General features: G+C 56.3%; 42 protein-coding genes. 33 read left to right on the forward strand and 9 right to left on the reverse strand.

The features are described from left to right. From Q0K43_RS02070 to Q0K43_RS02085, 4 genes are all read right to left on the reverse strand, one after another. Positions 1–704 (reverse strand): sodium/proton-translocating pyrophosphatase (locus Q0K43_RS02070; protein ID WP_297288910.1); only part of this gene is annotated, 704 nt, incomplete at its 3' end. Between the two features lie 163 nt (positions 705–867). Next, positions 868–2304, reverse strand: coding sequence for a TrkH family potassium uptake protein (locus tag Q0K43_RS02075; protein ID WP_297288911.1), 1437 nt, complete (start codon positions 2302–2304; stop codon positions 868–870). Beyond that, positions 2301–3692 (reverse strand): Trk system potassium transporter TrkA, encoded by a 1392-nt coding sequence (gene trkA, locus Q0K43_RS02080; RefSeq protein ID WP_297288912.1) that lies wholly within the window; start codon positions 3690–3692, stop codon positions 2301–2303. The genes Q0K43_RS02075 and trkA overlap by 4 nt, the downstream gene beginning before the upstream one ends. 226 nt (positions 3693–3918) lie before the next feature. Further along, the gene (locus Q0K43_RS02085) at positions 3919–4614 is read right to left on the reverse strand and encodes a hypothetical protein (RefSeq protein WP_297288913.1); all 696 of its coding nucleotides are present in this window, start codon (positions 4612–4614) and stop codon (positions 3919–3921) included. Between the two features lie 253 nt (positions 4615–4867). Here Q0K43_RS02085 and udp point away from each other — a divergent pair, with 253 nt between their 5' ends. The 4 genes from udp (at position 4868) to Q0K43_RS02105 (ending at position 9948) form a co-directional block, all read left to right on the forward strand. Then, positions 4868–5638, forward strand: coding sequence for a uridine phosphorylase (gene udp / locus Q0K43_RS02090; RefSeq protein ID WP_297288914.1), 771 nt, complete (start codon positions 4868–4870; stop codon positions 5636–5638). 190 nt (positions 5639–5828) lie between these two features. Further along, the gene (locus tag Q0K43_RS02095; protein WP_297288915.1) at positions 5829–6263 is read left to right on the forward strand and encodes a MarR family winged helix-turn-helix transcriptional regulator; all 435 of its coding nucleotides are present in this window, start codon (positions 5829–5831) and stop codon (positions 6261–6263) included. A gap of 78 nt (positions 6264–6341) precedes the next feature. Further along, positions 6342–8081, forward strand: a complete 1740-nt coding sequence (locus tag Q0K43_RS02100; protein WP_297288916.1) for an ABC transporter ATP-binding protein — start codon at positions 6342–6344, stop codon at positions 8079–8081. Then, complete coding sequence (locus Q0K43_RS02105) at positions 8074–9948, forward strand: ABC transporter ATP-binding protein (protein WP_297288917.1); 1875 nt, start codon at positions 8074–8076, stop codon at positions 9946–9948. Before Q0K43_RS02100 ends, Q0K43_RS02105 begins: the two co-directional genes overlap by 8 nt. A gap of 64 nt (positions 9949–10012) precedes the next feature. Here Q0K43_RS02105 and Q0K43_RS02110 read toward each other — a convergent pair whose 3' ends face one another. Beyond that, positions 10013–10957 carry an alpha/beta hydrolase gene (locus Q0K43_RS02110; protein WP_297288918.1) on the reverse strand — a complete coding sequence of 315 codons (945 nt, stop codon included), beginning with the start codon at positions 10955–10957 and terminating at the stop codon, positions 10013–10015. A gap of 144 nt (positions 10958–11101) precedes the next feature. Here Q0K43_RS02110 and Q0K43_RS02115 point away from each other — a divergent pair, with 144 nt between their 5' ends. From Q0K43_RS02115 to Q0K43_RS02190, 16 genes are all read left to right on the forward strand, one after another. Further along, positions 11102–12406 (forward strand): hypothetical protein, encoded by a 1305-nt coding sequence (locus tag Q0K43_RS02115; protein WP_297288919.1) that lies wholly within the window; start codon positions 11102–11104, stop codon positions 12404–12406. 12 nt (positions 12407–12418) lie between these two features. Next, positions 12419–13123, forward strand: coding sequence for a DUF6320 domain-containing protein (locus Q0K43_RS02120; protein ID WP_297288920.1), 705 nt, complete (start codon positions 12419–12421; stop codon positions 13121–13123). Positions 13124–13213: 90 nt separating this feature from the next. Next, on the forward strand, positions 13214–13753 hold the full coding sequence (locus tag Q0K43_RS02125) for a hypothetical protein (protein WP_297288921.1): 540 nt from the start codon (positions 13214–13216) through the stop codon (positions 13751–13753). 61 nt (positions 13754–13814) lie between these two features. Next, positions 13815–14228, forward strand: coding sequence for a Mini-ribonuclease 3 (locus Q0K43_RS02130; RefSeq protein WP_297288922.1), 414 nt, complete (start codon positions 13815–13817; stop codon positions 14226–14228). Then, entirely contained in the window at positions 14219–15943 is a 1725-nt protein-coding gene (locus Q0K43_RS02135) for an Rqc2 family fibronectin-binding protein (RefSeq protein WP_297288923.1), read from the forward strand. The genes Q0K43_RS02130 and Q0K43_RS02135 overlap by 10 nt, the downstream gene beginning before the upstream one ends. Before the next feature lie 22 nt (positions 15944–15965). After that, positions 15966–16652 carry a response regulator transcription factor gene (locus tag Q0K43_RS02140; RefSeq protein ID WP_297288924.1) on the forward strand — a complete coding sequence of 229 codons (687 nt, stop codon included), beginning with the start codon at positions 15966–15968 and terminating at the stop codon, positions 16650–16652. Positions 16653–16743: 91 nt separating this feature from the next. Then, positions 16744–17664 (forward strand): ABC transporter ATP-binding protein, encoded by a 921-nt coding sequence (locus Q0K43_RS02145; RefSeq protein ID WP_297288925.1) that lies wholly within the window; start codon positions 16744–16746, stop codon positions 17662–17664. Continuing rightward, positions 17657–18412, forward strand: a complete 756-nt coding sequence (locus Q0K43_RS02150; RefSeq protein WP_297288926.1) for an ABC transporter permease — start codon at positions 17657–17659, stop codon at positions 18410–18412. The genes Q0K43_RS02145 and Q0K43_RS02150 overlap by 8 nt, the downstream gene beginning before the upstream one ends. Positions 18413–18436: 24 nt before the next feature. Further along, the gene (locus Q0K43_RS02155) at positions 18437–19183 is read left to right on the forward strand and encodes a hypothetical protein (protein ID WP_297288927.1); all 747 of its coding nucleotides are present in this window, start codon (positions 18437–18439) and stop codon (positions 19181–19183) included. A 58-nt stretch (positions 19184–19241) separates the two neighbouring features. Next, entirely contained in the window at positions 19242–20141 is a 900-nt protein-coding gene (locus Q0K43_RS02160; protein WP_297288928.1) for a sensor histidine kinase, read from the forward strand. A gap of 207 nt (positions 20142–20348) precedes the next feature. Continuing rightward, a complete protein-coding gene (locus Q0K43_RS02165; protein ID WP_297288929.1) occupies positions 20349–21206 on the forward strand; it encodes a sulfide/dihydroorotate dehydrogenase-like FAD/NAD-binding protein in 858 nt (285 codons plus the stop codon). A 15-nt stretch (positions 21207–21221) separates the two neighbouring features. Continuing rightward, positions 21222–22619, forward strand: a complete 1398-nt coding sequence (gene gltA / locus Q0K43_RS02170; RefSeq protein ID WP_297288930.1) for an NADPH-dependent glutamate synthase — start codon at positions 21222–21224, stop codon at positions 22617–22619. 151 nt (positions 22620–22770) lie between these two features. Next, complete coding sequence (locus Q0K43_RS02175; RefSeq protein ID WP_297288931.1) at positions 22771–24108, forward strand: MATE family efflux transporter; 1338 nt, start codon at positions 22771–22773, stop codon at positions 24106–24108. Positions 24109–24237: 129 nt separating this feature from the next. After that, positions 24238–25083, forward strand: coding sequence for a transketolase (locus tag Q0K43_RS02180; protein ID WP_297288932.1), 846 nt, complete (start codon positions 24238–24240; stop codon positions 25081–25083). Positions 25084–25086: 3 nt separating this feature from the next. Continuing rightward, the gene (locus Q0K43_RS02185; RefSeq protein WP_297288933.1) at positions 25087–26034 is read left to right on the forward strand and encodes a transketolase family protein; all 948 of its coding nucleotides are present in this window, start codon (positions 25087–25089) and stop codon (positions 26032–26034) included. A 2-nt stretch (positions 26035–26036) separates the two neighbouring features. Next, positions 26037–26864 (forward strand): Cof-type HAD-IIB family hydrolase, encoded by an 828-nt coding sequence (locus Q0K43_RS02190; protein ID WP_297288934.1) that lies wholly within the window; start codon positions 26037–26039, stop codon positions 26862–26864. A 50-nt stretch (positions 26865–26914) separates the two neighbouring features. On the opposite strand, the gene Q0K43_RS02195 is transcribed toward Q0K43_RS02190, so the two are convergent. After that, on the reverse strand, positions 26915–28261 hold the full coding sequence (locus tag Q0K43_RS02195; protein WP_297288935.1) for an MATE family efflux transporter: 1347 nt from the start codon (positions 28259–28261) through the stop codon (positions 26915–26917). Positions 28262–28336: 75 nt separating this feature from the next. On the opposite strand from Q0K43_RS02195, the gene Q0K43_RS02200 reads away from it, so the two are divergent. The 11 genes from Q0K43_RS02200 to sigK all read left to right on the forward strand — a co-directional run bounded on the left by Q0K43_RS02200 (position 28337) and on the right by sigK (position 42929). After that, the gene (locus Q0K43_RS02200; RefSeq protein ID WP_297288936.1) at positions 28337–29140 is read left to right on the forward strand and encodes a MerR family transcriptional regulator; all 804 of its coding nucleotides are present in this window, start codon (positions 28337–28339) and stop codon (positions 29138–29140) included. Positions 29141–29322: 182 nt separating this feature from the next. Continuing rightward, on the forward strand, positions 29323–30606 hold the full coding sequence (locus Q0K43_RS02205; RefSeq protein ID WP_297288937.1) for a response regulator transcription factor: 1284 nt from the start codon (positions 29323–29325) through the stop codon (positions 30604–30606). A gap of 8 nt (positions 30607–30614) precedes the next feature. Further along, positions 30615–32321, forward strand: a complete 1707-nt coding sequence (locus Q0K43_RS02210; protein ID WP_297288938.1) for a cache domain-containing sensor histidine kinase — start codon at positions 30615–30617, stop codon at positions 32319–32321. Next, entirely contained in the window at positions 32308–33288 is a 981-nt protein-coding gene (locus Q0K43_RS02215) for a substrate-binding domain-containing protein (RefSeq protein WP_297288939.1), read from the forward strand. Before Q0K43_RS02210 ends, Q0K43_RS02215 begins: the two co-directional genes overlap by 14 nt. A 183-nt stretch (positions 33289–33471) precedes the next feature. Beyond that, a complete protein-coding gene (locus tag Q0K43_RS02220) occupies positions 33472–34773 on the forward strand; it encodes a substrate-binding domain-containing protein (protein WP_297288940.1) in 1302 nt (433 codons plus the stop codon). 200 nt (positions 34774–34973) lie between these two features. Beyond that, a complete protein-coding gene (locus Q0K43_RS02225) occupies positions 34974–36482 on the forward strand; it encodes a sugar ABC transporter ATP-binding protein (protein WP_297288941.1) in 1509 nt (502 codons plus the stop codon). Positions 36483–36497: 15 nt separating this feature from the next. Then, positions 36498–38159: an ABC transporter permease subunit gene (locus tag Q0K43_RS02230; RefSeq protein WP_297288942.1), complete on the forward strand. Its 1662-nt coding sequence runs from the start codon at positions 36498–36500 to the stop codon at positions 38157–38159. Positions 38160–38315: 156 nt separating this feature from the next. After that, positions 38316–39602 (forward strand): galactokinase, encoded by a 1287-nt coding sequence (locus tag Q0K43_RS02235; RefSeq protein WP_297288943.1) that lies wholly within the window; start codon positions 38316–38318, stop codon positions 39600–39602. Between the two features lie 42 nt (positions 39603–39644). Continuing rightward, the gene (gene galE, locus Q0K43_RS02240; RefSeq protein ID WP_297288944.1) at positions 39645–40637 is read left to right on the forward strand and encodes a UDP-glucose 4-epimerase GalE; all 993 of its coding nucleotides are present in this window, start codon (positions 39645–39647) and stop codon (positions 40635–40637) included. 2 nt (positions 40638–40639) lie between these two features. Beyond that, positions 40640–42133, forward strand: coding sequence for a UDP-glucose--hexose-1-phosphate uridylyltransferase (gene galT, locus Q0K43_RS02245; RefSeq protein ID WP_297288945.1), 1494 nt, complete (start codon positions 40640–40642; stop codon positions 42131–42133). Positions 42134–42278: 145 nt separating this feature from the next. Beyond that, positions 42279–42929 (forward strand): RNA polymerase sporulation sigma factor SigK, encoded by a 651-nt coding sequence (gene sigK, locus Q0K43_RS02250; RefSeq protein ID WP_297288946.1) that lies wholly within the window; start codon positions 42279–42281, stop codon positions 42927–42929. A gap of 132 nt (positions 42930–43061) precedes the next feature. Here the strand turns inward: sigK and Q0K43_RS02255 are convergent, their stop codons facing one another. The 3 genes from Q0K43_RS02255 to Q0K43_RS02265 form a co-directional block, all read right to left on the reverse strand. Beyond that, the gene (locus Q0K43_RS02255) at positions 43062–44669 is read right to left on the reverse strand and encodes an ORC-CDC6 family AAA ATPase (protein WP_297288947.1); all 1608 of its coding nucleotides are present in this window, start codon (positions 44667–44669) and stop codon (positions 43062–43064) included. A gap of 5 nt (positions 44670–44674) precedes the next feature. Next, positions 44675–45391, reverse strand: coding sequence for a hypothetical protein (locus tag Q0K43_RS02260; RefSeq protein WP_297288948.1), 717 nt, complete (start codon positions 45389–45391; stop codon positions 44675–44677). A 270-nt stretch (positions 45392–45661) separates the two neighbouring features. After that, a complete protein-coding gene (locus Q0K43_RS02265) occupies positions 45662–45910 on the reverse strand; it encodes a hypothetical protein (RefSeq protein WP_366086122.1) in 249 nt (82 codons plus the stop codon). A gap of 283 nt (positions 45911–46193) precedes the next feature. Here Q0K43_RS02265 and Q0K43_RS02270 point away from each other — a divergent pair, with 283 nt between their 5' ends. Next, positions 46194–46493, forward strand: a complete 300-nt coding sequence (locus Q0K43_RS02270; protein ID WP_297288950.1) for a helix-turn-helix domain-containing protein — start codon at positions 46194–46196, stop codon at positions 46491–46493. 2 nt (positions 46494–46495) lie between these two features. Then, a partial coding sequence (locus Q0K43_RS02275) for an AAA family ATPase (RefSeq protein WP_297288951.1) occupies positions 46496–46716 on the forward strand: 221 nt, incomplete at its 3' end.

The raw sequence follows: 46716 nt of genomic DNA on the forward strand, positions 1-46716 counted from the left end.
GCGCCCATGCCGGCCACGTCGCCCACGTTGTCGCCCACGTTGTCGGCGATGGTGGCGGGGTTGCGGGGGTCATCCTCAGGGATTCCGGCTTCTACTTTGCCCACCAGGTCGGCGCCCACGTCGGCGGCCTTGGTGAAGATACCGCCGCCCACACGGCCGAACAGAGCCATGAAGGAGGCGCCCATGCCGAACATAACCATGGTCTGGGCAATCTTGGCGGCCTCAAAGTGGGCAATGTACTTCAGGATGTGGAACCAGATGGATACATCCAGCAGGCCCAGGCCAACTACGGTAAAGCCCATAACGGCGCCGGAGGAGAAGGCCACGTTCAGACCGCGATTCAGGCTCTCGTGGGCGGCGTTGGCGGTACGGGCGTTGGCGGAGGTGGCGATCTTCATACCTACAAAACCAGCCAGACCGGAGTAGATACCACCGGTGAGGAAGGCAAAGGGGATAAACCAGTTATCCAGCATGCCAACGCCAGCCAAAATGAGCAGGATCACGAAGACCACAATAAAGATCTTGGCGACGGTGGTATACTGGCGCTTAAGATAAGCGTTAGCGCCTTTACGAATGGAGGCGGCGAGTTTTTGCATTAATTCTGTGCCTTCAGAAAACTTTAGCACCTTTCTTGCTTGGGCTACGGCGAAGATTAAGGCGATCAACGCGCCCACTAGACCGAGCCAAAAGAGGTTTTCGATCATCTTACCCAACTCCTTTGTTTTGGGAAGCCCTTGTAGCGCAAGGCTTCCCGGTTTTACAGACAACAATATAATACCTCAAAACACATCTGTTTGGCAAGAGTATTCAAAAAAGAAAGCGTCAAATCCGAGGATTTGACGCTTTGGACAAAAACGAATGGTTAGTTTAAGAACGTTTCCATGCATTTCCGCTAAAGAGAACCAAAATTGGTAAAACCTCCAGGCGGCCAATGATCATACACAGGGACAGCACCAGTTTGGAGAAGCCGGAGAAGAAGGCGTAATTGCCCATGGGACCTACCAGTTCCAGCCCGGGGCCGATGTTGCCGATGCAGGAAACTACAGCGGTAAATGTGGTGCCGAAGGAATTGTTGTCCACAGATACAAGCAAGGTGGCGCCCAGGGTAATGAAGATGTAAGCCGCGAAGAAAATTTGTACAGAGCGCAGGGCGGTTTCGTCCACGATCCTGCCGTCCAGTTTGACCACGTTTACCGCCCGCGGATGGATGACCTGTCGGATCTCGCGTTTGATGCACCGGCCCAGCAACAGAGCGCGGGAACATTTGATTGCGCCGCCGGTGGAGCCGGCGCAGGCGCCGATAAACATGAGCAGTACCAGCAAGACCCTGGAGAACTCCGGCCATAGGTTGAAATCCGTGCTGGCGAAGCCGGTGGTGGAGATGATGGAACCCACCTGGAATGCGGCGTGGCGGATGGATTCTCCGCCGGTGGGGTAAAGATCCCAGATATTAATGGAGATCAGCGTGATGCTGGCAAAGACCACAATCAGAAAGAACCGCAGCTCATCGCTTTTGAATACCTGCCTCACCTTGCCGCACAGCAGCAGGAAGTACAGGGAGAAGTTCACCGAGAACAGCAGCATAAAGATGGTGACAATGATCTCAATGGCAGGACTGTTGTAGGCGGCGATGGAGAGGTTCTTCATGGAGAAGCCGCCGGTGCCGGCGGTGCCGAAGGAGTGGACGATGGAGTCGAACAGGGGCATGCCGGCGATGCGCAGGGCCACGATCTCGACGAGGGTGAGAGCACAGTAGATGGCGTAGAGGATCTTGGAGGACTGGCTGCTCTTGGGCACCAGCTTGCTGACCACAGGACCGGGGCTCTCCGCCTTCATAAGGTGGAGCGTACGGGACCCCAGGCTGGGCAGCAGTGCAATGGTGAGGATCAGAACTCCCATACCACCCAGCCAGTGGATGAAGGAACGCCAGAACAAAATGCCCTTGGGCAGGGGCTCCACCGCGGTCAGTATGGAAGCGCCGGTGGTGGTAAAGCCGGAGACAGCCTCAAAAAAGCAGTCGATGTAGGAAGAGAAGTAGCCGCAGAAATAAAAGGGCAGCGCGCCGACGGCCCCCATCAGCAGCCAGATCAGCGCCACGGTAAAAAAGCCTTCCCGGGGGAAGAAATGGTCGTCGCTTTTTAACAGCGACAGGAGGAAACCAACGATCATGACCAGAGGGATGGTCAGAAGGAAAGGAGAGGGATCTTCCTGATAGATCAGGCACACCAGCAGCGGGAGCAGCATGGTGATGGCCTCCACCATCAGGCATTTGCCCGTTACCTTGAATACCAGTCTGAAATTCATTGCGCAGCCCCCAGATCCAGCAGAGAATCCTCATAGATGTCATTGAGGTCCAGAATGCCGTGGTTGCGTGAGATCAGGATGACGGTGTCACCGGCGGAGATGGAGGCGGAGCCGTCAGGGATGATGATTTTGCCCTGATGGACCAGTACGGCGATCAGGATACCCTTTTTCAGCCGCAGGTCCTTCAGCGGTACGCCCTGATTATGGGTCGTCTCATTGGCAATAAACTCCAGCGCCTCGGCATGGCCGTCGCAAATCTTGTACAGGGCGTTCATCACGCTGCCCTTTGAATTCTGCATGCCGCGGACCACTTGGAGGATCTGGCTGGCCGTAATCAACTTGGGGGAGATCACGCTGTCCAGCCCGGCGGCATGGGCAATGCCGGCATAATTCTGTCGGTTGGATTTGGCGATTACCTTCTTCACGCCCTGCTGCATGGCGTAGAGGGAAATGATGATATTGTCCTCGTCCCGGTCGGTAAGGGCGATAAAGGCATCGGAGGCGCTGGCATTCTCCTCCTCCAGAAGCTCCTGGTCGGTACCGTCGCCCTGAATAATCAGAGCCTGCGGGAGTACGTCGCTGAGGTGGCGGCACCGATCCTCGCTGCGCTCCACGATCTTAACCCGCATACCCAGTTTCAGCAAGATGGCAGTAAGGTAGTGAGCGATCCGGCCGCCGCCGATGATGAAGGCTGAGTGCAGCTTTGGTGTATGCCGCCCCAGCAGACGGAAAAAGGCGTTGAGACCGGCAGGCTGTCCTACCAGGTAGAGACGATCGCCTGCACGGGGAACAAAAGTGCCGTCGGGTATAATAACTTCGCCATCCTCCCGCTCCGCAGCGCACAGAAGCATGGGCAGTTCGCGGATTTTGCTGGTCTGTGCGGACAAGGGCTGGTCTGCCAGAAAATCACCCTCCCGTACCCGGAAACCGATCAGCTCCACCCGGCCCCGGCAGAACGTTTCAATGTTGGCGGCGCTGGGAAAGCGGAGCAGCCGGGAGATCTCTACAGCAGTAGCATTCTCCGGATTGATGACCAGATCAATGCCCAGTTCCTGCTTCAGGTGGGACAGTTCCATGGCATACTCCACGTTGCGTACCCGGGCAATGGTGAATTTGGCGCCCAGCCGTTTGGCGGTCAGACAGCACACCATGTTGACCTCATCCATGCTGGTAGCGGCAATCAGAAGGTCAGCTGATTCCACACCCGATTCCCTCAGCGCGGAGATGGAGGCGCCGTTGCCCTTAATACACATGACATCCAATGATTCCGAAGCCCGGCGCAGCGCATCGTCATTGGTGTCGATTACGGTGACGTTGTGTTCCTCCTGGGACAGGTGTTCCGCCAGGGTAAACCCCACTTTACCGTCTCCCACGATGATGATCTTCAAACAATATCCACCCTTTCCGAATACCGTGGTATCCGCAAACGCTCACATGAGATAATCACTGCTATGATATATGAACGCTAGTACAGCCCATCTTAACGCAAAGTGTCTGTAGATGCAAGCGTTCTTTCAAAATTCTGCGCAATCTGGCGAATTTGTGGGGATACGGGCATATAGAAAAGAAAACTGCCGGCAAAATGCCGGCAGAAATGGAAAGAAACTGAAACAGTCAGATGGTCCACTCGCTGTGGATCATACCCACCAGATACCAGTCGTTGTTCCATACTTCAAAGACCAGTTTCAGAGAACACCAGTCAAACCCCTCCAATGCAGGATCAATGCCTGGGAAATAATACTCTACAAACCGGGCGTCCGCATAGGCTTCCACCACATTTTCCAGCGCGTTCCCGCTGGCCAGGATGGTATCGACGCCCACCTTGGGCGCTTCCGTATAGTCGGTGTTGAAGACATAACGCTCGAAATATTGGGCGGGTGTGCAGGAAATGGGATTGCCGGAACCATCGGCAAGGCCCCAGGTATAATACTGCTCGTCCCCGGCCAGTTGGGACACCTGCGCACGGGAAAGTACGTTGTCCCGGATCGGGTCCACGGTGGAATAGGGAGTCAGCATAACGCCTTTCTCAGGATGGATCAGCAGGGAAAGGGCGGCGTAGTCCTTTGCTTTCAGGGCTTCCAACACTTGGCCGCCTCGGTCCAGCAGGATGGTATTGTCGTTGGGGTCCAGCGGTTGTTCCTGCGGCGTGGCGGTGGAATGGTAACGGCTGAGGTTGTTTGAAACGCCCGGTGCAATGGCCGCGGCGCTGCCTGAAGCGTGGACGGAAGGAGGCAAAGCACTGCCGATGATGGTGCCCAGAAGCAGACCGCAGAAAAGCGCCAGGGATGACATCATAAGCGCCCGTTTCATGCTCGTTGCCTCCATTCTCCCAAGTACCGGTTTCAGATATGCGAAAACCCACATTTTCTGCCGGCGGTCCTATTGTAAAACAGCAGGACAAAAAATACAACAACAAATCGTTACAAATAAGAGTGGTATTTGTGCATCTTGCAATGAGGCTATGGAACTGGTATAATACATCCCACCGGTCATGTATGATTTGACCGATTGGGCTGAGATCCGGCGCGTTATCCATATCAGTAACCGAGGAGGTATTTCAGGTATGCACGAACATGAACTGCAGTTCCATATAAAGTGTAAGCAAGGCGATGTAGGACGCTACTGTTTTCTGCCGGGAGATCCCGGGCGTTGCGAAAAGATCGCCGCCTATTTTGATGACCCCGTAAAGATTGGAAGCAATCGGGAATACACCATTTATACAGGAACCCTGCTGGGAGAGAAGGTAAGCGTATGCTCCACCGGCATCGGCGGTCCGTCAGCAGTGATTGCAATGGAGGAACTCCACAACATTGGGGCGGATACCTTTATCCGGGTGGGGACCTGCGGGGGCATTGCGCTTCCGGTCAAGAGCGACGACGTGGTGATCGCCACCGGTGCGGTGCGGCATGAGGGTGCCAGCCGGGAATATGCACCTATTGAGTTCCCGGCAGTATCCGATTATGAAGTACAGACTGCTCTGGTCCAGGCCGCTAAAAATCTGGGCAAGCCCTGGCATGCCGGCGTGGTTCAGTGTAAGGACTCCTTCTATGGTCAGCACAGCCCCGCCCGAATGCCGGTGGCCCAGGAACTGCTCTATAAATGGGAGGCATGGAAGCGCCTTGGGGTTCTGGCTTCCGAGATGGAATCGGCAGCCCTTTTCTGCTGCGCTGCCGCCCTGGGCGTACGCTGCGGTTCCTGCTTCCATGTGATCTGGAATCAGGAGCGGGAAGCCGCCGGCCTGGATCAGGAGGAGAGCCACGATCTTTCCGCCGCTCTGGAAGTTGGTATAGAAGCAGTCAAGCTGCTCATTGCCGCAGACCGGGAGAAAGCCTGAATACATATTTTTTAAAACCCCGCCGCAATAAGCGGCGGGGTTTCTCGTGCCCAAATGCAAGTATGCGTATGCGAATAAAGCATAACAGAAATTTGCGCCCAGTTGCAAACGGGGTTTGTGAATGTTGTGCATTGACAACTGTTAGCAAACAAACTAAACTAAACATAGTATGTAAAAAGGAGATGACGAAATGCGTCAGGAGCGCCATATTGGCTATGAGGTCAAAGCTCTGTCCAATCTGCTGAGGCGCAAAGTGCTGGAAATGACCGGTTCCACAGACGGGGACGACTTTACCGAGATGCAAGTGAAGATCCTGGGATTTTTGTGCCACAACCAGGACCAGGAAGTGTGTCAGAAAGATATTGAGGAGGCATTTTATATCCGGCGGTCCACGGCTTCCAGGCTGCTCAAACGCTTGGAAGCTGAGGGTTATATTGTCCGTCAGTCGGTGGAGCGGGATGCCAGACTCAAGCGGGTGACCACGACGCCAAAGGCGGATGCGCTGCATCAACAGATTATGGATCGGATCAGCAGCGTGGAAAGTCTGCTCACCCGCGGCGTAAGCCGGGAGGAGCTGGATCAATTTCTCAGCACAGTGGAAAAACTGAAGCAAAATTTGATGTAAGTTGTCCTGATAGGCCTTACAAAACGTCATCGCAATGCGCGCGGGCCATGGCCCGTTGATCCTTAAGGAGGGAACCCTATGAAGAAGAAGCGCGGCTTGATCAGCTGCATCGGGGAGTTCAAGCTGGATGCCATACTTACGCCTATCTTTGTAATCGGCGAGGTGGCATTTGACGTACTGATCCCCATGATGACAGGCAAGCTGCTGGACGAAGGTGTGAAGGCGGGCAGCATGGCCCACATTCTTCAGTATGGTATTCTGGTGGTTGCAATGGCGCTGATGGCGCTGTTGCTGGGCGCGCTGTCCGGCCGCTTTGCCGCCAAGGCATCCACCGGCTTCTCACGCAACTTGCGCCGTGAGATGTATCAGAACGTCCAGAAGTTCTCCTTTTCCAACATTGACAAATTCTCCACCGGCGGCATTATTACCAGGCTAACTACCGATGTAACCAACGTACAGATGGCCTTTATGATGATCATTCGGATCGCGGTACGCTGCCCCATCATGTTGATCTGTGCCTGGGTGCTGACCTTTACCATCAATCCCCAGCTGGCGCTGATTTTCCTGATTGTCATTCCTGTGTTGGCGATCGGCATTTTGGCAATCATGAGATCTGCTCACCCGGTCTTTGAGCGAGTATTCAAGAAATATGACTGGCTGAACAACGTGGTGGAAGAAAACCTGCTGGGTATTCGCGTGGTCAAATCCTTTGTACGGGAGGATCATGAGAAGAAAAAGTTCGGCAAGGTATCCAACGAGATCTATATGGACTTCTCCAAAGCGGAGAAGATCGTGGCCTTCAACATGCCGTTGATGCAGATCTGCGTCTATGCCTGCATGCTCACGGTATCTTGGATTGGCGCCAATCTGGTGGTGGGCGGCGAGCTTACCACCGGTCAGCTGACCAGTATGTTCAGCTATATCATGATGATCCTCATGAGCCTGATGATGCTGTCCATGGTGCTGATGATGATCATTCTGGCCCGGGCTTCCGCCGAGCGGATCGTGGAACTGCTCAACGAGGAGAGCGACCTGAAAAACGGCCCCGATCCCATCTATGAGGTGAAGGACGGCTCCGTGGTCTTTGAAAACGTCAGCTTTAGCTATGCCAAGGACCCCACCAAGGAGTGTCTGAAGGACGTGAATCTCACCATCAAGTCCGGCGAGACCGTGGGTATCCTGGGCGGCACCGGCACCTCCAAAACTACCTTGGTCCAGCTGATCCCCCGCCTGTACGACGCCACTGAGGGCCGGGTACTGGTAGGCGGCGTGGATGTGCGGGACTACGATATGGAGGCCCTGCGGGAGCAGGTGGCCATGGTACTCCAGAAGAACGTGCTTTTCTCCGGTACCATCAAAGAGAATCTGCGCTGGGGCAACAAGGAGGCCACCGATGAGGAGATGGTCCGGGTGTGTAAGCTGGCCCAGGCTGATCCCTTTATCCAGGAGTTCCCCGACAAGTATGATACTCACATCGAGCAGGGTGGTTCCAACGTCTCCGGCGGCCAGAAGCAGCGGTTGTGTATTGCCCGGGCCTTGCTGAAAAAGCCCAAGATCCTCATTCTGGACGACTCCACCTCCGCCGTGGATACCAAGACCGACGCCCTCATCCGCAAGGCCTTCCGGGAGGAGATCCCTGAGACCACCAAGTTCATCATCGCCCAGCGTATCTCCTCCATCGAGGACGCCGACAAGATCCTGGTGATGGACGGCGGCAAGATCGCCGCTATGGGCACCCATGAAGAATTGCTGAAAAACTGCGGTATTTATCGTGAAATTTATGAGTCCCAGACGAAGGGAGGGAGCGAGGATGAATAAAACGCCTGTGAAAAGATCCCATACCGTGCGCCGACTGATGCGCTATGTAGGTCGGGGCTACGGCCTCCGCTTTGTCCTGGTTCTTTTGTGTATCATGGTCAGCGCCATTGCCTCTGTATCCGGTTCGCTGTTCCTGGGCTCCCTCATCGATGACTATATCACCCCTCTGCTGGCTATGGACAATCCCGTGTTTGACGGCCTGCTTCGGGCTTTGATCATGATGGGGTGCCTGTACCTCACCGGCGCGCTGTGTGCCCTTGCCTACAACCGGTTGATGGTCACCATCTCCCAGGGCGTGCAGAAGAAGATCCGTGACGATCTGTTCGGACATATGCAATCCCTGCCCATCAAGTATTTTGATACCCATGCCCACGGCGATGTGATGAGCGTATACACCAACGACGTGGATACGTTGCGTCAGATGTTTTCTCAGAGCATCCCCCAGGTCATCAATTCCCTGATGATGATCATAGTCGCTTTTATCGGAATGCTCACCACCAACCTGATGCTGACCGGCGTTGTCGTCCTTTGTATCGTTGTGATGCTGCTGGTGACCCGCTTCCTGGCAGGGCGCAGCGGACGGTACTTTATCCGGCAGCAGATCAAGATCGGCGATCTGAACGGCTATATTGAGGAGATGATCAACGGCCAGAAGGTGGTCAAGGTCTTTTGCCATGAGGAGGAGGCCCAGGAGGGCTTTGACAAGGTAAACGACGCCTTGTGCGAAAGCGCCTATAAGGCCAATAAATATGCCAACATCCTTATGCCCATCCTGATTAACATCGGCAACATTCAATATGTCATCATTGCCATGGCCGGCGGCGCGCTGGCCCTCAGCGGTGTGGGGGGCGCCATCACGCTGGGCGTCATCGCCACGTTCCTCCAGCTGTCCAAGAGCCTGTCCAACCCCATCAGCCAGATCTCCCAGCAGCTCAACTCGGTGGTCATGGCCCTGGCCGGCGCCCAGCGGATCTTCGATCTGATGGATGAGCCTCCTGAGGAGGATCACGGTACCGTCACCCTGGTCAACGTGGCCTTCGATCAGGACGGCACCCTCCACGAGACCGGCGAGCATACCAACCTGTGGGCCTGGAAGGTTCCTCAGGAAGACGGGTCCTTTGCCTACACCAGACTGGCGGGCGACGTGCGCTTCGACCATGTGGACTTTGCCTACGAGGAGGGCAAGACCATCCTCCATGACATCACGCTCTTTGCCAAGCCAGGTCAAAAGCTGGCCTTCGTGGGCGCCACCGGCGCGGGCAAGACCACCATTACCAACCTGATCAACCGCTTCTACGACATTGCCGACGGCAAGATTCACTACGACGGCATCTCCATCAACGATATTAAGAAGCCGGATCTGCGGCGCTCTCTGGGCATCGTACTTCAGGACACCAACTTGTTTACCGGTACCGTCCGGGAGAACATCCGTTACGGCAACCTGAGCGCCACCGATGAGGAGGTAGAGGCCGCCGCCGTGCTGGCCAATGCCGATGACTTTATCCGCCGGCTGCCCCAGGGATATGATACTATGCTCACCGGCAACGGCGCCAACCTGTCTCAGGGCCAGCGGCAGCTCATTGCCATTGCACGGGCCGCGGTTGCCGACCCGCCGGTGATGATCCTGGATGAGGCCACCTCTTCCATCGATACCCGTACGGAGGCCATTGTTCAACAGGGAATGGATTCTTTGATGTGTGGACGCACGGTGTTTGTCATTGCACACCGGCTCTCCACCGTCCGAAACTCCGATGCTATCATGGTGCTGGATCATGGCCGCATTGTGGAACGGGGCGACCATGAGGATCTGATTAACCAACACGGCCTCTACTATCAACTTTATACCGGCGCTTTTGAGCTGGAATAAGAAACGAAAAAGACACGCCGCTGCATTGCAGCGGCGTGTCTTAGTTTGGGCAAAGAGAGAAGCCTTACAGCATATCCATCAAAAACCGGGCGGCGTGTTCCATGGCCTCATTGGCTTTTCTCATAGGGAAGGTCTGAAAGACGTGCCACATCTTGTCCCACACCTCCAGCCGGCAGGGGACGGAGGCCTTGAGCATACGGTTGCGCAGGCGTACCGCGTCGGAGAGCAGCAGCTCGTTGGTGCCGGCCTGGATCAGGGTAGGAGGAAAGCCGGTCAGATCGGCGAACAGGGGGGACAGGCAAGGATCGGTGAAGTCCTCTCCCCGGGCATAGGCGTCCCGGGTGGCGTGGATATAATTTAAGGTAAGGACCGGGTCAATGTCCGCCCGTTCCTGATAGGAGTTCCCGCTGGCCGTCATATCGGTCCAGGGCGAGAACAGAAGCAGGGCCCGGGGCAGCCGCCGTCCTGCCTGCTTGAGCTTATGGGTGAGAACCAATGCCAGATTGCCTCCTGCCGAGTCGCCTGCCACCACCACGTCCCGGGCTCCGTATCCCAGGTACATCAGATGGTCCCAGGCCTGGAGAGCGTCCTCCACGGCGGCGGGGTAGGGATGCTCGGGCGCCAGGCGGTATTCAAAACTCATGACCTGCATTCCGGTGACCAGAGACAATTTGGAGCCCAAAATGCGGGAGTAGCCCAGCGTGCCGCTGGTATAGCCGCCGCCGTGACAATAGAGGATAACTTTCCGGTGGTCATAGCTTCGATGGGGCCTGATCCAGGCGCAGTTCATTTCACCCAGCAGGAAGGTCTCCCAGCTCATGCCTCCCATTGGAGCCACCAGACGGCCCAGCAATTCCTGATTTTTTCGCTGCTTAGTCAGATCTTCCACGTTCATGACCTCGGGCGTAGCGGCGCTGTGGATGGCCTTCAAAGCCCGCATAAAGGGCGCCAGACGCTGCTTTTCCGCCCGCTGGCCGGCAAGTTCTTCCCGTTTCGTGTGGTGTTTCATGTGGGGATTCCTCCTCAGGAGTCAGGCGAAGGGCCGCCTTGTAAACAGCATTATAGCATAGGCTGATTATAAAAGAAAGTGCGCTTTCCCTTGTGAGCGACAGTGGAATGTGTTATTCTTTTACAGAAGAAGGGGGTGGAGTATATGGCCGGGAAACAGCCGGAGGAGAAGGAAAAACGGCAGAAAGAGTGGTATCGTCTGGACAATGCGGCGGTGGTGTACTCCGCCATCCAGAAGGAGCGGTATTCGGCGGTCTATCGGTTTTCCGCCGTCATGGATCAGCCGGTGGACCCCGCAGCCCTTCAGCGGGCGGTGGATAAGACCATGCCCCGCTTTCCCGGATTCCGGGTGCGCATCAAACAGGGCGTTTTCTGGTACTATTCCGAGTTCAATGATGCGCCGGGGCCTTTTGTGCAGAAGGATATCTCCAACTGCTGTCAGCCGGTGCGCTTTGACCAGGACGACGGCTGGCTGGTACGCTTCTTTTATTATGAGCGGCGCATTTCCCTGGAAGTATTCCACGCCATCAGCGACGGCGCGGGGGCTATGACCCTGCTGCGCACCTTGCTGGCGGTCTACCTGCGGGAACTGGGGTACCAGATCCCCAATACCTGCGGTGTGCTGGACGTGGACAAGCCGCCACGACCGGAAGAGCTGGAGGACGCCTACGCTCGCTATGCCACTGTAAAAGCAAGACGCTTTACAACCCTGAAGAAGGCGTATCCCAACGCCGGTACGGCGGAACCGTTCTATACATTGAATGTGACGATGGGATTCTGCTCCGTGCGGCAGTTGAAGGAAAAGGCCAGGGAACACGGCGCGTCCATCACAGAGTATCTGACGGCGGTGCTGCTGAAGGTTTTGGTGGATCAGCAGCGCAGGGAACGGCCCAAAAAGGAACTGCCGGTGGCGCTGGCCATCCCCATCAATTTACGGCCCTGGTTTCCCACCGAGAGCCTGCGCAATTTTATTCTGACAGTCCGGCCCTGTATTGATCCCGGCCTGGGGGAGTATACCTTTGAGGAGATCGTCAGTCAGGTACATCACTACCTGCGCCTGAACATCAACCGCCAGCAGATGCAGGCGGAGCTTGCGGGCAACGTGAAGTTTGCCAGGAACAAACTGGTGCAGATCACACCGGTGGTCCTTAAAAATCCCGGTGTCGCCTTTGGGTACTGGATGGCGGGCGTACGGCCCTTCTCCGGTACTTATACCAATCCGGGTCCCTTTGAGGTGCCGGAAGAGATGCGGCCCCACATCCGGCGGATGGAGGTTATCCTGGGCCAGGCCACCATGCCGAGAGTCCACTGCGCCTCCATCAGCTATGGTGATGTGATGGAGATCACCTTTGCCGGTACCCAGAAGGAGTCGGATACCGAGCGGGACTTTTTCCGCTTTTTGGTGCGGGACGGCATCCATGTGAAGGTGGAGAGCAACCGTACCCAGTAAGGAGGAGACGTCATGCCCTATTGTGTTCATTGTGGGGTGGAGCTTGATGGGACGGCCACATTTTGCCCACTGTGCCGGACAGAAGTGATAGACCCCGGCCGCCCGCCGGATACCCAGTCGCCCAAACCCTTTCCTGACGAGCGGGGAGAGGTGCCCCCCATCCCCAAGGGAGCGGTGGCGGCGGTCATTACCGCCATGCTGGCCTGCGTGGCGGTGGGCTGCGGTCTGCTGAACCTGTTTTTAAAGCCTGGTCGCACCTGGTCTCTCTATGTGATTGGGGCCACTATTATGCTCTGGCTGTGGATTGTGCTGCCCATTCTCTTCAAGCGGATCCCCCTTCTGGTACGCAGCCTTATCAACGTGGCAGCGGTGGCACTGTATGTCTATCTGATGTCGGTGGAGCTGAACGGAAGGGCGTGGTATCTGGGGCTGGCGGTACCCATCATTCTGTGGGGCGGGGCGGTATGGCTGCTGCTGTCGCTCATGCTGCGGGTTTATCACCGCTCTGTGATCAGCAGCGCCGCGATTTTGATCGGCAGCCTGGGCGTCTTTTTGCTGGGGGTGGAGTTTTTTATCGACCGCTGGCTGACAGGCGGATGGGACCCCTCCTGGTCTCTGGTGGTACTTACCATCTGCGTGTGTACCGTGATTCCATTGGTCATCATCCGGCGCATTCCCGCGTTTCGGGAAGAGGTGCGTCGTCGTTTCCATACCTGAACAAGCACCGGGGCGGCGCAATCTTGCGCCGCCCTTTTCGTCTGTCCCGCCGGCGGGGCGCATAGAATAGCAGAAAGGGGGGGGCGCGGCATGGAGGGGCGGTTTGTGCTGGCGGAGGGCCGTGGCTGGCTCACCGTTCGGGAGCAGCAGGGCCGGGCGGTGTGCTGCGCTCAGATCCCAGACGACCAACGGGGCCTGTATAAATGCTGGCTGGTAGGCCCCACGGGAAAGGCGCTGCTGGGCACCTTTGTGCCGCAGGAAGGCGCCCTGCGGCTGGAACGTACCCTGTCGGTGAGCGAACTGAAGCGTCAGGGCGCCTGGCCGCCGGAGGGGGGCGAGGCGGCGCTGGCCTTCACCTTTGGCGGGAAGGAGGGGCCGCCTCAGGGCTGGAGCAGAGTGGACGCTCCCGGACAGCTGCTGGGCGAGCCCCTGCTCTCGGCGGCTGCCCGGGGCCCGGCGCTGATGCGCCGGGAGGAGAACGGCTTTTTGCTGGCCTACCGGTATGAACCAGACAGCCCCTTTCCTTTAACGCCGCTGTTTTGCTTTGCCCGGCTGATGCAGCTGAATGGACGGGATTATCTCTGCTTTCCCTTTCGGCCCGGAGGATGTCCCAGACTGGAAGAGTTGTAATTTTACCACGTTTGCGTTATACTGGCACAATGAGATTCCATATTACAAATGAGGAATGACTATGACGGATTATTTTCATCTCAGCGTTCAGCCTGACGATATCCGGGCCATCAGCAGCCTGGGCCTGGCCCATTTGGGAGACGGCGTTTTTGAACTGATGGTGCGCTCCTGGCTGTGCCTCCACGGAAAAGCCACATCCAAGGGCCTCCATCGGGCTGCCGTACATTATGTGGCGGCTCCTGCCCAGGCACGGGCGGTGGAGAAGATCCTGCCCATTCTGGAGGAAGCGGAGCAGGACGTATTCCGCCGGGGCCGGAATACCAGCCCCCACAGCGTACCCCAGAACGCCAGCCGGGCGGACTACCAGGCCGCCACCGGACTGGAGGCCCTGTTTGGCTGGCTGTGGCTCCAGGGCCGCACCCAGCGGCTCAATCAACTCTTTGCCGTGATGATGGAGGAAGAGGAATGCCGCTAGACGCACTGTGCCTGACCGCCGTGGCGGAGGAACTCCGCCGGGCCGTGGTCGGGGGGAAGATCGACAAGATCTATCAGCCCACCCGGGATGAGATCGTGCTGTTCCTCCGGGGACAAGGGGAGAATTTGAAGCTGCTGCTCTCCGCCAATCCCGGCCATCCCAGGGCCCATCTCACCACCCTGAACCGGGAAAACCCGGACAAGCCCCCCATGTTCTGTATGCTGCTGCGCAAGCACCTGCTGGGCGGGCGCATTCTGGAACTGAACCAGCCGCCCCTGGAGCGCATCCTGGACTTCAGACTGGAGACCATCGACGAGCTGGGGGACCGGGTGGAACGCCGCCTGGTGCTGGAGGTCATGGGACGTAACGCCAACCTCATTCTATTGGATGGCGATGGCCGCATCATTGACTGCATCCGCCGTGTTGAGGGCGATCTATCCAAGGGACAGCGGCAGGTTCTGCCTGGCTTGTTCTATCATCCTCCTGCTATGCCTGAAAAGCAAAATCCCTTTACCCTCAGTGAGGACGAACTGAGGACGGCACTGGACAATCCTATGGGAAAAGAGCCGGAGAAGTTGCTGATGGATACTTTTATCGGACTTTCTCCCCTGATTGCCAGGGAAATTGTCTTTCGGGCCGGCGGCGAGGAGGGGCTGGTTTCTGAACTTCTGAAGCTGCGAAAAGTTGTACAGGAAAATAGCTTTACAGCTTATCTGCTGGTACGGGACGGCAAGCCGGTGGACTTTTCCTTCCTGCCCATCCTCCAATACGGGCCTGAGACTGAAAGCATCCGCCAGGACAGCTTTTCCGTCCTGCTGGACGGATTCTATGAGCGCCGGGAGGCGGCGGAACGGGTCAAACAGCGGGGCCAGGATCTGGTCAAAGCGGTGACCAGCGCCCGGGACCGGACCGCCCGCAAGCTGGCAAACCAGGAGAAGGAACTGGCCGCCACCTTTGACCGGGAACGCCTGCGGGAGCAGGGGGACATCATCACCTCCAACCTCCATCGGATGGAGAAGGGGATGGCGGTACTGCGGGCCCAGAATTTCTATGACCCGGACTATGGTGAGATTGAGATCAAGTTGGACCCCCTGCTCACGCCCCAGCAGAACGCCGCCAAATATTATAAGGACTACAACAAGGCCAAGACAGCCGAGCAGATGCTCACCATCCAGATCGAGAAGGGCGAGAAGGAACTGGAGTACCTGAACAGCGTGCTGGAGAACCTGAAGCTGGCGGAAGGGGAGCGGGATCTGGGCGAGATCCGGCAGGAGCTGATGGACACCGGCTATCTCCGCCGGCCCAAGACCGCCGCCAAGCGGGACAAGCGGGTGGCGGGCAAGCCGATGGAATTTCGTTCCTCCACCGGACTGCGAATCACCGTGGGCAAGAACAACAGCCAAAACGACGAGCTGACCACGAAAATGGCGTTTAAGAGCGATATCTGGCTCCATACACAGAAGATCCACGGCTCCCATGTGATTCTGTGGCTGGAGGGAGGGGAGGCCGACGCCCGGAGCCTCACCGAGGCGGCCATTTTGGCGGCTACCTTTTCCCAGGCGGGAGACAGTACCCGGGTGCCGGTGGACTATACGCCGGTGAAGTATGTGAAAAAGCCCGCCGGTGCCCGGCCGGGCATGGTGGTGTATACCACTTATCAGACCGCTGTGGTGGACCCGGACCACGAGCTGGCCAAACGCCTGCGGGTGAAATAACCGGGGACCAGGAGGAGATCATATGGAGACCTGCCACATCCTGGTGGTGGAAGACGACCAGGACATCAACAACCTGCTGTGCAAGATTCTAACCGGGGCGGGCTACGACTGTCGGCCCGCTTACTCCGGCAGCGAGGCCGCCCTGTGGGCCCAGCAGTATGATTATGACCTGGTGCTGCTGGATCTGATGCTCCCTGGGCTCACCGGGGAGGAGTTCATTGCCCAGCTGCGCCGCCGCAAGACCATGCCCATCATCGTCCTTTCCGCCAAAGCGGGGCTGGAGGATCGGGTGAATGTACTCAAACTGGGGGCGGACGACTTCATCCCCAAGCCCTTCGACAACGCCGAGGTGCTGGCCCGGGTGGAGGCCCAGCTGCGCCGGTACAAGCAGTTCGACCGGGGAAGTGGCAGCTCGGTGCTGACGCACGGGGATCTGGTACTGGACAAGGAGGGGGTCACCGTCACTGCCGGCGGCAAGCCGGTGACCATCACCGCCCGTGAGTTTCGCATTCTGGCTCTGCTGATGGAACACCCCAGAAAAGTGTTTACCAGGGAGGAACTGTATCAGCAGGTGTGGGGTGGGGAGTATATGGGAGACGACAATACGGTGAACGTCCATATCTCCAATCTGCGTTCCAAGCTGGCCAAGGCCAGCCCCACAGAGTACATCAAAACGGTGTGGGGCATCGGCTTTAAGCTGAACGACTGATGGTTTTATACTTTCTTCACCTTTGCTTAAAGCTCCGTTATGGCCTTGCCTGTATACTGGCATCACAAACCAAGAGAAAGGCTGATGCCCTATGACAGAAACCGTATTACACACAAAGGGCCTGACCAAACGGTACGGTTCCCACACTGCGGTGGACCGGGCGGAACTGACGGTGGAGAAAGGCCAGATCTACGGCCTGGTGGGCCGCAACGGAGCGGGGAAGACCACCATCATCCGTATGGTGACCGGACAGACCATTCCTACGGCGGGAGAGATCTCCCTCTTTGGCGCTGCAGGTAAGGAGCTGATGAAGGTACGAGCCCGTACCGGGGTCATGGTGGAGACGCCCAGTTTCTACCCCTATCTCACTGCCCGGCAGAATTTGGAGTACTACCGCATTCAGCGGGGAATCCCCGGGAAGGGGACGGTGGATCAGGCCCTGGAAGAGGTGGACCTGGCGGATACCGGAAAGAAGACCTTCAAAAACTTCTCTCTGGGCATGAAGCAGCGGCTGGGCCTGGCTCTGGCGCTGATGAACCGGCCCGACTTCCTGCTGCTGGACGAGCCCATCAACGGCCTGGACCCGGAGGGCATTGTGGAGTTCCGCAACCTGCTGCTCAAGCTCAACCGGGAGCGGCAGACCACCATCCTCATCTCCAGCCACATCCTGCCGGAGCTTGCCAACCTGGCCACCTGCTACGGCTTCATCGACAACGGAGTCATGCTGGAGCAGATCACCGCCCGGGCTCTGGAGGAAAAATGCCGGGCCTGTATTGAGATCCAGGTGGAGGACCCCTCCGCCGCCGCCCTGATACTGGAGCGGCAGCTGAGTACACGGGATTACGAGGTGCTGCCCGGCGGCGTGCTGCGGCTGTACAGCTTTCTGGACCAGCCCCAGACGGTGGCCCGGACGTTGGTGGAGGGGGGCGCGTCCCTGCGCTCCATTGAGAGCCGGGGGGCCAATCTGGAGGACTACTTCCTGTCCATGATCGGAGGTGTCCGCCATGCGTAACTATCTGGCTGCGGAATGTTATAAGGTAGTTCGGAGAAAGTATCTGTATATTGCTCTGTTTGTGGTTCTGGCCCTGGAAGGGCTGATGGTGTGGGGCTGTTGGTTTACCAGTTCCAACGGGAACCCTAACATGGATTTCTATGCTGCCGTTACCACAATACCTCTGATGCTGAGCGTGGGACTGTACGCCACCATTCTGACCGGCGATCTGGCATTCTCCGAGCAGTACAAGCATAATACGCTGAAAAACGAGGTGGCCTACGGTCTGCCAAGGGCGCGCATCTACCTGGGCAAGCTGTTGGTGGCCACTCTGGTAGCCCTGCTGGCTGCTGTGATCATGGTGGGAGTATATATTGCCGGCTGCTGGATTCTGCTTCCCCATACCGGAATGGAACAGGCCGGCCTGGATCTGGTGTGGTTTGCCCTTGCGGGCGCCTTCCCGCTGTGGCTGGGCGGCCAGGCGGTAGCGATGGCCAGCTATTTTCTGGTGCGTAACACCACGGTGGCCGCCTTTGTGTCGGTGGGGCTGCTGGGCGTGCTGCCCGCAGTGTTCCAGGCCTGCGGCCTGCTCATCCATCCGATGTTTGAAATGATCCGCCAGTTTATGCCGGCAGTGATGCTGGAGATGCTGCCTAACTACGCCTTCCAGTGGGACTATATAGGCCGGTGCTGGGTGGTGGGCCTGGCGGTATTGGCGGGGGCCACCCTGGTAGGCCTGGTGGCATTCCGGAACAAGGAGATCCGCTGACGCGGGGAGCCGGGAGGGAAGCGCATGCTCAATTACATCAAGGCCGAGCTGTGGAAGGCCTTCCGGCACAAGGGCATTTATGGACTGACCATTTTTCTGGGGCTGTGTACCGCCCTGTTCACCAGCTTGATGCTGGCTGCCGAGGATTTTGCCCAAATGGCCTCTGCCGCCACAACCACCATGCTGCTGGGCATGCTGGTAGCGCCGCTGCTTACCCAGACTGTGGACGGCGGGACGCTCAGCACCCTGAAAAATGAGGTATCCTTTGGTCTGAGCCGCAGCCGGATCTATCTTGGGAAGCTGCTGACCGGGTTGGCGCTGGGGCTTGGCCTGTGCCTGCTGTTGATGGGAAGCTATCTGGCCGTAGGCTGGGTTGCGCTTCCCCACAGTTCCCAGGAAACAGATATGGTTGCTCTGGGTGTTGTAGGTTTTTCCCTGCTGGGCGCCATTCCTCTGTGGTGCGGCGTATACGGGCTGTGCCACATGATGGCTATGCTGCTGCGCAGTACAGGCGCCTGGATGGGAACTTACTACCTGCTCAGCTTTTTTGGCCAGCCCATTTTGGTATCGTTGGCCGCAATGGGTAGCGGCGGCCGCCTGAGCAGCTTTCTCCAGGCGGCGATCATGCCCATGTCCCTGCTGATGCCGGATTTTCTGTCCGGCTGGCTGACCTGGCAGTACCAGTTCTGGTGCTGGACTGTGGGTATGGGATGGCTGGCGGCTACTACGCTGCTGGGGCTGTTCTGGTTCCACAGACGGGAGATCAAATGAAGTACGGAAAAGGGCGGCCCTGTCGGCCGCCCTTTTGGGCTGGAAAGGAGGAGGCGGCATGTGGGTGATTTTGAGTATCCTGTTGGGCGCGCTTTGTATCGGATTGTTGGTCTGGATATGGACCCAGCGCCAGGCGCTGAAAGGCGCAGCCCGGCAGATGAAACAGCTGGAGGAGACGGACAGTACGGCCCGCCTTCGGCTGGCGGTACCCAACCGGCCGGCGGAGGAGCTGTTGGAACAGGTCAACCGGCTGCTGGAGCTGCGGCGGGAGGACCGGGCTCTCTGGCTGGACCGGGAACGCTCCCTCCGCCAGCAGATCGCCAACGTATCCCACGATCTGCGGACGCCGCTGACCTCAATTTTGGGCTATCTCCAACTGATGGAGGACCCCAGTTTGCCGGAGCGGGAGCGTCAGGAATACCTGAGTGTGGTGGAAAACCGGGCCCGCGCCCTTCAAAACCTGATCACCGGCTTTTACGACCTGTCCCGTCTGGAGGGGGGAGAATATCCTCTGGAACGGGAGTCGGTCAACCTGTACACCAGCCTGTCCGGCTTGCTGGCGGCCTTTTACAACGATTTTACCGACCGGGGCTTCGACATGACGGTGGAACTGGAGGAAAATCTGCCGCCGGTATGGGCCGACAGCGGCGGGGTACTGCGGATCTTTACCAATCTGATCCGCAATGCCCTGGATCACGGTAGGGGCAAGATGACGGTCCGGCTTTACCGGGAGGGTGATCAGATCGTCAGCCTGTTTGCCAATGAGACGGATGAACTGGATTCCGAGGATCTGCCCCACATTTTTGATCGCTTTTTTACCTCGGATAAAATGCGTACCGGGCGTAATACCGGTCTGGGCCTCGCCATCGTCAAGACACTGGCGGAGCAAATGAACTGTACTCTGACCGCCCAGCTTGAAGCAGGATTGTTTGCCATTCGGATACAGTGGCCCCTTTAGAAGGCCGGCTATTTGGATGATCCGCCAAAGCCATTGATTGCTGCTTGACAAAGCAAAGGAAAGCTGATATCGTTTACCCGTATGACTGAAAGGCCGCAAACCATTGGGGCTGTAAGGTTTTCTAAACTGGGCAGTCATAAAATGGCTGGAGCGGCCGTGTAGGGGAACCGTGCCGCAGATTGTTTTGAGAAGAAGAGGTAGAATACAATGGTAAAGATCGTACGCAAGAAGGTACTCAACCCCAGTGTGACGCTGCTGGAGGTGGAGGCCCCCCTGATCGCCAAGAAGGCGCGGGCGGGACAGTTTATCATTCTGCGGCTGGATGAGCAGGGAGAGCGCATCCCCCTGACCATCGCCGACTATGACCGGGAGAAGGGTACCATCACCATCATTTTCCAGAAGGTGGGCCTGACCACCGAGCTGCTGGCCGACCTGAACGAGGGCGACCACATCCAGGATTTTGTAGGCCCCCTGGGCCTGCCCACCGAGCTGCCCGAGGGCGCCAAGCGCATCTGTGTGGTGGGCGGCGGCGTGGGCTGCGCCATTGCCTATCCCCAGGCCAAGACCTGCCATGCCGAGGGTATGGAGGTGGATGTCATCGCCGGTTTCCGTTCCAAGGATATTGTCATCCTGGAGGATGAGTTCAAGTCCGTCAGCGACCACTGCTATATCATGACCGACGACGGTTCCTACGGCGAGCAGGGCTTCGTTACCGTCAAGCTGAAGGAGCTCATTGACTCCGGCATCCACTACGACGCCGTCATCGCCATCGGCCCCATCCCCATGATGAAGTTTGTGTCCAAGACCACCGAACCTTACGGCATCAAGACCATCGTCTCCCTGAACCCCATCATGATCGACGGCACCGGCATGTGCGGCGGCTGCCGGGTCACTGTGGGCGGAAAGATGAAGTTTGCCTGTGTGGACGGCCCCGATTTCGACGGCCATGAGGTGGATTTTGACGAGCTGATGAACCGCAATGCGGTCTACCGCGCTCAGGAGGCGGAGGAGAAGGAACGCCACGCCTGCCGCATGGATCAGCTGGCCAAGGAAATGATCCAGTAAGGAGGGACTGATACAATGCCGAATATGAGTTTGAAGAAGGTCCCCATGCCGGAGCAGGACCCCAACGTACGCAACCATAACTTCCAGGAAGTCTCTCTGGGCTACACCGCCGAAATGGCGATGGAGGAGGCCACCCGCTGCCTCAACTGCAAGCATAAGCCCTGCGTGGGCGGCTGCCCGGTGAATATCCGCATCCCTGAGTTTATCGCCAAGGTGGCCGAGGGCGACTTCAAGGCCGCCTATGAGATCATCTCCGACACCAATGCCCTGCCCAGCGTCAGCGGCCGTGTCTGTCCCCAGGAGAGCCAGTGCGAGGCCCGCTGCGTCCGGGCCATCAAGGGCGAGCCTGTGGCCATCGGCCGGCTGGAACGTTTTGTGGCCGACTGGTACCGGGAGAATATCAACGCCATGCCTGAGAAGCCCCAGAGCAACGGTATCAAGGTGGCGGTGGTGGGTTCCGGCCCCGCCAGCCTGACCTGCGCCAGCGATCTGGCCAAGCTGGGCTATCAGGTTACCATGTTCGAGGCCTTCCATACTGCCGGCGGCGTGCTGGTGTACGGCATCCCCGAGTTCCGTCTGCCCAAGGCCATCGTGCAGAACGAAGTGGATAAGCTGTCCGCCCTGGGTGTGGATCTGGAGACCGATATGGTTATCGGCAAGACCTTCGACATCGACGAGATGTTTGAGGATGGCTACGAGGCCGTGTTCATCGGCTCCGGCGCCGGCCTGCCCATGTTCATGGGCATCGAGGGCGAGACCCTGGCGGGTGTCTACTCCGCCAACGAGTACCTGACCCGCATCAACCTGATGAAGGCCTACCGGGAGGGCTACGACACCCCCCTGAAGATCTCCGGCTCCGCTGCCATCATCGGTGGCGGCAACGTGGCCATGGACGCTGCCCGCTGCGCCAAGCGCATGGGTGCAAAGCACGTCTATGTCCTCTACCGCCGGGACGAGGAGGAGATGCCCGCCCGTAAGGAGGAGGTCCACCACGCCAAGGAAGAGGGCATCGAGTTTATGCTGCTCACCAACCCTGTGCGGGTGCTGGACGACGGTACCGGTAAGGTGGGCGGCCTGGAGTGCGTCAAGATGCGCCTGACCGCCCCCGACGAGAGCGGCCGCCGTGCCCCCAAGGTGGTGGAGGGCTCCAACTTCGTGATGGATGTGGATACCGTGGTCATGAGCCTGGGCACCAGCCCCAACCCCCTGATCCGGTCCACCACCCCCGGACTGGAGACCAACAAGAAGGGTTGCCTCCAGGTTAACGAGGAGACCATGGAGACCAGCCGTGAGGGCGTGTACGCCGGCGGCGACGCCGTCACCGGCGCGGCTACCGTCATCCTGGCGATGGGCGCCGGCAAGAAGGCCGCCGCTTCCATGCACGAGTACCTGACCCGTAAGCACAGCAAGTAAGTTCCGAGGGCCTCGCCGTACAGCGGCGGGGCCCCTTTGCTTTTCTGGATTACTGAAAAGAAAGTGACTGTGCAAAAGGTGGGTATTGCGGCTGGGGCAGGGGAGAGGTACACTATACTCTGTATGAGACAGAGAAAAGGAGAGGATGGGAATGCCCGCTCTTCAGAACAACCTGACCCAGGGCAGCGTCAGCCGTCAGCTGATCCGGTATGCCATGCCGCTGGTGGCCTCCAGTCTTTTGCAGGCCATTTACAGCATTACAGATATCATCATTGCCGGCCACTTTATTGGAGACAATGGTATCTCCGCCATCAATACCTCCAGCGTCGTCATGAACATGCTGACGCAGCTGGCCATCGGCCTGACGGTGGGCGGCAATATCCTGGTGGGCCGCTATTTTGGCAGCGGGGCGGAGGAGGACCGGAAGAAGGCGGCGGGCAATACCATGACCATTGGCATCGTCGTAGGCGTGCTTTTTACCGCCCTTGTGGCGGCGCTGTGCCGGCCCATTCTGGTGCTGCTGCGGGCTCCCGCTATGGAGGACAGTGTGGCCTATCTGGGGATCTGTGGAGCAGGCCTCTTCTTTATCTTTGGCTACAACGCGCTGTCAGCTGTCCTGCGTGGGGTGGGCAACTCCCGTATCCCGCTGTACTGCATCATTGTTTCGGTCAGCCTCAACGTCATTTTGGACATCCTGTTTGTGGCGGTATATGAGATGGGCGTGGCGGGCGCCGCCCTGGCCACGGTCATCGGGCAGGGCGTATCTTTCCTGACCGCACTTTTGTTCTGCCTGCGCCACCGGGTACACCTGGGCCTGCTGCCTCGTTATCTGGCCCCTGACCAGCAGGTCGTCGGTCGTACGCTGAAGCTGGGCTTGCCGGTGGCGCTCCAGTGGACCATTGCCAGCGTGTCCTGGTTGGTGGTACTGACCCTGATCAACAAGTACGATGTGGATGTGTCGGCGGCCAACGGCGTGTCCAACAAGATCCGGGACTTCTGTCAGCTCTTTCTGTCCGCCCTCACCACCGGCGCGGGCACCATGTGCGCCCAGTGCCTGGGTGCCAAGCTGTATGACCGGGCGGAGCAGGTGATGAAGACCTGTATGAAGCTAGCCCTGGGTATGGCGGCGGTCATCATTGTCCTGGCCGAGGCGCTGGCCCCCTGGCTGGTGATGATATTTACCCCCGACCCCGATGTACAGGCCTGGGCGGTCATCAACCTGCGCATTGAGATCGTGTGCCAGCTGTTCTACGCCGGGATGTTTACCTACAACACGTTGGCCACCGGTTCGGGACACACGGTATTTATCATGTGGAACTCCTTCCTCAACTGCATCGTGGTACGCCTTGTGCTGGCGGTGGTGCTGGAGCATTTCATGGGGATCTACGGGGTCTATCTGGCCTGCGGCGTGGCGGTGTCCAGTTCGGTGCCGGTAGGCTGGTGGTTCTACCGTTCCAACCGTTGGAAGCAGCCCAAACATGTTCAGTAAACCAGAAAACGCGGGTGGTTACACCCGCGTTTTTTTATAAACGGACGGTTGAAACGGACGAGTTTCTAAGGTATACTAAGGGCCAGAGAATCTTGGCCTTTAGGCCCACAGAATGGAAAGGTGAATTGAATGGAACAGTCAAAGGTCCACGCGCTGGCCGTTATGGCTGCCCGCGCCCGTCTGTTGGCGTTGGACATGGTATACGGCGCTGCTTCCGGCCACATCGGCGGCTCTCTGTCCTCGATGGATATTGTTACGACCCTGTATGGCCATGTGATGCGGGTCGATCCTGCTCAGCCCCGCGACCCTGACCGGGATCGCTTTGTGCTGTCCAAGGGCCACTGCACCCCCGCCCTTTATCCCAACCTGGCGCTGAAGGGCTATTTCCCCGTGGAGGAACTGAAGCTGTTCCGTTCCATCAAGGGCGAGATGTCGGGCCACGCGGAGATGCGCCATGTCAAGGGCGTGGATATGTCTACCGGCTCTCTGGGCCAGGGAATCTCCGCCGCTGTGGGCATGGCCCTGGCGGGGAAGGCGGACAACAAGGATTACCGGGTGTACACCCTGTTGGGCGACGGTGAGATCGAAGAGGGCCAGGTGTGGGAGGCCGCCATGTCTGCGGCCAAGTTCCATTTGGACAACCTGTGCGCCATTGTGGACGTAAACGGTCTGCAAATCGACGGCCCTACGGCCCAGGTCATGCCCTCCGAACCTCTGGACAAGAAGTTTGAGGCCTTCAACTGGAATGTGATCCATGTGGACGGCCATGATTTCAACGCGCTGGGAGAGGCCTTTGAAGCCGCTGCCGCCTGCAAGGGCAAGTCCACCGTGCTGTTGGCCAAGACGGTCAAGGGCAAGGGCGTCTCCTTTATGGAGGGAGATTATGGCTGGCACGGCAAGGCGCCCAACGCCGAGCAGTATGAGAAAGCCCATGCGGAGCTGGCCGCGACGCTGGCGGAACTGGAGGGGAAGTAAGCCATGAGTGAGAAAATCGCCACCCGTGCGGCATACGGGAAAGCCCTGGCCGAACTGGCCGACCAGTACCCGGAGCTGGTGGTGCTGGACGCCGACCTGTCCGGCTCTACCCAGAGTCAGTATTTTGCCAAGGCCCACCCGGACCGCTTTTACAACATGGGCATTGCCGAGGCCAATATGACGGTTGTGGCCGCCGGCCTGGCTACTTGCGGCAAGAAGCCCTTTACCAATACCTTTGCCATGTTTGCCGCCGGCCGGGCCTATGAGCAGGTGCGCAACTCGGTGGCCTACCCCCGCCTCAACGTGAAGATCGTGGGCTCCCACGGCGGCCTGTCCGTGGGGGAGGACGGCGCCACCCACCAGTGTATCGAGGACTACGCCCTGATGCGGGCCATCCCCAACATGATGGTGGTCTCTCCCTGCGACGGCCCCGAGATGCGTCTGGCGGTAAAGGCGCTGCTGGATTACGACGGCCCCGCCTATCTGCGGCTGGGCCGGCTGGCGGTGGAGAGCGTCACCGACGAGACCCCTGGTTATTCCTTCCAACTGGGCAAGGGCGCGCTGCTGCGGGACGGCACCGACGTCACCGTTATCGCCACCGGCATGATGGTCCAGATGGCCTGCGAGGCCGCCAAGATCCTGGCCGAGGAGGGAATTTCGGTCCGGGTCATTGATATGCACACCATCAAACCTCTGGATGGGGAGATGGTGCTGAAGGCCGCTCTGGAGACCCGGTGCATTGTCACCAGCGAAGAGCATACCGTTCTCGGTGGACTGGGCTCCGCCGTGGCTGAGTTTGTGGCGGAACACTGTCCGGTGCCTGTGGTGCGCCACGGCGTCAACGACGTATTCGGCCGCTCCGGCGAGGCCAAGGCGGTGCTGGAGGCCTACGGTCTGACCTCTGCCGGCATTGTGGAGAGGGTGCGGCAGGCCCTCAAGCTGAAAAAGTGAACATGACTGAGATCAAACTCATCTGCCTTGATATGGACGGCACCCTGCTGGACGACGACCATGCCACCGTGCCGCCCCGCAATATCGCCGCTTTGCAGCAGGCCGCGGAGCGGGGGGCGGCAGTGGCCATTGCCAGCGGTCGGGCCTGGTCCCTTCTTCAGGGCGTCAACGCGCAGCTGGGCGTGACCCGCTATGCCGTGCTTTCCAACGGCGCGGCGGTGCTGGATGTGAAGGCGGGCAAGTGGATCTACCGTCGAGCGATGGACCAGAAGGCCCGGCGGATCATCATTTCCCAACTGCTGGAGTGGGGAATTCCCTTTGAGGCCTATTGTGAAGGTGAGAATTACATCCAGGCTGACCGTGCCGAGCAGGTGTTAGCCAGCGCCCTGTCGCCGGAGTTTGCCCAGGTACTGCGCACCATGTCCTATTTTCCGGAGGATCTGAATGCCGCCCTGGACGGCAAGGGCGTGGAGAAGATCCACATCTTCCATGTACCTGATGAACTGCGTCGGCAGATGCTGGACGTTGTGGAGGCCTGCGGCCCTCTGGCGGTGACCACCTCTTTTGGGGATAATATGGAGCTTACCGCTCCTGGTGTCACGAAAGGTTCGGCGGTACAGGCCCTGTGTGCCCGGCTGGGGCTGGGGCCGGATCAGGTCATGGCCTTCGGTGATGCAGGCAACGACCTGGAGCTGCTGAGTTGGGCAAGCTGGTCCTTTGCCATGGCCAATGCCAGCGATGAGGCCAAGGCCGCCGCGCGCTATATCACCGGCACCAACCGGGAGGGCGGTGTCGGTATGGCTGTGGAACAGTATCTGCTGAATACATAATCAAACGGCGCATGACCATTGTCATGCGCCGTTTTTCCTCATAGTTGATTTTAGCGGGCGACGGAAGAGAAGTCGGGCTGCTGTTCCGGTTCGGTCTGACGGATTTTATGAAGGTATCGCAGCAGGAAGAACAGGGTGATAACCAGGCAGATTCCCTCGGAGAACAGGGGAGAGAGCCAGATGCCCGTATCGCCCAGCACTTTGGACAGGACCACCAGGCAGCCGGAGATGAGTACCAGGCCTCGGCCAAAGGAAATAGTGAGAGCAGGGAAGGGGTGCTCTATGGCGGTAAAGAAGCCGGAGATCAAGACGTTAAAGCCCATAAGCAGGAAGGCGGGAGCATAGAGCCGGAGCGCATTGACGGTGTATCCGAAGAGCGGATCGGCCGGCTCCAGAAAGAGGCCTACAATGGGACCGGCCAGCAGCTGGCAGATGATGAAGAAGCCTACTCCTGCCACTGCCACCAGCTTGATGCCGTAAGACAGGAATTTGTGGCACAGGGGCCGCTGTCCCGCGCCAAGATAGAAGCTGGACAGAGGCTGGACCCCGTGGGCAGTGCCGATCATGGTCATGAGCACCAGAGTGTTGACATAGCTGATGATGGTGTACGAGGTGAGGGCGGCCTCGCCGGACACCTGCAGGATAGTCTGATTGAACAGAAAAATTACCAGGCCGTTGGAGAACTCGCTGAGTCCGTCGGAGGTACCCAAGGGGATGATCCGGCGGTAAGCTCCAAAGTCGGGCTTGAAACGGCCAAAGCGCAGAGGGTTGGGGTGGCGCACGAAGTAGATGACAAAGATCACAGTGGAGGTGACCTGAGACAAGCCGGTGGCCAGAGCCGCACCCCACACGCCCCAGTGGAAGTGCATCACAAACACATAATCCAGCACCACATTCATAATGGCACAGGACAGTACGCCGATGGTGCTGACGTGAGGGGCGCCGTCTGCCTTCACCTGAACCTCAAGGTTGTAAGACACGGTAAAAAAGACGGAGAAGCAGGCGATAATACCTACATATTCCTTTACCAGCGGCAGCAGGTCCCCAGTGGCGCCCAGGAACAGGGCCACCCGCTCCAGGTTGAGCAGTACCGCTGCCGTCAGCACCAGGGACAGGACAATGACCACCGCCAGGTTCTGATTGAAGTAGTTGCGAGCCCTGTCCTCATCTCCCTGCCCCAGTGCCAGAGACAAAACGGTGGAGGTGCCGGTGGCCAGCAGGATGCCGATGGTGAAGATGAGCGACACGAATGGCATGGACAGATTCACTGCCCCCAGAGCGTGGCTGCCCACGCCGTGAGCAACGAAAATGCCGTCCACCATGGTGTACAGGGAGAAGATCCACATGGAGACGATGGATGGAACGGTAAACTTGAAAAACTTAGCAACCAGATTCACGGGTAAAACCTCCTCTTACTGGGGATATCATAAACCCTCGTACCATCCGAAAGTCAAGAGCGGGAGGCAAAAAAGTTGAAAGAATTTTATCAGATCCATGAGTTGGCCAAATTGTTCGACCTGTGTCCCGATACTCTGCGCTATTATGAGGAGAAGGGACTGCTTCACCCGGTGCGGGGAGAGAACCGCTACCGGATGTACGGCATTCAAGATGTGTGTACTCTGAATATCATTCGCTCACTGCGGGAGCTGGATCTGCCCACCCGGGAGATTGGCGCTTATCTGAAGCGGCGGAGCGTGGGGGAGACCCTGGAGCTGCTGGATCGGGAGGAGGCGCTGCTCAAGCGCCGGATGGAGGAATTGGAGGCCGCCCGCGGCGAGGCGGAGGACCGCCGCCGGCGGCTGGAGCGATATCGGGGCGTGGCTGCGGGCAGGACGGAACTGGTGGAGGAGCCGGAGCGGCCCTATGTTTTCCTGGAGAAGGATTTCATATTGGAAAAGGAGATCGACTTCCAGCTCAAGCGGCTGGAGCAGCGCCACCAGGACTATATCCAGGTCATTGGAAGCCAGTGTATGGGCGCGGTCATGGATGAGCAGAGCCTGGCGCGTGGGATCTACAACCACTTTTCCCGGGTCTTTTTCCTGACCAGTCCCGGCCTGCCCTATGACGACGAACTGCCGGCGGGGGAGTATGCAAGATTGTACTATCGCGGCCCGTACGACCGCTTACAGATCCATCTGGAACAGCTGATGTCGGGAATAGCAGGGCTTGGCCGCCGGCCTGCGGGTCCTCCGCTGGAACTCTACCGCATCGACGCCCACGATACCAATCTGGAGGAGGAGTATGTGACCGAATTGCAGGTGCGCCTTGCCCCCTAGACGTCTGTCTCTGTCCCGCATGAGTCTGGACCGCAGGGTAGACAGACAGCCAATAGAGAAGAAGTATTTGTGAGACAGTGTCTCATCTGGTATAATAGAAAGACAAAGAATAAACCGCATTGTGGTTTATTTGCGGGGCTTTGCCACACAGCTATGATCAAGCAGAAAGGACAGGTGCTGCAATGGCCGCAAAGACGCTGTATACCGTGGTCGTGGCGGATGATGAGGACGAGCTGCGGGAAGCGGTATGTACCATGATCCCCTGGCAGGAGTATGGTTTCTGCCTGGTCGGGAGCGCCAGCAACGGCCTTGACGCACTCCAGTTGGTGGAGAAACATGAGCCTGATCTGCTGCTGACCGACATCCGGATGCCCTTTATTTCCGGCATCGAACTGGCGCGGCAGGTGCGTGAGGTGCGGCCTGCCACCAACATTGCCTTTTTAAGCGGATATGATGATTTTGAGTACGCCAAGCAGGCCATCCAATACAACATTATCAGCTATATGCTCAAGCCCCTGACTATGGAAGGCCTGGGGGCGGAATTGCGTATCATCCGGCAAAAGATTGACGCGCAGTTTGCCATGTTTCGCCAGACGGCGCCGGAAAGCGGCGGGCTGGATCTGCGGGCGGCCATGCTGATGCCGTTGGTGCTGGACGATTACGCCGAGCCGGAGCAAGAGGCTCAGGCCAAGGTGTATGGGCGTCAATGCGGCCTTTTGCGGGATGCGGACGATGAGCCGTGCTATACCGTAATGGTTTCCACGCTGCTGGACGAGAACGGGGCAAACTGTACCGAGCCGTCCTTTGTGGCCTCGGTAGACCGGCTGGCTTCCAAATACTTGCGCAGCGTCAGCTTTTTTGCGTCGGGAAAGGTCATCTCGGTGCTGATGGGTAATCCATCAGATTTTGAAGAGTATCTGCATATTCTGGCAGACGAGATTCCCCAGATGGCTGCCCGGGTGTTGGGTACCCGCTGCCGGATCGGCGTCAGCCGTGTGGTGTCTGCCCTGACCGGGCTGCACGGGGCCTACCGGGAGGCAATGGAGGCCCTGCGACAGGGCGACAGGAGCGAGAGCGGAGCCCAGTTTATCAGCGACCTTGCCACTGTCGCCAAAGGTGGAAGCCCGTTATGTAAACGCGCGCTGGAGGCGCTGGACCAACATTATATGGATGCTGATCTCTCACTGGTGTCCCTCAGTGGGATGTTGGCGGTCAGCCCCAACCACCTGAGCGCCTGCATCAAAAAATATACGGGCGAGACCTTTATCAATATCCTGATCCGCAAGCGCATGGAAGCGGCGCGGGAGCTGCTGGCCGTTTCCGGCCTTAAGATCCAGGAGATTTCTCAGAGGTGCGGATATACAGATCAGCATTATTTCAGCTACTGTTTTAAAAAATACAGCGGCGAGTCGCCTAATGCCATGCGGCGCCGGCTGGACGCGGAAAAGGCGGGTGAAAGGCCTTGAGAAGAGCAATGTCACGGACCGGCCTGCGTATCACCACCATCCTGGTTTTTATGGTGGTGGGCATTGTGGCCGTCATTTTGTGCTGCTGCATTTTTCTGTTTCTGGATCGTTATCATAATGCTATGGTGCAAAACGCAAAAACCAGCAGCACACAGGCCGTGTCCCAGGTGTCTACTACGGTGGGTAATTATTTGCAGGATATGGATCAGGCCATGGATCTGGTGGAAGGGTCTATGCTGGAAAGTGCGGACAGTCGTGATAAGCTGCTGTCCGCCTTTTTAAACTTTCGTCCTGATGTGGTGGCGGTGACCAGCTATTCAGCCGACGGTGCTTTGCTGGAATGCTGGTCTTTGGGCAGAACGCCCCGGGAGCCTATCTATCACAATTTATCCTTTGACCTGGAAAAAGCCCGGACTGCCGGAACTGCATACATGACGGCACCTCATGTGGAGAGTATTTTTGAAAGTTATTATCCCTGGGTGGTGACCATGACCGCCCCTCTGGAGCAGGAGAGCGAGGCGGCCTGGGTGTCCCTGGATCTGAGCTTTTCCAGTATTTCCAGCTACATCAATAACGTCAGTATTGGACAGAGAGGCTACTGCTTTTTGATGGACGGGGAGGGGAATATCGTCTACCACCCCCAGCAGCAGCTGCTGTATGCGGGTCTGAAGTCGGAAAACACCGCTGCACTGGCCGGTATGGAGGATGGCTCCTATGCCGACGACACTGTCATCTATAGCCTTACCAGCGTGGAAGGCAGCGGCTGGCGGGTGGTAGGCGTCAGCTATGTGGACGAGTTGGTCAACCGCAATGTAAGCGAAATGATTCAGCTGTCTGTTCTGCTGGCGGCAGTGGTTCTGGCGGCGGCGGTACTGACCAGCTGGCTGCTCTTCCGCCTGCTGGGCCGCCCGCTGCGGGGGCTTGCGTCCGCCATGGAGAACTTTGAGACCGATGCAGACCACTTTACCTATCATCCGGTGGGCGGTACCCGGGAAGTGCAGGAACTGTCGGATTCCTTTGAACATATGGTACTGCGGATCCAGCAGCTCATGTCCACCGTGCGGGAAGAGGAGATCAACCTGCGCAAAACGGAACTGAAGGCGCTACAGGCCCAGATCAATCCCCATTTTCTGTATAATACCTTGGACTCCATCGCCTGGATGTGCGAGCAGGGCCGCAACGTTGACGCGGTCAAGATGGTTCACGCACTGGCCCGGCTGTTCCGGATCAGTATCAGCAAAGGCCATGAGCTGATTCCCATTGCCAAGGAGATCGAACATGCCGAAAGCTATCTCCAGATCCAAAAGTACCGTTATAAAAATCAGTTTACCTACGATTTTGACGTGGATCCGGAGTGCCTGCACTATTATTGCAATAAGATCACCCTTCAACCAATTATAGAAAACGCCATTAACCACGGACTGGATCTGCTGGTGGACGAGGGGCATATCGGCGTACAGGTGCGTCAGGACGGCGCCGATATCGTATTTTGCGTCCAGGACAACGGCGTGGGTATGGGGGAGGAACAGCTCCGCTCTATCATGGAGCATGGCCCCAAAGATCGAACCGGCATTGGCATCAAAAATGTCAATGACCGGCTGAAGATCTATTTCGGCAAACAATACGGGCTGCATATCACCAGTGAGCGGGATGTGGGTACCTGTGTAGAGATCCGTATGCCGAAGGTACAGGAGGGGGACTATGAGGCGAAATAAATGTGCCGCCATATTGGCCGCGGCCGTACTCTGCACAAGTTTGGGCGGGTGTACCTCCGGCACATCTACCGCCCAGCAGCATACGGTGGCGTTGGTGGCAAAATCCACTGAGACGGAGTTTTGGCTGTCGGTCTTTGCGGGTGCGGAGGCCGCGGCTACTGAGTATAACCTGAAACTGACCATCGTGGGACCGGAAACCGAAGAGGACTATGAGACACAGAATCAGATGGTGGAGGATGCGGTGGCAGCCGGCGCGGAGGCTATTGTCTTTTCTGCCATTGATTATGAAAACAATGCCGATGCCATCAACGCTGCCGCCCAGGCGGGGGCCAGGATTGTGGCGATTGACAGTAACGTTGCCTCTGACGCGGTCAGCACTTACATTGGTACCGACAACTATGCAGCCGGTCAAATGGCGGCCCAGGCCGCGCTGGATCGTATGGACGGGGCGTTGAAGGTTGGTATTGTCAATTATGATATCAGCAGCGCCAACGGTCAGGAGCGGGAGCGGGGAGCCACCGATCTCTTTTTAGAGAGCGGTCGGGCCGAGGTCGTGGCAGTGATCAATACGCTGGCGGAGGCGGGACATGCCCAGGCCGACACTGCCGTCATGCTGGAGGCTTATCCGGAAATCAACGTGCTGCTTGCCTTGAATGAACCTACCAGCGTGGGAGCGGCTCGGGCGGTAGAGGAACTGGGGCTTTCCGACCAGGTGTTTTTAGTGGGATTTGATTCCAATGTGGCCACCGTAGATGGCCTGCAGGAGGGCAGTGTGGATGCGCTGGTGGTACAGAATCCCTATGCCATGGGATATCTGGGCGTGGAGAGCGCGTATAAACTTCTGGCGGGGCAGAGCGGCGGACTGGAACAAATTGTGGATACATCGACCCAAATCGTGGATCGCAGTAATCTTTTTTCGATGGATAGTCAAAAGGCGTTGTTTGCCTTCGAACAACGTCTAGAATGATCAGTTTGCATAATTGAAGGGGGCAAAATTTTCCACTATTGTCTCTTGTTCATAAAATTTTACCCCTCTTTCAGTGAATTTTCACCTTGTTTTTCCAGGGAATTTCCATTAAGATTGTAATGTGTAAGGCGCGGGTTTAAGGAAAGCCCCGCAAAATCCCAAGGAAAAAGGAGAAGAATTGCTATGAAGAAGAGAATTCTTGCACTGTCCCTGTCCGCTGTCATGGCACTCAGCCTGGCCGCTTGCGGCGGTGGCGACACCACCGAGCCTGCTGGCAACACCGGCTCCACTGACACTCCTTCCACCGGCGCTCCTGTTACCGAGGTCGCCAACAAGGATAAGCCCCTGGTGTGGTTCAACCGTCAGCCCTCCAACAGCACGACTGGCGAGCTGGACATGGCTGCTCTGAGCTTCAACGACAACACCTACTATGTGGGCTTTGACGCCAACCAGGGTGCTGAGCTGCAGGGTACCATGATCGTGGACTACATCAAGGCTCATGCTGCTGAGATCGACAAGAACGGCGACGGCATCATCGGCTATGTTCTGGCTGTGGGCGACATCGGCCACAACGACTCCATCGCCCGTACCCGCGGCGTCCGCGCTGCTCTGGGCACCGGCGTTGAGAAGGACGGCGTCATCGACAGCACTCCTGTGGGCACCAACGTTGACGGCACCTCTTCCTATGTACAGGATGGCAAGATCGAGGTTGAGGGCAAGACCTACACTGTCCGTGAGCTGGCTTCTCAGGAGATGAAGAACTCCGCCGGCGCCACCTGGGACGCCGCCACCGCCGGCAACGCCATCGGCACCTGGGCTTCCTCCTTCGGTGATCAGATCGACATCGTGGCCTCCAACAACGACGGCATGGGCATGGCCATGTTCAACGCCTGGTCCAAGGAGAACAGCGTTCCCACCTTCGGCTATGACGCCAACTCCGACGCCGTTGCCGCTATCGCGGAAGGTTACGGCGGCACCATCAGCCAGCACGCCGACGTGCAGGCCTACCTGACCCTGCGTGTGCTGCGCAACGCTCTGGACGGCGTGGATATTGACACCGGTATCGGCACCGAGGACGACGCCGGCAACGTGCTGAGCGAGGACGTGTTCTACTATGACGAGGCCACTCGTTCTTACTACGCTCTGAACGTGGCTGTCACCGCCGACAACTATCAGGACTTCCTGGACTCCACTGTGACCTACGAGCCCGTTTCCAAGCAGCTGGACGCCACTGCTCACCCCACCAAGAACGTGTGGCTGAACATCTACAACTCCGCCGATAACTTCCTGGGCTCCACCTATCAGCCCCTGCTGCAGAAGTACGACGATCTGCTGAACCTGAACGTGGAGTACATCGCCGGCGACGGTCAGACCGAGTCCAACATCACCAACCGTCTGGGCAACCCCAGCGCCTATGACGCCTTCGCCATCAACATGGTGAAGACTGACAACGCCGCTTCCTACACCGGCATTCTGAGCCAGTAATCCACCGGCTGACGCAGACGGATCTGCGTTAGAAATAAGAAGGAATAACTGCTGCTATTAGGGAGAAGGAATTCTCCGTACGGGAGGAGGAACTCTCCGTTCGGGAGAAGGAATTCTCCCTAATAGCAGTTATCATGAAAATCCGGCAGAATCAGATTTTTCGCTGAAACTGCTAATATGCATAAACGGGAGTAACGAGAATGGCAGATGCGAAAGATGATATTGTCCTGTCAATCCGTGGTATGTCTAAATCCTTTGGCCGGAACCGGGTGCTGGATCACATCAATCTGGATGTAAAGCGGGGGACAGTCATGGGGCTTATGGGCGAGAACGGCGCCGGTAAGTCTACCATGATGAAATGCCTCTTTGGTACTTACCAGAAGGATGAGGGCAAGATCTTCCTCAATGGCAAGGAGATCAGCTTTTCCGGCCCCAAGGACGCTCTGGAAAACGGAATTGCCATGGTACACCAGGAGTTGAACCAGTGCCTGGAACGAAACGTCATTGACAACCTGTTTCTGGGCCGCTATCCCACCAACTCTGCAGGTATTGTGGATGAAGGCGGGATGAAGAAAAAGGCTTCCGAGCTGTTCCGAAAGCTCGGGATGACCGTCAACCTGACCCAGCCCATGCGGAATATGTCTGTCTCCCAGCGGCAGATGTGCGAGATTGCCAAAGCAATTTCTTACAATTCTCAGGTCATTGTCCTGGACGAACCCACTTCCTCTCTGACTGTGCAGGAGGTGAACAAGCTCTTTGAAATGATGCGGATGCTGAAAGCGCAGGGTATCTCTCTCATTTATATCTCCCATAAGATGGATGAGATTTTTGAGATCTGTGATGAGATCTCTGTCCTGCGTGACGGCAACCTGGTCATGACCAAGAACGCCAAGGACACCAACATGAACGAACTGATCACGGCTATGGTGGGCCGTTCTCTGGAGAGCCGATTCCCGCCGGTGGACAACCAGCCTGGGGATACGATTCTCTCTGTCCAACACCTTTCCACCAAGTATGCGCCCCATCTTCAGGACATCACCTTTGAGGTCCGGGAAGGCGAAATTTTTGGCCTGTACGGGTTGGTGGGCGCCGGGCGTACCGAGTTGCTGGAGACCATCTTCGGTGTACGGACCCGGGCAGCCGGGCGCGTCTATTTCAAAAACCGGCTCATGAATTTCGGCAACGCCAAGGAGGCTATTGAACACGGATTTGCTATGATTACGGAGGAGCGTAAGGCCAACGGCCTGTTCCTGAAATGTGATCTTACCTTTAACACTACCATTGCCAATCTGAAGCAATACAAATCCGGCGTGGCCCTCTCCAACCCCAAGATGGTAAAGGCGACTAACAAAGAGATCAAGGTCATGCATACCAAGTGTATGGGGCCGGACGATATGATCACCAGCCTTTCCGGCGGCAACCAGCAGAAGGTCATCTTTGGTAAATGGCTGGAGCGGGAACCCCAGGTCTTTATGATGGACGAGCCCACCCGCGGCATCGACGTGGGTGCAAAGTATGAGATCTATGAGTTGATCATCAATATGGCAAAACAAGGAAAGACCATTATTGTGGTCTCTTCTGAAATGCCTGAGATTCTCGGTATCACAAACCGCATTGGCGTTATGTCCAACGGGCATCTTTCCGGAATCGTGAACACCAAGGAAACCGATCAGGAAGAGCTGCTGCGGTTGAGTGCAAAATACCTATAATGGGAGAAATTGCATATGGTAGCAGAAAACACGAAAATTCTTACGGCAGAGCAAGAAGCGCAGCTTCTTAAGCCGATTGATGAGTATGTTGGCTCCATCCAGGCAAAGATCAATGATCTGCGGGTGGATGGTACCGATAAGGTCATCGAGTTCCAGAACAACATTGACAATCTGAAGCGCGACCGTATCTATACGCCTGAGGAAAAAGCCCAGAAGATGAAAGAATATCAGGCTGGGCTGGAGAAGGCCAAGGTGGTTGAGGCCAAAAACAAGGAGCAGATCGCCAAATTGATCGGCGAGGCCGAGGCCTATCTGAAAGCGCACTTTAACACCGATTATTATCAGGCGGTTACGGCCAGCTGTAAGGTAGAGAAGCAGCAGGCCCTGGCCAACTACGGCGCGGCGGTGGCCCAGCTCAATAAGGAACACCAAGAGACGGTTTCCAAGCTGAGTGATCCTCATGAGATTAAAGACGAGAAGTACGTCCACAAAAACCGCCTGTTTGATGCAAAAATGAAGCGGACCAAGGATCTGCAGGAGGTCAAGGACCGTCGTCACGCCGCTTTCGATCACAAGTTCCACCTGATCGACATGCTGCGGATGAGCAAGTTCACCTTCGGCGAATCTATGGCACAGAAGTGGGAGAACTACAAGTACACATTTAATCGCCGTGACTTCCTGCTGAGAAACGGCCTGTACATTGCCATCATCATCATCTTCATTGCACTTTGTATCCTGACTCCTGTGCTGAAAGGCCCCAGCGTGCAGCTGCTGACAGTAAACAACATCCTCAACATTCTGCAGCAGGCATCCCCCAGAATGTTCCTGGCTCTGGGCGTGGCAGGCCTGATCCTGTTGGCCGGTACCGACCTGTCTATCGGGCGTATGGTCGGTATGGGCATGACGGCGGCTACCATCGTAATGCACCAGGGCATCAATACCGGCTCTGTGTTCGGTCATGTCTTTGACTTCACTGCTCTGCCGGTTATCGTCCGGGTGTTCCTGGCCCTGGTGGTCTGTGTCGTGCTGTGTACCATCTTTACCACCATCGCCGGCTTCTTCACCGCAAAGTTCAAGATGCATCCCTTTATTTCCACCATGGCCAATATGCTTGTCATCTTTGGCCTGGTGACTTACTCCACCAAGGGCGTCTCCTTCGGCGCCATTGACCCCAGCATCCCCAAGATGATCATTCCCCGCATCAACAATTTCCCCACCATTATTCTGTGGGCGGTTGCGGCTGTGGCTGTGGTGTGGTTTATCTGGAACAAGACCACCTTTGGTAAGAACCTGTATGCTGTGGGTGGTAACCCGGAGGCTGCCGCGGTTTCCGGTATCTCCGTATTCAAGGTCACCGTGGGCGCCTTTGTCCTGGCCGGCGTACTCTATGGTTTCGGCTCCTGGCTGGAGTGCCTGCGTATGACGGGTTCTGGTTCCGCCGCTTACGGCCAGGGCTGGGAAATGGACGCCATCGCGGCCTGCGTGGTGGGCGGCATCTCCTTTACCGGCGGTATCGGTAAGATTTCCGGCTGTGTAGTGGGCGTGTTTATCTTCACGGCTCTGACCTACTCTCTGACTACGCTGGGCATCGACACCAACCTGCAGTTTGTGTTCTCCGGCATCATCATCCTGGTGGCTGTTATGCTGGACTGCCTGAAGTACGTGCAGAAGAAGTAATTGCATCCAGTGAAAGCGTGAAGCCGCTGCAAGGCAGACGCGGGGGACCGCTCTGCTTTGCGGCGGCTCTGTTTGACTAGTACAAGAAAAAAGTGTATGCTGTGTTTTGAAAACAGTGTCCCGACAAGCCGGGATAGAAAAGGAGAGAGGTTAACCATGCAAGAACTGGGCGCTGTACGCTGCGCGCTGGAGGCCGGGGAGTTGGATGCCCCGCTGAAGAGCCTGCTGTGCCGGGACCTTGCCGCCGGTCGTAAACGGGTGTCGGAGCTGCTGGATTGCTTCCAAACGTGTTTCGGGGTGGGGGATACGACTCCTGTGACCCTGTGTTCCGCGCCGGGCCGTACCGAGATCTGCGGCAACCACACTGACCACCAACATGGGCGGGTGCTGGCCGGCGCGGTGGATCTGGACTTTTTGGCCTGCGCCGCCCTCAACGGCACCAACACCATCCGCTTTCAGTCTCAGGGTTGGCCCCTGGTGGAGGTTGCGCTGGATACCTTGGAACCGGTGGAAGGGGAGAAGGAGTCTACCGCCGCTCTGGTGCGTGGTGTGGCTGCTCAGGCGGCCCAGCGGGGCTATCCTGTGGCTGGTTTTGATGTGTATGCGGTCTCCGATGTATTGCCAGGCTCCGGACTGTCCTCTTCCGCGGCCTGCGAGGTGTTGCTGGGCGTTATTGCCAACCACCTGTTTTGCCGGGACGAGCTGGATGCGGTGACCATTGCCCAGATGGGCCAGAAGGCGGAGAACCTCTATTTTGGCAAGCCCAGCGGCCTGATGGATCAGACTGCCTCTTCGGTAGGGGGCGCGGTAGCCATTGACTTTGCGGACCCCGCTGCTCCTGTGGTACGGTCGGTGGCGGTGGATCTGGCCGGATTGGGCTACGCCCTGTGCATCATTGATTCAGGCGCCAGCCATGCCGACCTGACGGCGGAGTATGCCGCGGTACCTCAGGAGATGGGGGCGGTGGCGGCTTATTTCGGTAAGCAGGTGCTGCGTGAGGTGGAGGAATCCCAGGTACTCCAGGCCATGCCCCAGCTGCGCAAAGCGGTGGGAGACCGGGCGGTACTCCGTGCCCTTCACTTCTTTGCTGATGACAAGCGTGTGGAGCGGGAGGCCGACGCCCTGGAGCAGGGAGACATGGAAACCTTCCTGACAGTGGTGAACCAGTCGGGCCGTTCTTCATGGGAACTGCTGCAGGATATTACCCCTATTGGCGCGGTGAAGGAGCAGGCTATGGCGGTGGCCCTTGCCGTGGCTGAACGTGCCCTGGCAGGCCGGGGCGCCTGCCGGGTCCACGGCGGCGGATTTGCGGGCACCATCCAGGCTTTCGTGCCGCTGGATCTGCTGGATAGCTTCCGGAAGCAGGTGGAGAGCAGCCTGGGCGAGGGCAGCTGCCATGTGCTGTCCATCCGTCCTGTGGGTGGTACGGTTCTCTGGCCCTGAGTAAGAACATATTGTATGATGTGAAAGGAGCGCGTAAGAACGATGGCGATCTTAGTATTGGGGGGGGCCGGGTATATCGGCTCCCACACAGTGTATGAACTGATAGACGCCGGTCGGGACGTGGTGGTGGCGGACAATTTGCAGACCGGCTTCAAGGCCGCCGTCCATCCCAAGGCAAAGTTTTACCAGCTGGACATCCGGGATCGGGGCGCTCTGGATACCCTGTTCCAGGCCGAGGACATCGAAGGCGTTATCCACTTTGCCGCCTCTTCCCAAGTGGGGGAGTCCATGTCCGATCCCCTGAAATACTATGACAACAACCTCCACGGCACGATGGTTCTGCTTCAGTCTATGGTGGCTCATGGAGTGGATAAGATTGTGTTCTCCTCCACCGCTGCTACTTATGGCGAACCGGAACGGGTACCCATCCTGGAGGATGACCGTACCGTGCCCACCAACTGCTACGGCCAGACCAAGCTGGCTATGGAACATATGATGAACTGGGTGTCCCGTGCCCACGGATTGAAATATGTTGCTTTGCGTTACTTCAATGCCTGCGGCGCCCATGTCTCCGGCCAGATTGGCGAAGCCCATGATCCGGAGACCCACCTGATCCCCATTATCCTCCAGGTGCCTCTGGGCCAGCGGGATGCGGTCAGCGTCTTTGGCGACGACTATCCTACCAAAGACGGCACCTGCATCCGGGATTATATCCACGTTACCGATTTGGCTCAGGCCCACATTCTGGCCCTGGATTATCTGCTGCGCGGCGGAGAGAACAATGTGTTCAACCTGGGCAACGGCGTGGGCTTTACCGTAAAGGAAGTGGTGGACGTAGCCAGGGCAGTTACCGGCCACCCCATTCCGGCCAAGATGGCCCCCCGCCGGGCGGGCGATCCCGCCCAGCTCATCGCTTCGTCGGAGAAGGCCATCCGGGTGCTGGGCTGGCAGCCCAAGTACAACGACCTGAACACCATCGTGGCCTCTGCCTGGGCCTGGCATCAGAGCCATCCCCACGGCTTTGAGGAGGGCTGAGCATGGAGCGAGACCAGGCCATTGCCAAGCTGATATCCTATGCGCTGGGCAAAGGATTGATCCAGCCGGAGGATCAGGCATGGGCTGTGAATACCCTGCTGGACATCCTAGGGGTGGACAGCTGTGCCCTTCCAGAGGTGGGGACGGTGGGGGAGGAGCTGCCTGTCATTCTGGGCGCCCTCACTGACGATGCCTGCGCCCGGGGAATGCTGATCGAAGATACCGTGACCTACCGGGACTTATTCGATACCCGGCTCATGGGCGCCCTTACCCCACGGCCCGCCCAGGTGATTGACACCTTCAACCACCTGTACCGGCAGGACCCCAAGGCAGCTACCGATTGGTACTACAAATTTAGTCAGGACACCAACTATATCCGTCGGGATCGCATTGCCAAGGATGTGCAGTGGAAGGCGGAGACGGAATACGGGGAATTGGACATTACCATCAATCTGTCCAAGCCGGAGAAGGACCCCAAGGCCATCGCGGCGGCCCGCAACCTGCCAGCCTCCGCCTACCCTCAGTGCCAGCTGTGTGCCGAGAACGAGGGCTATGCCGGACGGGTGAACCATCCTGCCCGGCAAAACCACCGCATTGTGCCCATTACCATCAATGGGTCTCCATGGTTTTTACAGTATTCGCCCTATGTATATTACAATGAACACTGCATTTGCCTGAACAAGGTCCATACCCCCATGAAAATCGACAGGGCCTGCTTTGGTAAGCTGCTGGATTTTGTCAGGCAGTTTCCCCATTACTTTGTAGGTTCCAACGCCGATTTGCCCATTGTGGGCGGGTCTATCCTGGCCCACGACCATTTTCAGGGCGGACGGTATACCTTTGCTATGGAGAAGGCTCCGGTGGAGACGCCCTTTACGTTCTCCGGTTATGAGGATGTGAAGGCGGGCATTGTTAAGTGGCCCATGTCGGTGGTGCGGCTTGCCTGCGCAGATCCCAATCGGCTTATCGACCTGGCTGACCGCATCCTGACCAGCTGGCGGGGTTATACCGACGAGAGCGCCTTCATCTATGCCGAGACCGACGGGGAGCCCCACAACACCATCACCCCCATCGCCCGGCGGCGGGGGAGCGACTATGAGCTGGATCTGGTGCTGCGCAACAACATCACCACCCAGGAGCATCCCCTGGGGGTCTATCACCCCCACGCCGAACTCCATCATATCAAGAAGGAGAACATTGGCCTCATTGAAGTGATGGGGTTGGCGGTACTGCCTGCCCGGCTCAAGACCGAGCTGGCGGCGGTGGCGGACAAGCTGGCCCAGGGCGGCGACCTGCGGGCCGATCCGTTGACGGCGGCCCACGCGGACTGGGCGGAGGGCTTTGCCTCCAACTACACCATTACCCCGGACAACGCCCTGGACGTGGTCTACCATGAGACCGGACTGGTGTTTGCCAAGGTTTTGGAGCAGGCTGGTGTCTATGCACGGACACCGAAAGGGAAAGAAGATTTCCTTCGGTTCTTGAAACAGGTATAAAAAACAGGTGAAAGCCCCTTTGGGCCGCGTTGACGGTCCAAAGGGGCTTTTTATTTACGTTTGGCATGGATAAAAGGTTGCAGGAACATATGCCGCATAAGGACAAACGTTGTCGGAATAAAGTGGGACTATGGAGGTGTGACAAATGATTCCTGCATGGATCCTGCTGCTGCTCAATCAGTTCTTTTTCACGCTGCGGCTGTCGGGGGGTGGAAACGGTTCCTTCCCCCGGCCATTGAAGGCGGAGGAGGAGCGCCGTTGTCTGGAACTGGCGGCCAAGGGTGATTTGGAGGCCCGCAATAAACTTATTGAACACAATCTGCGTTTGGTAGCCCACATCGTAAAAAAATACTATACCCCCAATGGAGATCAGGATGATCTGATCTCCATTGGAACCATCGGTCTCATCAAGGGGATCAGTACCTTTAAGCCGGACAAAAAGGTACGCCTTGCCACTTATGCGTCCCGCTGTATTGAAAATGAGATTCTGATGCACTTTCGGGCTCAGCGTAAAACGCAGGGGGAGGTATCGCTGTCCGATGCCATTGACGGTGACGGAGACGGGAACTCTTTGTCGCTGATGGATACCATTCGCGTGGATGACGATATGCTGGAAGAACTGGATGCCAGAGATGCCTGTCTCCGGGTGCGGCAGTGTATCAAACAGTGCCTGGATCAGCGGGAAGCTGCTATTATTACCTTGCGCTACGGACTCAATGAATGCCAACCCCTTACCCAGCGCGAGGTAGCAGTGCGCTGCGGCATATCGCGTTCCTATGTATCCCGCCGCCGTTAATGTAAGCGAAGCCCGGAAAGCCTTGTAGGACAAGGTTTCCGGGCTTTGAGTGTAACTGGGGGTAGCACCGCGGTTATTGTAAGTGGTGAAGATTTTAGGAAGATAGGCGGTCATTCATCATTTATTAGAAGATTAACCAAGCAAGTATTCGCAAACAGCCGCTACAGCAGCATTCTTCATTTGTCTTGCACGTACATCAGCGACATATCGAGCCTCTTTTAATTTATTTTCCTCGACATCAACTAATTCGCCGATAGTTTTAATGCCAAGTTCATGAAGTTTCCCTTTTTGCCAATCAGTTAAATCGAGTGTATCAATACTTTTTTTAAATTGCTTGACTATGGCTGTATTTCTCGTCGAATCAACAATGGTTCCTTTCAACTTATCAAAGGAAGGATAGTTGCTTCCGTATTCTGTCATTCTTTTTATACTTAACCGCTTTGCAATAGAATGAGCAGTTGTAGCGGGAGTTGCCTCTTGTGCAAATAAACAACCCTCATTAACTTCATAACGCGAACCTAGTTCACTACGAGTGGCCCTTATGCCAGAAGAGTGTTCACTGATTATTCCGGTATATTCCAGTAGACGTAATGCTTCTTTTACCTCCTGAGGCGCATTTCTATGAACCCAAAAAAACGAACTTGTAGCTCCATCTTCTCCTTTTTCTAGTATTGATTTATCATTTTTTGCTTTGATTTCAGGGATAACTTCTGTTTCAACGAAATCTCGTCCCCAATCAATGAGTTTTGCATATCCTGGATATTTTTCGGATAAATTGGAGTGTTCCGCCCAAAGTGATTCTCTATAATATTCACGGACTACTTTGTTAACGGCGGAAGAGTCTAATTGGCCGGCCATTTCAACCGTCTTCAGGAGATGGCGTGGATTTCCCCCAGAGGCATATGCAAGAATTGAAAAGTTCTCTCCTCGCCTGGACAATGTTGCGGAGAGAGCGCTATCTTTGGCCTGCCGCAATACCATTCCTTTCATAGTTTCAATATAGTTAGAATCAGTTATAGAGCGATTCAATGTAATTCTAACAGCATCGTGTAGTGGTTCAAAAGTGTCTCCATATACAGTGACCCCCGGGTAAACAGCAGCATTACATTTTATATATGGGGATCTTAAATCTCTAAATAGGGTGAAGAATTCCCGCTGTTGTTGGGGATAGAAAACATGTGCCGCTTCATCTATAAAAAGCACGATTCGTTTAATATCTAGTTCTTCACACAAATCTTGAACAACATTGATAAAAGAATCTAATGTTGGGACTGTGGAATCATCAACCATTGCACCTGGATTTTTCCATGATGATTCAAATAAATCCATAACTTCTTCTAGCGCTGATTTTTCTGGCTTTATAGTGGTGCCAAGTAATACTCCCATGCTATAGTTTATGGTAGCAAGTTTCCCACGCCTTCTCAAGGCACGTTGTAATTCAGAACAAATTTTTGAAAGCATCCACGCTTGGAACTGATTTTTATTACCCGATTGCAGCAAAGATGCCTTTCTAAATGTGACAAAAACAGGAAGAATTTTATCAGTTTCAAAAAGGTCGTTTAGTTGAGCTTCAGCAACACGAAAAAGAAACGATTTGCCAACGCCACGACTACCAACTAAAAGAATTGGTGTTTGAGATTTTAACTTCCTAATGATTTCTTCATCTACGGGTGTATTGACAAACAAATCTTTGATTTGATCGGGGTTCATTTCCTCTGTTCGAAAGATAAATTCGCTCATAGATATTAGTCTCCATTTCTACCGTATAGCAGTTGAATTTCTGGTAACATCCCTATATTGTGCATAATCGCATTTTCTAATATCGGTAACAATCCTTTGCTGACAATTTGTTCTTTGAAGCGAATGACAAGAGCGATGGATAATAAATACGAGATACTTTGAAAACGTGAAATATATTGGCTTAACATATCTTGATTAAACTCATTTTGTCCAGGTAGACAGTTGATCTTACTATAATTACCATGAATATATTCGGAGCATTCTCGGTAGACATTGCTAGCGATTCCATTGAGTTCTGCGCTTCTTTCTTCGAATTCCGGAGCGTATGCGCGGATGAATGATTTGCTAAATATCCCGGTATTGCCGTCTGTTATGGCTGCCCATTTCATATCTTCTTGACCAGCTTTCCACCGTCTAAAGTAAAAGTCATTTGAGGACATATGAATTGCGTACAAACAGTGTTCTAAACATAACCTCAAGGAAATCATTGCATGCTTGTATAGTCCTTGACTACAAAACAAATTTGCTGTGGCACACTCATTTAATGAAGATTTCAATAATATGGATTGTGGAATATCTTTTAAGCATTCAACCCATGTACTAAAGTCCGTTGTAAAAAGAAAGCATCCACTAAAACCTTCAGCATATGGTGAATCCCAAGTTGCAGAAACCTGAGCTTTGAAGTTTTCTAGAATACCAAACTGTTCTTCTCTATTGCCCATTTGTATCATTCCCCTCTAAGTGAAACTAGTTTAAAATTACGATGTAGATATCGTAGTGGATCTAAATGTAATTTTCATGTAAAGCAACTATGCATTTGTAGTACTTAACTTATATGCCCAGTGACCATTTTGTTGGTATTTAATGAGAATTCCACCCATGACTAAGCTGGAAAGCATCCGGTTTGCCGTCGCCGCCGACACCACGCACAGTTCCGGCACATCGGTATTCATAATATAGTCGTGGGTTTTCAGGTACTCTTGAATCTTGTTCTAGCGGAGGGTGGCCTTATCCACTTTTCCATCACTCATTTCATCACACGTATTGATGGCATCCATGAGCGATGCCTTGATAGCGGAGAGCATAAATTCAATAAATACTGTGGACTCTTCCGCATTATTAGAGGGGGTGATGGCCGCATAATACTTTTGCTGGCGATCGTGGATGATGGACTCCACCGGGAGCCAGGCAAAGTCCGGATTCCATTTGGAAAGCAGCAGCGTATGCCACAGGCGGCCCACACGCCCATTTCCATCGGCAAAGGGGGGAATTACTTCCAACTCGTACCGAAATACGTAACTGCAAATATTTGGATTCATTTTATCATATACTGCTCATCTTTTCAATGAATACGAAACTTAATGCGACAGATATGGCGTGATATGTCAGTCCGGTATCCTCTGGATATTGTCTTCAGTTCTGTACATAACCATTTGCATATTAGCAAGAAATATATTTTTTGCGACATATTTTTTGTTGACATTATGTTCGATGTGACATATTATGGGCTTGGAGGGATGCAGCATGAGCGATTTTCAAAAATTACTGGATCAGGCGCTTGAGAAAGTAAATTTGACGCCTGTTGACGACACTCCTGAGGTTGAAGAATATAATATCGACGCCGAAGTGCGCGACTTGGTAATCTCTACCCGCAGCGCGGCCAATCTGACGCAGAAACAGTTGGCGCAGCGTTCGGGTGTATCCCAGTCGAACATCAGCAAAATTGAAAATGGGAACTATCAGCCCAGTTTGTCCACATTAAAGCGAATCGCGGGCGCGTTGGGAAAACGGCTGGTGGTCAGTTTTGAAGATTCGGAGGTGTAACTGTGGCGATCCATATTGAAAATTTGAAGATCGAACAATTCCGCGGGATTCGGCAGTTATCTGTTCCGCGCCTGAACCATATCAATCTGATTGTCGGCGACAACAACTGCGGCAAGACCAGCTTTTTGGAAGCCCTTCTTTTGCTACGCGATCCCGGAGATTTTACCAACACCTTGCGCATTGCGCGTATGCGGGACAGCCTGGCCATGTACGGTGGAATTTC

Origin of the sequence: uncultured Flavonifractor sp., from assembly GCF_944383115.1 — a bacterium.
Taxonomy (GTDB): domain Bacteria; phylum Bacillota; class Clostridia; order Oscillospirales; family Oscillospiraceae; genus Flavonifractor.

Coding starts and splice junctions, on each gene's coding strand:
- Q0K43_RS02075 (WP_297288911.1), bottom strand. CDS start 2,304: ATGAATTTCAGACTGGTATTCAAGGTAACGGGCAAATGCCTGATGGTG.
- Q0K43_RS02085 (WP_297288913.1), bottom strand. CDS start 4,614: ATGAAACGGGCGCTTATGATGTCATCCCTGGCGCTTTTCTGCGGTCTG.
- udp (WP_297288914.1), top strand. CDS start 4,868: ATGCACGAACATGAACTGCAGTTCCATATAAAGTGTAAGCAAGGCGAT.
- Q0K43_RS02095 (WP_297288915.1), top strand. CDS start 5,829: ATGCGTCAGGAGCGCCATATTGGCTATGAGGTCAAAGCTCTGTCCAAT.
- Q0K43_RS02100 (WP_297288916.1), top strand. CDS start 6,342: ATGAAGAAGAAGCGCGGCTTGATCAGCTGCATCGGGGAGTTCAAGCTG.
- Q0K43_RS02105 (WP_297288917.1), top strand. CDS start 8,074: ATGAATAAAACGCCTGTGAAAAGATCCCATACCGTGCGCCGACTGATG.
- Q0K43_RS02110 (WP_297288918.1), bottom strand. CDS start 10,957: ATGAAACACCACACGAAACGGGAAGAACTTGCCGGCCAGCGGGCGGAA.
- Q0K43_RS02115 (WP_297288919.1), top strand. CDS start 11,102: ATGGCCGGGAAACAGCCGGAGGAGAAGGAAAAACGGCAGAAAGAGTGG.
- Q0K43_RS02120 (WP_297288920.1), top strand. CDS start 12,419: ATGCCCTATTGTGTTCATTGTGGGGTGGAGCTTGATGGGACGGCCACA.
- Q0K43_RS02125 (WP_297288921.1), top strand. CDS start 13,214: ATGGAGGGGCGGTTTGTGCTGGCGGAGGGCCGTGGCTGGCTCACCGTT.
- Q0K43_RS02130 (WP_297288922.1), top strand. CDS start 13,815: ATGACGGATTATTTTCATCTCAGCGTTCAGCCTGACGATATCCGGGCC.
- Q0K43_RS02135 (WP_297288923.1), top strand. CDS start 14,219: ATGCCGCTAGACGCACTGTGCCTGACCGCCGTGGCGGAGGAACTCCGC.
- Q0K43_RS02140 (WP_297288924.1), top strand. CDS start 15,966: ATGGAGACCTGCCACATCCTGGTGGTGGAAGACGACCAGGACATCAAC.
- Q0K43_RS02145 (WP_297288925.1), top strand. CDS start 16,744: ATGACAGAAACCGTATTACACACAAAGGGCCTGACCAAACGGTACGGT.
- Q0K43_RS02150 (WP_297288926.1), top strand. CDS start 17,657: ATGCGTAACTATCTGGCTGCGGAATGTTATAAGGTAGTTCGGAGAAAG.
- Q0K43_RS02155 (WP_297288927.1), top strand. CDS start 18,437: ATGCTCAATTACATCAAGGCCGAGCTGTGGAAGGCCTTCCGGCACAAG.
- Q0K43_RS02160 (WP_297288928.1), top strand. CDS start 19,242: ATGTGGGTGATTTTGAGTATCCTGTTGGGCGCGCTTTGTATCGGATTG.
- Q0K43_RS02165 (WP_297288929.1), top strand. CDS start 20,349: ATGGTAAAGATCGTACGCAAGAAGGTACTCAACCCCAGTGTGACGCTG.
- gltA (WP_297288930.1), top strand. CDS start 21,222: ATGCCGAATATGAGTTTGAAGAAGGTCCCCATGCCGGAGCAGGACCCC.
- Q0K43_RS02175 (WP_297288931.1), top strand. CDS start 22,771: ATGCCCGCTCTTCAGAACAACCTGACCCAGGGCAGCGTCAGCCGTCAG.
- Q0K43_RS02180 (WP_297288932.1), top strand. CDS start 24,238: ATGGAACAGTCAAAGGTCCACGCGCTGGCCGTTATGGCTGCCCGCGCC.
- Q0K43_RS02185 (WP_297288933.1), top strand. CDS start 25,087: ATGAGTGAGAAAATCGCCACCCGTGCGGCATACGGGAAAGCCCTGGCC.
- Q0K43_RS02190 (WP_297288934.1), top strand. CDS start 26,037: ATGACTGAGATCAAACTCATCTGCCTTGATATGGACGGCACCCTGCTG.
- Q0K43_RS02205 (WP_297288937.1), top strand. CDS start 29,323: ATGGCCGCAAAGACGCTGTATACCGTGGTCGTGGCGGATGATGAGGAC.
- Q0K43_RS02210 (WP_297288938.1), top strand. CDS start 30,615: ATGTCACGGACCGGCCTGCGTATCACCACCATCCTGGTTTTTATGGTG.
- Q0K43_RS02215 (WP_297288939.1), top strand. CDS start 32,308: ATGAGGCGAAATAAATGTGCCGCCATATTGGCCGCGGCCGTACTCTGC.
- Q0K43_RS02220 (WP_297288940.1), top strand. CDS start 33,472: ATGAAGAAGAGAATTCTTGCACTGTCCCTGTCCGCTGTCATGGCACTC.
- Q0K43_RS02225 (WP_297288941.1), top strand. CDS start 34,974: ATGGCAGATGCGAAAGATGATATTGTCCTGTCAATCCGTGGTATGTCT.
- Q0K43_RS02230 (WP_297288942.1), top strand. CDS start 36,498: ATGGTAGCAGAAAACACGAAAATTCTTACGGCAGAGCAAGAAGCGCAG.
- Q0K43_RS02235 (WP_297288943.1), top strand. CDS start 38,316: ATGCAAGAACTGGGCGCTGTACGCTGCGCGCTGGAGGCCGGGGAGTTG.
- galE (WP_297288944.1), top strand. CDS start 39,645: ATGGCGATCTTAGTATTGGGGGGGGCCGGGTATATCGGCTCCCACACA.
- galT (WP_297288945.1), top strand. CDS start 40,640: ATGGAGCGAGACCAGGCCATTGCCAAGCTGATATCCTATGCGCTGGGC.
- sigK (WP_297288946.1), top strand. CDS start 42,279: ATGATTCCTGCATGGATCCTGCTGCTGCTCAATCAGTTCTTTTTCACG.
- Q0K43_RS02255 (WP_297288947.1), bottom strand. CDS start 44,669: ATGAGCGAATTTATCTTTCGAACAGAGGAAATGAACCCCGATCAAATC.
- Q0K43_RS02260 (WP_297288948.1), bottom strand. CDS start 45,391: ATGGGCAATAGAGAAGAACAGTTTGGTATTCTAGAAAACTTCAAAGCT.
- Q0K43_RS02270 (WP_297288950.1), top strand. CDS start 46,194: ATGAGCGATTTTCAAAAATTACTGGATCAGGCGCTTGAGAAAGTAAAT.